51 protein-coding genes and 1 pseudogene (2 of these 52 cut by a window edge) are annotated in these 56303 nt (G+C 68.9%); 34 read left to right on the forward strand and 18 right to left on the reverse strand.

Features of this window, described 5'->3' with window-relative positions; all coding sequences use genetic code 11:
- The 4 genes in view from AB0B64_RS39030 to AB0B64_RS39045 are tightly spaced (at most 4 nt apart) and all read left to right on the forward strand, a layout consistent with a single transcriptional unit that may run on beyond the window.
- Nucleotides 1-378, forward strand: the end of a protein-coding gene (locus AB0B64_RS39030; RefSeq protein ID WP_358184145.1) for a hypothetical protein. It extends 2145 nt beyond the left edge of the window; only the last 378 of its 2523 coding nucleotides appear in the window; the start codon falls outside the window, past its left edge; the stop codon is at nucleotides 376-378.
- Nucleotides 379-382: 4 nt separating this feature from the next.
- Nucleotides 383-1549 carry a hypothetical protein gene (locus tag AB0B64_RS39035; protein ID WP_358184148.1) on the forward strand — a complete coding sequence of 389 codons (1167 nt, stop codon included), beginning with the start codon at nucleotides 383-385 and terminating at the stop codon, nucleotides 1547-1549.
- Nucleotides 1550-1552: 3 nt separating this feature from the next.
- Nucleotides 1553-3799: a hypothetical protein gene (locus AB0B64_RS39040; RefSeq protein ID WP_358184151.1), complete on the forward strand. Its 2247-nt coding sequence runs from the start codon at nucleotides 1553-1555 to the stop codon at nucleotides 3797-3799.
- A complete protein-coding gene (locus AB0B64_RS39045; RefSeq protein ID WP_357954282.1) occupies nucleotides 3799-5637 on the forward strand; it encodes a hypothetical protein in 1839 nt (612 codons plus the stop codon). The genes AB0B64_RS39040 and AB0B64_RS39045 overlap by 1 nt, the downstream gene beginning before the upstream one ends.
- 179 nt (nucleotides 5638-5816) lie before the next feature.
- Here the strand turns inward: AB0B64_RS39045 and AB0B64_RS39050 are convergent, their stop codons facing one another.
- A complete protein-coding gene (locus tag AB0B64_RS39050) occupies nucleotides 5817-7625 on the reverse strand; it encodes an NACHT domain-containing protein (protein ID WP_357954280.1) in 1809 nt (602 codons plus the stop codon).
- 290 nt (nucleotides 7626-7915) lie between these two features.
- Nucleotides 7916-8551 (reverse strand): TetR/AcrR family transcriptional regulator, encoded by a 636-nt coding sequence (locus AB0B64_RS39055; RefSeq protein WP_358184154.1) that lies wholly within the window; start codon nucleotides 8549-8551, stop codon nucleotides 7916-7918.
- Nucleotides 8552-8636: 85 nt separating this feature from the next.
- Between AB0B64_RS39055 and AB0B64_RS39060 the strand changes: the two genes are divergently transcribed.
- Entirely contained in the window at nucleotides 8637-9377 is a 741-nt protein-coding gene (locus AB0B64_RS39060; protein WP_357954276.1) for an SDR family oxidoreductase, read from the forward strand.
- A gap of 112 nt (nucleotides 9378-9489) precedes the next feature.
- Here AB0B64_RS39060 and AB0B64_RS39065 read toward each other — a convergent pair whose 3' ends face one another.
- A complete protein-coding gene (locus tag AB0B64_RS39065) occupies nucleotides 9490-10287 on the reverse strand; it encodes an aminotransferase class IV family protein (RefSeq protein WP_357954274.1) in 798 nt (265 codons plus the stop codon).
- Nucleotides 10288-10378: 91 nt separating this feature from the next.
- Here AB0B64_RS39065 and AB0B64_RS39070 point away from each other — a divergent pair, with 91 nt between their 5' ends.
- The 8 genes and pseudogenes from AB0B64_RS39070 (at nucleotide 10379) to AB0B64_RS39105 (ending at nucleotide 15440) form a co-directional block, all read left to right on the forward strand.
- Nucleotides 10379-10723 carry a MerR family transcriptional regulator gene (locus tag AB0B64_RS39070; RefSeq protein ID WP_358184157.1) on the forward strand — a complete coding sequence of 115 codons (345 nt, stop codon included), beginning with the start codon at nucleotides 10379-10381 and terminating at the stop codon, nucleotides 10721-10723.
- A gap of 287 nt (nucleotides 10724-11010) precedes the next feature.
- Nucleotides 11011-12162, forward strand: a complete 1152-nt coding sequence (locus AB0B64_RS39075) for a hypothetical protein (RefSeq protein ID WP_357954271.1) — start codon at nucleotides 11011-11013, stop codon at nucleotides 12160-12162.
- Nucleotides 12163-12366: 204 nt separating this feature from the next.
- Nucleotides 12367-13020 carry a class I SAM-dependent methyltransferase gene (locus tag AB0B64_RS39080; RefSeq protein ID WP_357954269.1) on the forward strand — a complete coding sequence of 218 codons (654 nt, stop codon included), beginning with the start codon at nucleotides 12367-12369 and terminating at the stop codon, nucleotides 13018-13020.
- A 41-nt stretch (nucleotides 13021-13061) separates the two neighbouring features.
- The gene (locus AB0B64_RS39085; protein WP_357954267.1) at nucleotides 13062-13550 is read left to right on the forward strand and encodes an IS5 family transposase; all 489 of its coding nucleotides are present in this window, start codon (nucleotides 13062-13064) and stop codon (nucleotides 13548-13550) included.
- Nucleotides 13547-13689 (forward strand): annotated as a pseudogene (locus AB0B64_RS39090) (IS5/IS1182 family transposase); the annotation flags it as partial. The gene AB0B64_RS39085 and the pseudogene AB0B64_RS39090, both read left to right, overlap by 4 nt.
- A 61-nt stretch (nucleotides 13690-13750) precedes the next feature.
- On the forward strand, nucleotides 13751-14431 hold the full coding sequence (locus AB0B64_RS39095; protein WP_357954266.1) for a phytanoyl-CoA dioxygenase family protein: 681 nt from the start codon (nucleotides 13751-13753) through the stop codon (nucleotides 14429-14431).
- Between the two features lie 28 nt (nucleotides 14432-14459).
- Nucleotides 14460-14594 carry an antibiotic biosynthesis monooxygenase gene (locus tag AB0B64_RS39100; protein WP_358184160.1) on the forward strand — a complete coding sequence of 45 codons (135 nt, stop codon included), beginning with the start codon at nucleotides 14460-14462 and terminating at the stop codon, nucleotides 14592-14594.
- A 459-nt stretch (nucleotides 14595-15053) separates the two neighbouring features.
- Entirely contained in the window at nucleotides 15054-15440 is a 387-nt protein-coding gene (locus AB0B64_RS39105) for a profilin (RefSeq protein ID WP_357954262.1), read from the forward strand.
- A 300-nt stretch (nucleotides 15441-15740) separates the two neighbouring features.
- On the opposite strand, the gene AB0B64_RS39110 is transcribed toward AB0B64_RS39105, so the two are convergent.
- Nucleotides 15741-16250 (reverse strand): hypothetical protein, encoded by a 510-nt coding sequence (locus tag AB0B64_RS39110; RefSeq protein WP_358184163.1) that lies wholly within the window; start codon nucleotides 16248-16250, stop codon nucleotides 15741-15743.
- Nucleotides 16251-16832: 582 nt separating this feature from the next.
- On the opposite strand from AB0B64_RS39110, the gene AB0B64_RS39115 reads away from it, so the two are divergent.
- Together AB0B64_RS39115 and AB0B64_RS39120 are read left to right on the forward strand one after the other, a co-directional pair.
- Entirely contained in the window at nucleotides 16833-17723 is an 891-nt protein-coding gene (locus AB0B64_RS39115; protein ID WP_357954258.1) for a TetR family transcriptional regulator, read from the forward strand.
- 10 nt (nucleotides 17724-17733) lie between these two features.
- On the forward strand, nucleotides 17734-19005 hold the full coding sequence (locus AB0B64_RS39120; RefSeq protein WP_358184166.1) for a cytochrome P450: 1272 nt from the start codon (nucleotides 17734-17736) through the stop codon (nucleotides 19003-19005).
- Between the two features lie 64 nt (nucleotides 19006-19069).
- On the opposite strand, the gene AB0B64_RS39125 is transcribed toward AB0B64_RS39120, so the two are convergent.
- The 3 genes from AB0B64_RS39125 to AB0B64_RS39135 are packed head-to-tail and all read right to left on the reverse strand — an operon-like array spanning nucleotide 19070 to nucleotide 23527.
- Nucleotides 19070-20584, reverse strand: coding sequence for a tannase/feruloyl esterase family alpha/beta hydrolase (locus AB0B64_RS39125; protein ID WP_358184169.1), 1515 nt, complete (start codon nucleotides 20582-20584; stop codon nucleotides 19070-19072).
- A 44-nt stretch (nucleotides 20585-20628) separates the two neighbouring features.
- Nucleotides 20629-22158: a CocE/NonD family hydrolase gene (locus AB0B64_RS39130; RefSeq protein ID WP_358184172.1), complete on the reverse strand. Its 1530-nt coding sequence runs from the start codon at nucleotides 22156-22158 to the stop codon at nucleotides 20629-20631.
- A gap of 22 nt (nucleotides 22159-22180) precedes the next feature.
- The gene (locus tag AB0B64_RS39135) at nucleotides 22181-23527 is read right to left on the reverse strand and encodes a citrate:proton symporter (RefSeq protein ID WP_357954250.1); all 1347 of its coding nucleotides are present in this window, start codon (nucleotides 23525-23527) and stop codon (nucleotides 22181-22183) included.
- Between the two features lie 103 nt (nucleotides 23528-23630).
- On the opposite strand from AB0B64_RS39135, the gene AB0B64_RS39140 reads away from it, so the two are divergent.
- From AB0B64_RS39140 to AB0B64_RS39150, 3 genes are all read left to right on the forward strand, one after another.
- On the forward strand, nucleotides 23631-24548 hold the full coding sequence (locus AB0B64_RS39140) for a LysR substrate-binding domain-containing protein (protein ID WP_357954249.1): 918 nt from the start codon (nucleotides 23631-23633) through the stop codon (nucleotides 24546-24548).
- Between the two features lie 97 nt (nucleotides 24549-24645).
- Entirely contained in the window at nucleotides 24646-25929 is a 1284-nt protein-coding gene (locus AB0B64_RS39145; protein ID WP_358184174.1) for a CoA transferase, read from the forward strand.
- Entirely contained in the window at nucleotides 25919-26833 is a 915-nt protein-coding gene (locus AB0B64_RS39150) for a CoA ester lyase (protein ID WP_357954245.1), read from the forward strand. The genes AB0B64_RS39145 and AB0B64_RS39150 overlap by 11 nt, the downstream gene beginning before the upstream one ends.
- On the opposite strand, the gene AB0B64_RS39155 is transcribed toward AB0B64_RS39150, so the two are convergent.
- Nucleotides 26821-27876: a LacI family DNA-binding transcriptional regulator gene (locus tag AB0B64_RS39155; protein WP_358184176.1), complete on the reverse strand. Its 1056-nt coding sequence runs from the start codon at nucleotides 27874-27876 to the stop codon at nucleotides 26821-26823. The genes AB0B64_RS39150 and AB0B64_RS39155 overlap by 13 nt on opposite strands.
- Nucleotides 27877-28097: 221 nt before the next feature.
- Here AB0B64_RS39155 and AB0B64_RS39160 point away from each other — a divergent pair, with 221 nt between their 5' ends.
- Genes AB0B64_RS39160 through AB0B64_RS39175 form a run of 4 tightly spaced genes read left to right on the forward strand, consistent with a single transcriptional unit; the run spans nucleotide 28098 to nucleotide 32726 of the window.
- Nucleotides 28098-29372 carry an extracellular solute-binding protein gene (locus AB0B64_RS39160; RefSeq protein WP_357954240.1) on the forward strand — a complete coding sequence of 425 codons (1275 nt, stop codon included), beginning with the start codon at nucleotides 28098-28100 and terminating at the stop codon, nucleotides 29370-29372.
- 7 nt (nucleotides 29373-29379) lie between these two features.
- Nucleotides 29380-30330 carry a sugar ABC transporter permease gene (locus tag AB0B64_RS39165; protein ID WP_357954238.1) on the forward strand — a complete coding sequence of 317 codons (951 nt, stop codon included), beginning with the start codon at nucleotides 29380-29382 and terminating at the stop codon, nucleotides 30328-30330.
- Entirely contained in the window at nucleotides 30327-31172 is an 846-nt protein-coding gene (locus AB0B64_RS39170) for a carbohydrate ABC transporter permease (protein WP_357954236.1), read from the forward strand. Before AB0B64_RS39165 ends, AB0B64_RS39170 begins: the two co-directional genes overlap by 4 nt.
- A gap of 33 nt (nucleotides 31173-31205) precedes the next feature.
- Nucleotides 31206-32726 (forward strand): glycoside hydrolase family 43 protein, encoded by a 1521-nt coding sequence (locus AB0B64_RS39175; protein ID WP_358184429.1) that lies wholly within the window; start codon nucleotides 31206-31208, stop codon nucleotides 32724-32726.
- On the opposite strand, the gene AB0B64_RS39180 is transcribed toward AB0B64_RS39175, so the two are convergent.
- The gene (locus AB0B64_RS39180) at nucleotides 32716-33840 is read right to left on the reverse strand and encodes a S8 family peptidase (protein ID WP_358184179.1); all 1125 of its coding nucleotides are present in this window, start codon (nucleotides 33838-33840) and stop codon (nucleotides 32716-32718) included. The two genes, AB0B64_RS39175 and AB0B64_RS39180, sit on opposite strands and share 11 nt — an antisense overlap.
- 253 nt (nucleotides 33841-34093) lie before the next feature.
- Here AB0B64_RS39180 and AB0B64_RS39185 point away from each other — a divergent pair, with 253 nt between their 5' ends.
- Nucleotides 34094-34921 (forward strand): hypothetical protein, encoded by an 828-nt coding sequence (locus AB0B64_RS39185; RefSeq protein ID WP_358184182.1) that lies wholly within the window; start codon nucleotides 34094-34096, stop codon nucleotides 34919-34921.
- Nucleotides 34922-35046: 125 nt separating this feature from the next.
- Here the strand turns inward: AB0B64_RS39185 and AB0B64_RS39190 are convergent, their stop codons facing one another.
- Both AB0B64_RS39190 and AB0B64_RS39195 read right to left on the reverse strand, forming a co-directional pair.
- Complete coding sequence (locus tag AB0B64_RS39190) at nucleotides 35047-35826, reverse strand: pectate lyase (protein ID WP_357954231.1); 780 nt, start codon at nucleotides 35824-35826, stop codon at nucleotides 35047-35049.
- A 185-nt stretch (nucleotides 35827-36011) separates the two neighbouring features.
- A complete protein-coding gene (locus tag AB0B64_RS39195; protein ID WP_357954229.1) occupies nucleotides 36012-36632 on the reverse strand; it encodes a TetR/AcrR family transcriptional regulator in 621 nt (206 codons plus the stop codon).
- Nucleotides 36633-36791: 159 nt separating this feature from the next.
- Here AB0B64_RS39195 and AB0B64_RS39200 point away from each other — a divergent pair, with 159 nt between their 5' ends.
- From AB0B64_RS39200 to uidA, 4 genes are all read left to right on the forward strand, one after another.
- Nucleotides 36792-38078, forward strand: coding sequence for a sugar ABC transporter substrate-binding protein (locus tag AB0B64_RS39200; RefSeq protein ID WP_357954226.1), 1287 nt, complete (start codon nucleotides 36792-36794; stop codon nucleotides 38076-38078).
- A gap of 167 nt (nucleotides 38079-38245) precedes the next feature.
- Nucleotides 38246-39019 carry a sugar ABC transporter permease gene (locus tag AB0B64_RS39205; protein WP_358184185.1) on the forward strand — a complete coding sequence of 258 codons (774 nt, stop codon included), beginning with the start codon at nucleotides 38246-38248 and terminating at the stop codon, nucleotides 39017-39019.
- 1 nt (nucleotide 39020) lies between these two features.
- Nucleotides 39021-39890, forward strand: a complete 870-nt coding sequence (locus tag AB0B64_RS39210) for a carbohydrate ABC transporter permease (RefSeq protein ID WP_357954222.1) — start codon at nucleotides 39021-39023, stop codon at nucleotides 39888-39890.
- A 41-nt stretch (nucleotides 39891-39931) separates the two neighbouring features.
- Nucleotides 39932-41722, forward strand: coding sequence for a beta-glucuronidase (gene uidA, locus AB0B64_RS39215; RefSeq protein ID WP_358184188.1), 1791 nt, complete (start codon nucleotides 39932-39934; stop codon nucleotides 41720-41722).
- On the opposite strand, the gene AB0B64_RS39220 is transcribed toward uidA, so the two are convergent.
- Entirely contained in the window at nucleotides 41719-42108 is a 390-nt protein-coding gene (locus AB0B64_RS39220; protein ID WP_358184191.1) for a hypothetical protein, read from the reverse strand. The genes uidA and AB0B64_RS39220 overlap by 4 nt on opposite strands.
- 111 nt (nucleotides 42109-42219) lie before the next feature.
- Between AB0B64_RS39220 and AB0B64_RS39225 the strand changes: the two genes are divergently transcribed.
- Nucleotides 42220-42768, forward strand: coding sequence for an N-acetyltransferase (locus AB0B64_RS39225; protein ID WP_358184432.1), 549 nt, complete (start codon nucleotides 42220-42222; stop codon nucleotides 42766-42768).
- Between the two features lie 61 nt (nucleotides 42769-42829).
- On the opposite strand, the gene AB0B64_RS39230 is transcribed toward AB0B64_RS39225, so the two are convergent.
- The 4 genes from AB0B64_RS39230 to AB0B64_RS39245 form a co-directional block, all read right to left on the reverse strand.
- A complete protein-coding gene (locus AB0B64_RS39230) occupies nucleotides 42830-43147 on the reverse strand; it encodes a hypothetical protein (RefSeq protein ID WP_358184194.1) in 318 nt (105 codons plus the stop codon).
- Nucleotides 43123-45522 (reverse strand): M48 family metalloprotease, encoded by a 2400-nt coding sequence (locus AB0B64_RS39235; protein ID WP_358184197.1) that lies wholly within the window; start codon nucleotides 45520-45522, stop codon nucleotides 43123-43125. The genes AB0B64_RS39230 and AB0B64_RS39235 overlap by 25 nt, the downstream gene beginning before the upstream one ends.
- A 69-nt stretch (nucleotides 45523-45591) precedes the next feature.
- Complete coding sequence (locus tag AB0B64_RS39240) at nucleotides 45592-46089, reverse strand: hypothetical protein (RefSeq protein ID WP_357954215.1); 498 nt, start codon at nucleotides 46087-46089, stop codon at nucleotides 45592-45594.
- A 44-nt stretch (nucleotides 46090-46133) separates the two neighbouring features.
- The gene (locus AB0B64_RS39245) at nucleotides 46134-46610 is read right to left on the reverse strand and encodes a hypothetical protein (RefSeq protein ID WP_357954213.1); all 477 of its coding nucleotides are present in this window, start codon (nucleotides 46608-46610) and stop codon (nucleotides 46134-46136) included.
- Between the two features lie 199 nt (nucleotides 46611-46809).
- Here AB0B64_RS39245 and AB0B64_RS39250 point away from each other — a divergent pair, with 199 nt between their 5' ends.
- The gene (locus AB0B64_RS39250; protein ID WP_358184200.1) at nucleotides 46810-47688 is read left to right on the forward strand and encodes a helix-turn-helix transcriptional regulator; all 879 of its coding nucleotides are present in this window, start codon (nucleotides 46810-46812) and stop codon (nucleotides 47686-47688) included.
- Between the two features lie 62 nt (nucleotides 47689-47750).
- The gene (locus AB0B64_RS39255; protein ID WP_358184202.1) at nucleotides 47751-48746 is read left to right on the forward strand and encodes a maleylpyruvate isomerase family mycothiol-dependent enzyme; all 996 of its coding nucleotides are present in this window, start codon (nucleotides 47751-47753) and stop codon (nucleotides 48744-48746) included.
- 170 nt (nucleotides 48747-48916) lie between these two features.
- Here the strand turns inward: AB0B64_RS39255 and AB0B64_RS39260 are convergent, their stop codons facing one another.
- Both AB0B64_RS39260 and AB0B64_RS39265 read right to left on the reverse strand, forming a co-directional pair.
- Nucleotides 48917-49975 (reverse strand): ADP-ribosylglycohydrolase family protein, encoded by a 1059-nt coding sequence (locus AB0B64_RS39260; RefSeq protein ID WP_358184205.1) that lies wholly within the window; start codon nucleotides 49973-49975, stop codon nucleotides 48917-48919.
- A 189-nt stretch (nucleotides 49976-50164) separates the two neighbouring features.
- A complete protein-coding gene (locus AB0B64_RS39265) occupies nucleotides 50165-50995 on the reverse strand; it encodes a SpoIIE family protein phosphatase (protein WP_358184208.1) in 831 nt (276 codons plus the stop codon).
- A 304-nt stretch (nucleotides 50996-51299) separates the two neighbouring features.
- Here AB0B64_RS39265 and AB0B64_RS39270 point away from each other — a divergent pair, with 304 nt between their 5' ends.
- The 4 genes in view from AB0B64_RS39270 to AB0B64_RS39285 are tightly spaced (at most 55 nt apart) and all read left to right on the forward strand, a layout consistent with a single transcriptional unit that may run on beyond the window.
- Entirely contained in the window at nucleotides 51300-52454 is a 1155-nt protein-coding gene (locus AB0B64_RS39270) for an ATP-binding protein (RefSeq protein ID WP_358184210.1), read from the forward strand.
- Nucleotides 52451-53569: a hypothetical protein gene (locus AB0B64_RS39275; protein ID WP_357954202.1), complete on the forward strand. Its 1119-nt coding sequence runs from the start codon at nucleotides 52451-52453 to the stop codon at nucleotides 53567-53569. Before AB0B64_RS39270 ends, AB0B64_RS39275 begins: the two co-directional genes overlap by 4 nt.
- Nucleotides 53539-54234 (forward strand): sigma factor-like helix-turn-helix DNA-binding protein, encoded by a 696-nt coding sequence (locus tag AB0B64_RS39280; protein WP_357954200.1) that lies wholly within the window; start codon nucleotides 53539-53541, stop codon nucleotides 54232-54234. Before AB0B64_RS39275 ends, AB0B64_RS39280 begins: the two co-directional genes overlap by 31 nt.
- A gap of 55 nt (nucleotides 54235-54289) precedes the next feature.
- On the forward strand, nucleotides 54290-56303 hold the 5' portion of the coding sequence (locus AB0B64_RS39285; RefSeq protein WP_358184213.1) for a serine/threonine-protein kinase. It continues 1604 nt past the right edge of the window; only the first 2014 of its 3618 coding nucleotides appear in the window; its start codon is at nucleotides 54290-54292; its stop codon lies off the right edge, out of view.

The following is a 56303-nucleotide window of genomic DNA, read 5'->3' on the forward strand; positions in this document are numbered from 1 at the left end:
ATCCACCTGGCCCCGACGAGCGTGGTGAACGGCACGCGGGTCCGGGGGCCGGCCGTGCTCGCGCCGCTCTCCGCCGTCGTACCCATCCGCTACGACCTGCGCAAAGAGGGGGCTCCCTGGCACCGCGAACTGGTCGTCCACCTGACGTCCGGGCGACCCGCGCGGGTCGCCCGCCTGGTTCTCGTGATCAAGGCGGGCGGGGTCCAGCCGGGCTCGGCCGAAGACGGCCGCGTGCTGGCCGAGTGGTCCGACATCAGCGCTCCTGCCCGGCTGGTCGTTCCGCTGCCCAGACAGCCGAAACCGTACTGGTTGCGGTGTTTCGCCGACGGCCCGATCGAGCTCATCGATCCGCCGGTACGCGTGCTCAAGGTGGGGTGAGGCTGTGATCACGTGTCCCTTCTGCTTCGTCAAGGTGGCGCCCAACCGCGTCGCCTTCCGCTGCCTGGGCCCCAGCGGCCGGACCGTGGGCTGCGCGCCGCAACCGGACGGCATGCTCGGCGCGTTCCGCGGCGGCCCGAACCCGCCCGTACTGCCACCGGTCTTCTCCGTGCGGCGCCCCGGACGGCGCGCCGTCTGTCCCACCTGCTCGCGGGAGTCCGCGTGGCGGGTCTGCCCGTCGTGCCACAACAGGCTTCCGGCGGAGTACTGCGCCAACCCCGGCAAGATCGTCGCGCTCGTCGGGGCGAAGCACGCGGGCAAGAGCACCTACATCGCGGTCCTGGTCCACGAGCTCATGAACCGGGTCGGAGAGGAGCTCAACGCCTCGCTCGTACCGTGCGACGACCGGACCATCGAACGCTACAAAACGGACTTCGCCCGCCCGCTCTACGCCGACCACAAGCTCCTGACCTTCACGCAGTCGTCGGCGAATGTGCCCCGCGACCCGTTGGTCTACCTCTTCACGCGTACGCTCGGCAGCCGGCTCCGCAGGCGTACGGCCTCGCTGACCCTGGTCCTGTTCGACACGGCAGGGGAGGACCTGCGCCAGCGCGAGATGAGTGAGCTGCACCTGCGCTACCTGCAGGCGGCCGACGCCGTCATCTTCCTGCTGGATCCGCTCGAACTGCCCGGCGCTCAGGCGGCGCTGCACGGCTCGGCCAGGGAACGCGGCGGAACACTCGCTGACGACCTGATGAGTGACCAGATGGATGTCGTCGTGAGGGTCACCGAGCTGTTGCGCAAGCGCGACAAGGGGCGCGTGACCATTCCCACGGCCGTCGCCCTGAGCAAGATCGACGAGCTGCGGGAGTCCATGGAGCGTCAGTCGGCGCTGCACCGCACCCGCGAGCCGATCGGGGCGCTCGACCTCGATGACCGGGAGGCCGTGGACGAGCAGGTCCGAGCCCTGCTGCACCAGTGGCAGGCGGGCATGGTGGACCGCTACCTGAGCCAGCAGTACGACGACTACGCCCTGTTCGGGCTGTCGGCTCTCGGCGCGGTGCCGGAGGGCGAGACGGTCGCGCGCAGCGGTATCCGCCCGTACCGCGTCGAGGATCCGCTGCTGTGGCTGCTGTACCGGTTCAAGATGCTCGACGGCATACGGAGGTAGCCCGTGGCTTGGCAGCTCCACTACACCTCGGCGGCTACAGGGCCGTCCGGGCGCGCCGGTTTTCAGATCGTGGCCGAGAGCCCGGGGTTGCCCGCCGGGTCGGGTCAGCAGGTCACGCCGTACCTCACGTACCGGCCGCCACCGAACACGCCGACCGCGCCGTCACCGGAGCGGATCCGCGCGATGCCGGTCGCTCTGTCGTACGGTCCGGTCGGCGACCGGTACGCCCTGGTCCGCTGCGTCTACCTGGGCCAGGACTACTCGGGCAGATACGGCAACTTCCTAGGCCACGCCCTGGTGCTGGCCGACGACGATCTGGTCGGGCTGCGGCCGATCGAGTTCTGGCAGGCGCCGCTGTGGGCGGACACCTCCGCCTCGCCCGGCTCGGAGCTGCCCGAGCTGGTCGATCTCATGCCGGGAGCCGCGCTGGACCCCGAGTCTCTCGGGCGATGGCTCGACTCCGGCGGGGCGGCCGCCTACGAACGGCTGAGCATCCTGCTCGAACTCGTCCGGCGCAGCCTCGTCCAAGCGGACGGCCGGATCATCCTGGTCAGCGCCGACTGCGATGAGATCGTCCGCTGGATCGCGGTATTGTCCTACTCGCTGCCGTGGGACGCGGTCACCCGGCTGTCCTTCGTCACCTACAGCGGGGACCCGGCCTCGACCGCACAGCTCGTCGTGGGGACCACACCCGATGTCTGGATCCCCTCCGACGTGGATGCGACCGTCGTCGTCCTGGCCGAGGAGCCGCAGCCGATCGAGACCGGCCGCTTCTCCACCACCGTGCGGGAGCTGTGGCGGTCCATGGACTTCGCCGGGATCGACGAGCTCGCCGGGTTCAAGGCGGCCGACCCCGACACGGCGGCGGCGCTGGTGGCGCTCTGCCTGACTGGCGCTTCGCTCTCCGCGCAGGAGCAGGCGGCGGTGGCCGAGCTGGTCCGCAACGGCCTGCCCGAGTGGGTGTGGCCCCTGCTGGGGCAGCGGGCCGACCTGCTCGGTCACCCCCTCGCGGCGGCGGTCGCCGAGCACGGTCCCGCCGAGGCGGCCGGTGCGTGCATGGCGCGGTGCGTCGAGCTGGCGCTGCACGACCCGGAGCTGGGGCGGCCGCGCGCACCGTTGCCGCACGCGTACCGCCCAAGGGTGACGGCGGTGGCACTGACCGAGCTGGACGCCGTGAACCGGCTCGATCGCCTGGTCGGCATCCTCCGGACGGCCGAGGCGGCCGGCCTGGAGCTGCCGGCGGCGCACATGGAGCGGGCGGCGGCCGCTCTGGCCCGCGCCGACCTCGCGGATGTGTCGAAGCAGCTCGGCCGCACCCCGTTCGCCTGGCGCGAGCCGCTGCTGGACGGGCTGGTCCACGGACTGGAGCGCGCGGCGCCCGATGCGCTCCTAGCTGACCTGCGCCGATCTCCTGAGCTGTGTCGATTGCTGGCCGACCGGGACCTGCGGGCGGCGCCCGCGATCGCGAGCGCCGTGATCGTCTGGCAGGTCGAGTCCGGCGGCCTCGACCGCGTGGAGGCGACGGTCCGGCTCCTGTCACTCCGGAACGTGCCGGGCACGTGGGAGAAGCGGGAGCAGACGCTGAAGGCCATCTGGCAGGCCGCTCCGAAGGCCGATGAAGTGCGCCGCCTCATCGAGACGGGTGGTGAGCAGGTACAGGAATACCCCACGCTGAGCGGCCTGCCCGCGCGCCTGTTCGTGCGCGTGGGGGTGAAGAGCCGCGAGGCCGTGGACGTCGCCGGCAGGGTACGCGACGCCGGGCTGGCCGGTTTCGTGGCCGATGACGCCGAGGCGGTGCTGCTGGTGACCGAGCTGGGCGGCGTGCGCACTCCCGTCCATGCCGTAAGAGAGGTGGAACGCCTCACCGCCCTGGCCGGCCGGCTCGATGCCGAGCTCGCCGCCCTGGTACGCGCCTTGGCCGCGAAGACTCTCGCCGGGCAGGATCCGGCGTTCCGGATGGTCCTGGTGCGGGAGCTGCCGAGGCGCTCCCAGGACTGGCTGGTCGATCTCTGGCTGGCCGCTCGGCCGAGCCGGGAGGAGCAGACGGCGCTGCTGGAGATCGCGATCCGGCTGCGCGGCCATGGCGTGCTCATTTCCAGCCTGGACGAGTGGGCGCACGGCGTGGCCAACAGCCGCTCGCCGTTCGCGTTCATGGACAGCAGGTTCAAGAAGGATCCCGAACTGCATGAGGGCCTGCGGGAGCTCATGAGGTCGAAGCGCCGAGGAATCCTGCGCTGGGGGGACAACTGATGTATTTTCTGCTTTTCCTGGTCATCGCGTGGTTCGTCGCGATGATGGTCGGCACGTTCGTCGCGATGGTGCTCTATCCGATCGTCCTGCTGGGCAGCACGCTCGTCGCGGTCGGCCTCTACCTTCGGCAGGCCTACGCGGTCCTGGTGCCCGACTTCACGGCGGGTCTGTCACCGGTCCCGCCGCCGGAGGCCGGGAGAGGGCGTGACCCCGCCTACCCTCACTACCTGTCCTCCCAGGTGTGGAAGGACTGGCAGGCGATCCTGCGTACTACGTCCCCGCGCATCGCCACACAGGCGGACAAGGCGCTGCGCAACATCACCAGCACGCTCCTCAGCGGCCAACAGGCCTGGTTCCTGTTCCCCATCTGGCTCGGCATCTGCGGCGGCATCATCACGGCCGCGGTGCCCGTATTGGTGCTCGGCGCGCTGATCATGGTGCTCTATACGATGACGGTTGCGCTCGGGTTGCTGGTCTGGCTGATCTGCGTAGCGGGGCTGCGGGTCGTGGAGCAGGCGTTCATGCTGGTGTACCGGATCCTGCAGACCTGTCCCTATCCTGGCTGCTACGCCCGGTTTACGCTGCCCGTCTACGCGTGCTCGACCTGCGGCCGCAAGCACGCGAAGCTGAGACCCGACCTGAACGGCGCCGCCCGGCATGTCTGCCAGTGCGGCACGCGCCTGCCGACGATCGTCCCGCTCGGCCGCTACCGGCTCCAGGCGTACTGCCCGCACTGTGACCGCCTGCTGCCGACCCGCGTCGGCAGAGTGCGGATCGAGCCGCTGCCCTTCGTCGGCGGCCCGGACGCGGGCAAGACGACGTTCATGGCGCTCGGCGTCGACGCCGTCCACGGCGCGGTGAATGCGGTGGGCGGCCGCGCCCTGTTCGCCGACAAGAGCGACGAGCAGGCGTTCCGGAAGCTGCGCGTGGAGCTGTCGTCGGGGAAGATCAGCAAAACGCTCGCCGACCTGCCCAAGGCCGTGATGCTGGACGTGGCGCTGCCCGGGAAGAGGGGCGGCAACCGGATCCTCTACCTGTTCGATCCGTCTGGCGAGCACTACACCGGCGCCAGCAGGGTCGAGGAGATGCGCTACCTGGCGCACGGAGAGGCGTTGATCCTGGTCATCGACCCCTTCGCACTGCCCGACGTACAGGATCACCTGCTGGAGTCCGAGCGGCAGGCACTGGCCGCCAAGGGCGTGGTGCTGTCCCGAGAGGACCCGGCCGACACCTTCACCCGTCTGCGCAACGAGCTGGCCAGCAGGGCCGACGGCGGGAAGCAGCGCCGGGTCGCGGTCGTCCTCACCAAGGCCGACCTGCTCAAGCGGACCACCTCCGGACGCGGCATCGACGACTTGCCCCGCTGGCTCACGATCATGGGGCTCGGCAATCTGGTACGCGAGCTGAACCACCAGGGGGCGGAGGTCCGCTACCTCACCTCGGGCCTGCCGCCTCAGGGGGCGCAGATCGTCGAACTGCTCGGCTGGCTGGGCGGGCTGCGGCTGAACGGTCAGCCGGCCGACGGGACCTTGGCAGCGGCGGAGTTGACGGCGGGTGACGCGAGGAGGCCGTGGGACACCAGGCCGCGTCCACCGGGCCGCCTGCCCTTGAGCTACCTGATCTTCCGGCGGACGCTCGCCGCCGCTACGGTGACGACCTCCGTCCTGATGCTCCTCCTGTTGAGCCTGCTGCTGCTGACCATGTGGCTACCGCACGACACCGCGCCGACACTGGGCGCCGCGACTACCGCGCCGCTGATGGCGGCGCCCGTCGGAAAGGCGCTCGCCGGGCGTTGGCAGGGACCGTCCGCGAGATCGGGCTCAGCGATCACCACGTAAGGATCGTCCTCACGAAAGGCGCGCGGCTGAAGCGGGCGGTGTCCGGCAAGCTCGGTCGCTGGTGGTTCCGGCGCCTCGAGGACATCTCCCAAGGAGAGATCTCCCGTTCCTTAGCGACGTTGGTCAAGAAGGCCTGACGGGTCTCTGCGGTCTCGCCAAGGGAGGAGGGTTGGCCCACGTCAGAGGTCACCGGGTTTCGTCGTCAGCTCCTTGGCGCTCGATGGCGTCGCAGAGAGCGAATCGCCGCCGTCGATCGCTTCGCGCAGATGTGAGGCGTTGTCAGATGGGCTCTTTCGGCAGGCGGCCAGGAGCTCACTCGAATCGTATCGGCGGGCATAGTGAAGCGTCAGAGCGCGCCACCGGGAGTCATCCACCTTCGTGCAGAGGAATTGTCCCATCCACTCTTCAGGATTGCTTGACCGGAGACAGTGCCAATGGATGAAGGGGTGCGCGAACGAATAGGCGCCCGAGGTCTTTCTGACGAGAATGCCGTTCCGTCGGCTGGTGGCCTTCAGGAGACTGGCAGCCTTCTTGTCGTCGCCCTCTTGTAGTTGGTCCGTCAGCCATCGTTCTGCCATTTGCCGGGGTATTGAGTCTCCATACTCCTTGCACATGAAGTAGGCCAAGGCGTCAAGCTGGCCGCGGTCGAGCCCTTGCCGGGCCCCTTCCATGGCCTGCTCGTCTCGGATGCCGTTTGCAAGGAGAAAGTCGCACACTTTCCCGCACAGCTCTCCGGAACGCAGGAATTCGACTGGGTCGGGGCTCGACTCGTAGAACTGGCACGTCGCGGACAGCAGCAAGGGATTGCTCCCGAAGTCTCGCAGGACTGGGTCCGTCGTCACCCAGTTGATGAGATCGTCGGCACTCCCGCGGTTGCCCCGGACCTGAACGCCTGGCCCACTTGACCGGATATCGGCAGTGGTCTGGAACCAGCGGCGGATGTACTCCTTGATCTGATCATCCTTGAATGTCGCTATCTCTAGAAATATTCGTCCAGCAAGCTGATGGTCCTCGAATGCGTAGGGCCGGCCGAGGAGCAGGAAGAAGTTGCCGGGATAGCTCTCCCTGGCGTTGTCGACCATGGTGAGAACGCTCTTTCTGAATTCGCGGTCGCCGATGTCGTCAAGGCCGTCCATGATTATTACGCAGCTCCCTTGCAGCAGCTTCGACTCGAGCCACTTCGGCGGCTCGGTGGCGGCGAGGTCGGCGGGGATGCAGGATCTGATCAGGGATGTCAGGTTCTGGGCCGCCAGCGCCTCGAGTCCGCGCTTGAAGCACTGGGCGAGCTGCCGGGAGTCGAGTGCCAGAACCACCGCCCTCATGGGCGCCCGCAACGCCCACGCCGTAGGCCAGTCTCCGCCCTGGGCTCGAGCGCGCAGCGCCACACGCAACAGTTTGCGTGCGGGATTCTCGCAGAGCAGGTGAACCAGCCACTTCCATAGAGCGGTTTTTCCGCTGCCAGCGGCTCCCACCACCATGAAAGGAGAGGGCGAATGGCGCCGATAAAGATCCCACAATCCGTCTGGACTCTCTAGGGCGTAGCGCTGGCCCTGCACGACAATGGGTGGAAATATAATATTTTCTCCAACTGTGTCCGGGTTGCGCTCCTCTAGGCGGTTGTGGATGAATAGAGTGTCGATCGGAATGATCAGGCCGCCCGCTCTCCCGCCATCACCGTCGTGCCATCGCGCTCGCTCCCGCATCAGCCCGCGTAGACGTCTCGGAAACTGGGTGAAGCTCCGCCGTATCCGTCCTTCCATCCCTGCGGCCAGTGACTTCTCTAGCCCTTTGGTGACCTCCTGGTATATCCCCCGCACGAACAGGGACGCCATCAGGAAGGTGCCGTATATCGAGAGCAGGAGAACCGTGGTCGCGGGATGCTCGAGTAGCCAGGTGTGACCGAAGACCGTGACTATGCCTGGGGGGAGTGCTGCCGCAACGGCGCCGACGAGGCGTGACCGCCACGTCGGCGCGTGCGAAACATGCATCCCAATCTCCTGATATGGCATCAGAAGGCAGCAGGGTCATGCCTTGAGGGGACAACAGAAGATAAATGTATATCGCATGTTGTGGCGGCAGGCTAGTTGTCGAGCTTGATCGGGTAAGAGGTGCGATCGTCTTTGTGGCCATAATGTTGGATGAGTGTATATGCGTCATATATCAATAAATCCGGCATGAGGGTATAGGGCATGCGGGCTGAAGTGCCGGAAGGTCATTCAACGCGATAGCGCGATCCGAGGCTGATTCGAGCGTCCCCTTGGCGCTCTTGCGGGGGTCGTCAGCCGTCGTCACCAGGTGTTTCTCCTCGAAGAGTCTCGTCTTCGCGATCAGTGACCTGCGGATGAGGGCGGCTGTCCTCGGGTTCCACTCGTCGGCGTACCCCGTCGAGCACGATGCGGAGCAGGTGCCGGGCTCGGCTGTCCCACTCGGTCTCTTCCAGGCGGGTCAGATAGCCCGTGAGGAGTATGACGTCACGGGCGTCGACGTCGGAACGGATGGTTCCGTCGGCCTTGCCGGCGTCGAGGAAAGTGGTCAGCGCGTCACCGATCGGTCCCAAGCTGTGCGCCGCGAGGCCCTGCCACACCGACGCTTCCACGGCGGCGAACACCCCGCGTTTGACCTGCGCGTAGTCGACGACCCGGTCGAACCAGCGAGCCAGCGCCGTGAGCGGCTCGTGCTCGCCGAGCAGTGCCGGCGCTACCGCCACCAACTCGTCGACCTCCTCCCGGTAGACCTCGATGAGCAGCGCCTCCCGGGTCGGAAAGTGGCGATAGAGGGTGCCCTGCCCGACCCCTGCTTGCTTGGCGATCGCGTTGAGCTTGATCTCGTCCGCGTTCGCGATGACCGCCCGTGCGGCCTGAATGATCCGGTCGCGGTTGTCGGCGGCGTCGGCTCGGCGCCCGGTGGGGTTCATCGATTCCCTGCTTTGCTAAGCGGACACGTGTCCGGTAGCTTTGGGTTAAGCGGACACGTGTCCACCTTATCTGAATGGGATTCCTATGACTGCCATCGAGGGCCAGGTCGTCGCCATCACCGGAGCGAGCAGTGGCATCGGTGAGGCCACGGCACGCCTGCTCGCCGAGCGTGGGGCGGCGGTCGTCCTCGGCGCGCGCCGGACAGAACGCCTTGACCACCTCGCACGGGACATCCGCGATCGTGGCGGACGCGCCATCGCCTGCGCCACGGACGTCACCCGGCGCGGGGACCTCGAACGACTTGTCGGCCAGGCCGTGGCGGAGTTCGGGCGGCTTGACGTGCTGGTGGGCAACGCCGGCATCGCCCGGATCGGCCCCGTGAGCGACCTCGACGTCGATGGCTGGGACGCGATGATCGACGTCAACCTGCGGGGAGTGCTGTACGGCATCGCCGCCGCCATGCCGGTGTTCCGCCGGCAGGGCCACGGCCATCTGGTGACCACGGTGTCGACGTCGGGCCTGAAGATCGTGCCTACGCAGGCGGTCTACGCGGCGACGAAGAACGCCGTACGCACCCTGTTGGAAGGCCTTCGGCAGGAGTCGACCGACGGTGTGCTGCGGACGACGGCGATCTCGCCGGGCTTCGTCCGTACCGAACTCACCGGCTCGATCGACGACGCTCAGGCCCGTGAGGAGGTTCGCCGCAACATGGACGGGTTCGGCATCGATCCGGAGGCCGTCGCCCGCGTTGTCGCCTTCGCCATCGAACAGCCCCGGGATGTCGAGATCGGCGAGGTCACCATCCGCCCGACCGTCCAAGGCTAGGAACGCTCTGGCCTGCTGAGCCGGTGAGCGATAGATGGCCCGCCGAAGTGACAGCCGGCGCGCGTCCCCACTGGGCCCACCGGCCCGGGCCCCTGCGCCGCCCGCCCAGCCGTTACGGGGTAGTGAGCGGTTCGGCCTGGTACGCCCGGCGCAGGGTCGCCTCGAAGGCCGGCGCGTCGGGCAGAGGCACGGAGCCGATTCGACGCACTGGTACGGCCGGCGTCCACGAGTTCATCACCACGGCCCCGGCCATTCCCGGCAGGTCGGCGGGCCGGATCCGCTGAACGCGCTGGGGAACCCCGAGCCGGTCGAGCTGCCGGCGGACGATGCCCATCGTGGTCCCGGTCAGCATCTCAGCTTCTGGCCACACCACCGCCGTCCCGTCCCAGAAGGCCAGGTTCCAGATCGACGCTTCGCTGAGCCGACCCCGGCGGTCGATGAAGGCGGCGTCGTCGAAGCCCTCCACGACGGCTTGGCGGAGATAGTACGTCTTGGCCATCTCCCCGACGTGCTTCACCGCCGGAAGCACTCGTTCGTGCTCCACCACCGCCAGCGCCAGCGGCCCCCGGGGGCCGGACGCCGCTGGTCCGGTACGGACGAGCAACTCGGGCTCGGCGTCCGCCGGCGTGTACTCTCCTGCGGGCGAGAACACCGTGGCCGTCAGAGAGAGGTCAGCCGGTCCGGCCTGGACGGCCGCCCGCAACAGGGCTCGCACCCGGTCGTCGGGCACCGCGCGCCCGAAGAGCGTGGCGGAGGCCGTCCGCAGCCTTTCCAGGTGCAGGTCCAGCCCCCGGACCCGGCCGCCGCGCACCTGCATGGCGGTGAAGTGGGCGTACCCGGCGAATGCGAGCGGCGCAAGGTCCACGGCGTCGGCCACCCGACCGTCACGTTGCACAACGAAAGACGACATACCTCGCTCCAGCAGTATGGAATGTGCGTTTCCCGAGCGACGTTAAGGCTTGACATCGATGGCAAGGTCAACCTGGGAGTGGAGCCGGCGCATGCTGATCGGTGAGTTGTCGCGGCGCACCGGGGTCAGCACACGGCTGCTGCGGTACTACGAGGCACAGGGAGTGCTGGAGGCCGGTCGCGGCGCGAACGGCTATCGCTTCTACGACGAGAACTCCGTGGTCACCGTGCGTCAGGTGCGCGCGCTGCTGAAGGTGGGTCTGTCGACCGAGGTGATCCGCGTGGTGTTGCCGTGCGTGCGCGGCGAGCGTCCGGACTTCGAGTGGTGCGCCGAGCTCTGGGAAATTCTGACCGGCGAGCTCGAGGCCATGGATAAGCGCATTGACGATCTCCAGCGCAGCCGCGGCGCCCTGGCGGGCTTCCTCACCCGGCCCTGACCGATCAGGACGGCGGCGCTCGCTGAACGACGGGACTCCGGTCACCGCCCGACTCCTTCGTTCGGGTGCGTTCTCTGACACCAGGAAGTGGGGCGAACCTTCCGCTCGTCCCGAACTTTCAAAATCCCGGCGCGACGGGAGGAATGTCCTGCACAGTGTGATCATGACAAATCACCGGTAACCCCGGACCACCACCTGATGCAGAAGCACCGCCTCTGCCGCTGGACGGCACGAGTCGGTAACCGACCGTATCGGAGCACCAGATCAACACATCACATCGCCCTGGCATGGACGACCGGCGCCGCATCCCGTTAGCCCGCTCGCTCGCCCGGAGCTGCCTCTCCGCCGCCCTCGCCCTCGCCTTCCTCGCAGCCGCCCTTTCCACGAGCGTCGTCCCCGGCGACTTGCGAACGAGCGGGGCGGAAGAGACCGTCAGCGCCATCGACGCCCGGCCCAACGACGGCTCCGGCTACTGGCCGGACTTCTCGAACACCGGCTATGCCAACACCCCGGCCAACGCCGGAGGGCTGGGCCTGGGCGCGTACCCGGGCAAGCTCACCGACTACGCGTCGGGCATGAGTGCCGACAAGCCGCTGAGGCTCGAGTTTCCGGACAACAGCGTCATCTCCTACAAGCGCTTCCTGGGCTTGAAGGTGCTGATCTACGGCGACAACCTGACGTTCGTCGGCTGTCTGTTCGAGGGCACCAACCCCAACGACAACCTCGTCCAGATCTACTCCGACAACAACATCAAGTTTCTCTACTCGACGTTCAAGCCGAACTCCTACGCGATGCCTCCCGGCAACGACGGCACCGTCTCGTCGTCCCACTCCAAGCCCGGCACGCCCTTCGACAAGTCCTGGCAGCTGGCCACGACGATGAAAGAAGCCGTGGCCGTCATGGACCACAACGACATCTGGGGCAACGCGGGCATGATCATGGTGACGGGATTCCCGGGCCGCCCGTCGACCTGGACGAACAACTACATCCACGACATGGCCGACACCTCACATGACGTCTACCACCACGACGGCATCGGCCCGCAGAGCGAGGGCAACGGCGGTCCGATGATCGTCGACCACAACACCCTGGCCTCCGTGGGGAACACCAACGGCCTGGCCCTGCAGGGCAGCGGCGTGTACGACCACATCTCGGTCACCAACAACTACGTCTCCGGCTGGGGTTACGCGCTCTCCATCGGCGTGACCAACAACGCCACGAACATCACCGTCACCGACAACGTCTTCTCGGCGGAGCTCGAGCAGCTGTACGGCTTCCTGTACGGCAACATCTGGGGCGGGTCGGCGCGCGGCTCCACCTGGCGCCGCAACCTCATCCAGGCCCGTACGGGAGACGACAACCGCACCTATACGACGGCCGACCACGGCAAGTATCTGTGGCCGACCGGCCAGACCCATACCACCGACTACACGGGCTGAGACTCTTCCCATGTGACGCCCGCGGGACCACTCGCTGCTCTTCGCGATCCACACCGCCCGAAGAGCAGCGAGGCCGCGCCCGGCCACCGCTTTCTGGAGGGCCCTTACGGAACAGACGCTTTCTGGAGGGCCCTTACGGAACGGACGCGCCGGCCGGTCGGTGATCGACGACCTTTGCCGGCCGATGAACTACAGTCGTCCGCCATGGCCGAATCCTCCTCCTATCTGACCGCGACGGCGGACGCCTACGACGCCGTCGCCGACCTCTACGCCGATCTCGCCCGAGACTCGCTCGACCGCCTGCCCCTGGATCGCGCGATAGTCGCCGCGTTCGCCGAACTCGTACGGGCCGCCGGGCCCCGGCCCGTCGCCGAGGCCGGCTGCGGTCCCGGGTACATGACGGCACACCTGCGCAACCTCGGACTGGACGCCTTCGGCGTCGACCTGTCTCCCGCACTGATCGACATCGCCCGCAAAGACCACCCCGACCTGCGTTTCGAGGTCGGTTCGATGGGCGCCTTCGACGTGGCCGACGGCGAGCTGGGCGGTCTGCTCTCTTGGTACTCCCTCATCCACATCCCACCACCGGAACTGCCGCCATACTTCGCCGAGTTCCGCCGGGTGCTGGCTCCGGGTGGTCACCTCCTGCTCGGTTTCTTCGAATCCGAGGGCGGTCCGGTGTTGGAGTTCGACCACAAGGTCACGCCGGCCTACCGGTGGCCGATCGACGACTTGGCCGACCTGGCCCGCAAGGAGGAGTTCGTCGAGGTGGGGCGGATGTTGCGCGAGCCTTTGGAGGATGAACGATTCCGCCGTGGCCACTTGCTGATGCGCAGACAAGCCGCCGCCATGTGCTGATGCGCGCACGTTAAGGCCTCTTTCTTAGATCTACTGACTAGTTGTGGCGATGTTGTCACGTAGCGCATGGGACTTGGTGGCTTGACGCCGAGTGGGAGTGGCTCCGGCCGCTGCTGCCCGAAGGCGGCCAGCGGGGCGGGCGATGGAACGACCGCCGTCAGACGATCAATGGCGTGTTGTACCGGGCCCGGACCGGGCTGCCCTGGCGTGACTTTCCCCAACGGTTCGGTCCCTGGATCACGGTCTACAAGCGGCATCGCCGCTGGTCGGCCGATGGCACCTGGCAGATGCTGCTGACCGCGATCCAGGCCGGGCAGGACGCCGAGGGGCGCCTGGATGGGGACATCGCAGTGGACTCCACCATGGTGCGGGCGCACCAGCACGCCGCGGGCGCGCCCCGCACACCGCCCTCGCCGCCTGCCGCGCCGGGGCGGCAAAAGGGGGACGCCGTAAGGACAAACCGGGGCGATCCGGTGTTGGCCACACTGGCCGCCCGGCTGGCGGAGGTGGTCAGACTGGGGAGTGCCTAGGCTGCTCCCGAGGCGGCTTCACCACCAAGATCCACTTGTCCGCGCGGACGGCCGCTGCCGGGCCTTGTCGCTGGTCCTGACGCCGGGCCAGTACGGCGACAGCCCGCAGTTGCCTAAGGTGCTGGGCGCCATCCGCATCCCTCGGCCGGGCTTCGACGCCGACCACTACAAGCACAGGAACGTCGTCGAACGGGCGACCCTTGACCGATGGCAAAACCTACGACAAGGAGTTCTCCGGCCAGTACGTCCGGACCCCGCACAAGCAGGACCCGCAGATCGCCATGATCCCGCTGCTGTCCTTCGGCCTGGCCGACACCGTCCGCTGCCTGCTCGGCCCCCGGATCGTGCTGCGCAACTCGAACGTGCGCGTCACCCGCCCACGTACCGGGGACGGAACCGTGTGGCACACCTCGCCACCGTCGCGGCTGGTATCCGCGCCGACCGTGATCGCCTGCCTGATCTACCTCGACGCGGCGGACGAGCAGACCGGGCCACTCCTGATGGTGCCGGGCAGCCACCACCGTCCCGACCGGCCGCCGGCCGCCGACGACCCCTTCGACGACCAGGTCACGATTCAGGTTCAGCCTGGCGAGGTCGTCCTGATGGACGCCGCCCTGTGGCACCGCGGCGGAACGAACCACAGCGAGCGGGCGCGCCGCCTGCTCACTCTGCAACTGTCGTCGATCTTCATGCCGGAGTTCAACTTCGAGCCCAGTCTCCCCTCAGCCGACTATCAGCGGCTGCTCGAACAGGCTCGATCGAGCGAGGACGAGCCGCTGCTGGAACTGCTCGGCCATGGCGGGCTCAATCCGATCAGCGCCCGCTACTGGCCGCACCGCAGGAGGACAGATGATTCTTTACCGCGTGGCCGTCACTGCTGACCCTGGCCATCTGGAGCGCGCTCGCCGCATGTTCTACGAATTGGCCGACGCCAGCCGTCGAGTCCCAGGGGTCATCAACTTCGACATCTTGCAGGACCCCGACGAGCCGCACCGGTTCGTGTCGATCGAGGTCTACGCCGATGAAGAGGCGGTGGATCGCTAGGGCAAGCTGCCGCAGCTCGATGCGGTGATGGAGGCGTTCCCCACGCTGCTGAGCGCGGGGCCCGAGGGAAGAAGGTTCGTCGTGTCGGGCAGTGAGCCGTGGCCGTCGTGACGGCCCGAACCCCTACAGCTACGGCCATCCGCCACAGCTCCCCACCACACGCGGAGCGCTGCTCTACTGATCGTTAACGTGCGGGAATATCTCTTCCCGTACGCGTGAACCGTACGGCGTACACTTCACGAAACGACGGGCGTGATGCCGTCCGCGACTGGGCTCTCCAGGGCGCCTGGGCCGCCTCTGGGGGTGCGGCCGGGACACGACCAGAAAGGGGCCACCACTTGATCACGTGTTCGTGTTGCTCGACGATGACAAGGACGCCCCTCAGGGGCAGCGAGCACGAGACCACGGATACGGCGGGTCCCTCATCCGGGAGGGACGTGCGCAGGACGGAGCGGGAACATGTCATGGCAGGCGTATGTGGATACCAGTCTTCTAAGCAGTGGCCAGATCGACGCAGGGGCGATCTTCAGCGTTGCCGGCGATGCGGTCTGGGCCGCTAGCCCTGATTTCCGCGTCACCCTCGAGGAGGTCAAGACGATCGTCGGCGCGTTCAGAGACTCGTCCAGTGTGCAGACCAACGGTTTTCACGTTGACGGCGACAAGTACATGTACGTCCATCATGACGACCGCTCAGTGATGGGCAGGAGGCACGACTATGCCGTGATCATCTGGGTGAAGACCAAGCAGGCCCTCATCGTTGGGAGAACCCCGCCGGGTAGCCATCCACAGGCAGCCGAAAAGGTGGTCGAGGCTCTCGCCGACTACCTCATCAGCCTCGGCTACTGAGGGCCTGATGTCCCCTCACGTCCGTTGGGCGAGGCGCCGACACTTGTGCGGCCGCCCATTCCCGCAGCCGATCTCAACCGAGTGGCGCCGACCCTGGCGGCTTCCCATGCGCTCGCCCATCTGCCCGCTTGGCAGCGCCACGACCACGGAGTGTGAAAGTCTGGCCGCCTAGCGTGCTGCCGGTCTTGACGACCGCGATGCCCCACAGCGGCTCTGCCCCCAGCGGGTTGGCGCGGGCAGAGTCCTTCTCGGAGAAGTACACGGGACCGTACGACAGTTCGGCGTCCCAGGTTGTCCAGGTCAAAGGCATGGTGATGCGCTCCCGTTGTGTCGATGGGCCCACCAATAGATGGCCTTGCCGGATTGGACGCACCGCGACCGGCCCCATGTTGCCCTGCATCGTGGGCCCGTAATTGATCTCCATCCCAGTCCAACCGGAGCTGGCGATCCGTGACCTGCGTGGACGCCCCACGTGCTCGATGCGAACGCGGAGTCCCACCATTTGCCGTAGTGGGTCGTCATCCCGGAGGCGTCGAACCACATGAACTGGTTATCGCTGTTGTCGTTGTCGTAGCCGATCCGGCTGTAGTCCTCGGCCGACTCCAGGAAGCCGCCGTTGGGGTTGGAGGTGCTCGGGCTCAGCACTTCGAGTTTCGTCCAGCCAGCTGCCACGGTGAAGAACGTCCGCGTCGTCATGCCCGTGTTGGTGTCGGACGTGATGCGGAAGGTCGCCTCACCGGCGAAGTCGTCGTCGCTGGTCCACAATCGGCTGTAGTTGGTGTTGCCGTCCGGATAGAGGCGGACATCCATTGAGCCAACGGCGACCAGGTCACGGTGGCCTGGCCGCGTGCGTAGCCGTGCTCATCCAGGTAGGCAGCCGGCTCGACGATGAGGCCCTGCGGCGCGGCCGGGGTCCGGTTGTTCGTCTCCGGAGCGGGACCGCCGCCGGATCCGCCCGATGACCCCCCGCCGTCGAGGATCCCGGCGGCCTGCCGAGCCAAGCGGATTTCCCTCTCCAGGAAGCGGTCATTCAAGACGACGTTTCCGCCGACCTGGCCGTCCGTATCCACTGACAGGGTGATCTGCCGCAGCCGAAGCGACTGCATCGCCCCTCACGGTGGGCACCCGTTCCGCAGGCCATCCGATCGACCCACAACGCGAACGACTCGCCGTATGCCGGTGTCACCACCAGCGCCAGTCGTCGGGGCCAGACCACCGTCATTCCGGCCGAACCTCCTGCCGTACACGCCTCTACCGCCAACCCCGATGGCCCACTGCCATGTCCGCTTCCATCTGGCGTGACGCACTTCCATCTGCAAGGCCGTCAGACAGCCGCCCACTCAGAGCGAAGCCGCCCTTGACGAATCAAATGAACGGTCTTTTAATTTGATCATGGGGCGTATCGCGGGCGTCACCGCCGCCGAGACGCGTGAACGGTTGCTGCGCGCGGCCGCCGAGGTGTTCGCCGAGCGCGGGTACGAAGGTACGCGCGTGGCGGACATCGCCGCGGCCGCCGGGGTGAGCAACGGCGCGTTGTACGCCCACTTCGGGTCGAAGGCCCAGCTGCTCGTGGCCGCGTTGCGCGCGCACGGGCCGCGGTTGCTGGCCGATCTGCTGGCCGCCGATCCGGACCGGTCTATCGCGGAGCTGCTCGTCGTGGTCGGTCGGCGGCTGCCGCGCAAGCGTGATGCCGGTGGCTATCTCATCGTCGAGGCCCTGGTCGCGGCCCGTCGTGATGAGGAGGTCGCGCAGCCGATGCGCGACTACATCGGCGAACGCGCCGACTGGCTGGCCGGGCTCGCCGGCATCGCCGAGGGTGATGGCGAGCTCGACCCCGCGCTGTCGGGGAACGCGCTCGCCCACTTCTGCCTCCTGCTCGCGATGGGTAGCGCGCTCATCACCCCGGACCTGCACGCGGTGGACGACGAGGAGTGGACCGCGTTGCTCACCCGCGTCGTCGCCGCCCTGGCCCCCATCAGCACCACCGCACAAGCCATCGGCGCCAGAGCGCAAGCCATCAGCACCAGAGCGCAAGCCGTCGACACCACGGCACAGACCATTGAGACCACAGCTCCAGAGGGGAGCACCACAGTGAAAGTGCGGATCGACTCCGAGCGCTGTCAGGGGCATGGTCGCTGCTACGACCTCGCCCCCGACCTGTTCGGCGAGGACGACGAGGGCTACGGGCAGGTGATCGGCGAGGGGATCGTGCCGCCGGACAACGAGCGCGCGGCGCGCCTGGCGGTGTCCAACTGTCCCGAACGAGCGATCGAGATCCTCTAGGAGGGTAGACATGACCGTGGACGACCGCTTCAACCAGGACTACCGGGAGACGCTGGAAGAGCCGCCCCTGGGTTCGCGTAACGAGGTCATCACCGGGCCCGTCTCGGACTGGGCGACCGATTTCTCCCATGCTGAGCCGGAGTGGGCGGCTGACCCGTACCCCATCCAGGACGAGCTGCGGCAGCGCTGCCCGATCGCGCATACCGAGCGGTTCGGCGGCGGGTGGCTGCCGACCCGCTACGAGGACGTCGCGGCCATCGCCTACGACACCGAGCATTTCTCGTCGCGGGCGATCATCATGAGCAACTTCCGGCCGCCCGTCGAGCTGGCCCCCGTGGGCACCGCGCCGCCGATCTCCTCCGACCCGCCCTTCCACCACCACGCGCGCAAGTTGCTGCTGCCGGCGTTCACCAAGTCCGCGGTGGCCAAGCGGGAGGCGGGGACCAGGGCGTACTGCCACGCGCTCATCGACGCGATGGAGGGGCAGGACGTCGTCGACGCCGCCGCCGACTACGCCCAGCACATCCCGATGCGGGTCATCGCCGAGATGCTCGGCTTCCCGCCCGAGGACGGGGCGCAGTTCCGGGTGTTCGTCGAGAACGCGCTCGAAGGCATCAACCTGCCGCCCGAGGAACGTTTCGCCCGTTCGCAGCAGCTGTTCGACTACCTGCTCGTGCAGATCCGTGAGCACGTCGAGCACCCGCGCGACGACCTCACCAGCTACCTGATCGACGCCGAGCTCGACGGCAACAAGCTCGACCCGTCCCACGTGGCGGGCACGATGGCGCTGCTGCTCATCGCCGGCATCGACACCACCTGGAGCGCGATCGGCGCGTCACTGTGGCACCTGGCGAAGACGCCCGCCGACCGTGAGCGCCTGGTCGCCGAGCCGGCGTTGCTGCCGACCGCGATGGAGGAGTTCCTGCGGGCGTACGCGCCGGTCACGATGGCCCGGCTGGTCAAGCAGGACATGCACTGGCGCGGCGGCGACATGAAGGCCGACGACTGGATCCTGCTGTCGTTCCCGGCGGCCAACCGCGATCCGGCGCAGTTCGACCGGGCCGACGAGGTCGTCATCGACCGTGAGGTCAACCGGCACGTCGCGTTCGGCCTGGGCATTCACCGCTGTGTGGGCTCGCATCTGGCGCGCATGGAGCTGCGGGTCGCGCTCGAGGTGTGGCTGGAGCGGTTCCCGGACTTCAGCCTGGCCGACCCGGACGCGGTGACCTGGGCGGCCGGTCAGGTCCGCGGGCCGCGCACCCTTCCGATCCGCATCGGCTGACCGACGCGCATCAGCTGGCCTTTGCGCGTCGGTTGACCTCCGTCCGGTACGCCCTACCTGACCGCTAACACGTGAAGGGCGTAAGGGGACGGGTCATCGCGACGCCGTCCGCCGGGTTGTCGTGTACGTACTTCGTCGCGACGATCTCGGCGGGCGCCGCTCCGCGCTCGACCCAGCTCACGATCGGGGTCAGCTTGTCGAAGACGTTCGGGCCGGGGCCGCCGCCGCAGTGGGCCATGCCGGGGACCATGAACAGCCGGGCGAACTCCCGCGTCCGCGCGACCGCCGCGCCGCCCGGCTGACGCTCACCGGAGGTGGCGCGGACCACCTGACCGTAGTAGTCGATGGTGTCGTGGGCGGAGACGACCGGATCGGCCCAGCCCGTGTACATGATGAGCTTGCCGCCGCTACGCCGGAACGGCCTCAGGTCCGGGTCGGTGGCGTTGATGATCGGGCCGAGCTTCTTCTCGGCCAGGCGCAGGTCGCGGTGGAAGTCGAAGGTCCACCAGTTCCAGTTCGGATCGTTGAAGACCCAGTAGCGCCAGAAGTTCGCCCGCGCCGGCTCGGTGGCGCCCCAGTACGAGCTCCAGCCCACGCGCACGGTGCCCGACGCGTCCACCACGGGTGCTTCGCTGCCCACCGGCCAGCCGGGGTAGATCTGCTCGCCAGTACGCGGGTCGCGGGCGCCCGCGTACATCTCCCGCAACGCCTGTACCTGGCGCTTCGTCAGACAGGTGGGAGCGTCGCCGGCGGGACAGCGGAGCGAGGCTGGATCGAAGGAGCAGCGTCGCGGATCGGTGAGGAAGTCGTCGGTCGCCAGGCCGCCGTCTTTGCCCCGGCACCGCTTGACGGCCGCGTTCGTCAGCAGCGGCAGCTTGGCCGCCGGGACGATCGGGTCAGGGACGCCTCCCGGGGTGTGATTGCGGAGGAACTGCCAGAGGAAGCCGGCGTTGAGCGCGACGCGGTTGTTGCCCGGGGCGCCGGCCACGATGCCGTCGAAGTCGTCCGGGTAGCGCTGGGCCTCCATCAGCGCCTGGTGGCCGCCGGTGGAGCAGCCGATGAAGTAGGAGTAGCGCGGCTTGGCGCCGGTGTACGCCTCGACGATCGGTTTGGCGTTGACGATCGTCTCGTGGACCGCGCGGTGGCCCCAGTCGACGATGATCTCCGGATTGGCGGCGCCCTGGACGAACACGTCAGGGTCGTCACCGGTGTGCCCGGTGTCGGTGCCGACGGTGGCGTACCCGGCCGCCAGCGCGGGGCCGCCCATGGACGGGAAGTCGATGGCCGAGCTGTATCCGCCGTTGCCGAACATCAGCAGCCGCTGGTTCCACCCCTGCTCAGGGATCCACACCTCGAAGCCGATGTTGGAGTTCGGCACCGGCTTGGCGACGCCGTGGACGCGGCAGAAGGCGGGTACGGACGGCAGGACCCGGCCGTCGGGAGCGGTGTGCCTGCCCGCCGGGACCGATTCGGCGAGGGTGACGGTCGCGTGGGGGAGCGTCATGGCGGTCAGGCTCTCGCACGTGCCGCTCTCGGCCACCGCAGCGGCGGATGGCTGCGCGTTCAGGGGGATCGCCATCGACAGTACGGTGGCGAATACGGCCAAAGGTCTCCAAAGGTGGATCATTGGCCGTCCTTCCCCGTGAGCGTGCCGAGCCGGATCTCGGTGCCGCCGGATCCCACCCGCAGGTGGACCCGGCCCGCCGGGGCGTCGGAGTCGATCTCGGGATAATCGTCGCTGGACACCGTCACGCGGAGGCTGTGGCCAGCGCTCAGCCGGTAGTGGGTCGGCCAGGTGCGGATCTCCAGGTCATACGTCTTGCCCGGCCGGACGGGGACGGCGCGTTCGTGTCCGAACCGGTGGCTCGCCTTCAGCCAGCCCTGGGTGACGCGGACGGCCGTACCGTCGGGGGCGACGTCCTCGACCACGACCGCGATGTTGCCGTCAGTGGCGCTGAAGGCGGCGCGCACCTTCGCGGCCACGTCGCCGGCCAGGACGGTGTCCTGCTGATAGGGCCGTGTCTGGAAGGTGAGCCGCTCGTCCGGGGTCGCGGGGGTCGTCTCGGTGTTGACGGTGAAGGCGAGGGTGGCCGGCTTGGTCGATCCGGTCGTCAGCGTGCCGTCGGCGTTCAGGCCGAGGCGGGTCTGCCGGGTGCCGGGAGGGGGCCAGGTGGCGAACTGCTGCCAGCCGGTGCTCGGCACCTGATAGGAGGTCACCTTGGCGGCGGGCAGTGGCGCGTCGGCGCGGCCGCCGAGCCAGTGGTCCCACCAGGCGAGATAGGCGCCGTTGCCGATGTCGGCGGGCTGGCCCGACGGCCAGCCGTGCTGCCAGGGGCCGGCGACCAGCCAGACGTTCTTCGGGCGGGCCTGGAAGTTCGCCACCATGGCGGCCCGGTATCTGTCGTACCAACCGGCGATCTCCAGAACCGGGACGTCCAGGTTCTTCCAGCGGGCCTTGACGCTGCGCTCTCGCCAGTAGTCGTCGTACAGCGGGTGCTCGGCGTAGGTGACCAGGGTGTCGGGCGCTACGGCGCGCTGCCAGTCCCGGATCCTGGCCGAGTAGATGCCGCCTCGGTAGATGGTGTTCTCGTACCAGTCGCTGATTCCGTCGACGGGGATGATCGCGGCGAGGTGGGGCGGCTTGTTCACCGCGACCAGGAGGGAGGAGTGGCCGCCGTAGCTGACGCCGGTCTGCCCGATCTTGCCGGTGGACCAGGGCTGGGCCGCCAGCCACTCGATGAGGTCGTAGTTGTCGCGTTGTTCCTGCGCGCTGAACGGGTCGAGGCGCCCGGGTGAGGCGCCCGTGCCGCGGGCGTTGCACACTGCGGCGGTGTAGCCGCGGGTGACGAAGAAGGCCGCCGCCTGGCCCTGTGGCTGCAACTGATCATAGGCGTTGTAGTCGTACACGATGCCGGGGAAGCGGCCGTCGGCGGGCCTGCCGTCGGGGCCGGCGGGCCGGTGCAGGTCGCAGGCCAGGTGGCTGCCGTCGCGCAGGGGCACCGAGACCCGCTCTGTGTGCACGCCGTACGCGGCGGCCCGGTCGTAGGAGAAGAAGCGATCCGGGGGCAGCACGGTGTCGGCGTGTGCGGGGGTGGGCGTTGCCAAGAGGGCGGAGAGGGTGGACAAGGCGGCGGCGATTCTGCCGTACTTCATGAGGGGGGTGCTCCTCGCGCGGTCAGAGGGAGATGGCACCGGTCAGGAGCGCGGCCACGGTCATGACCAGGGTGGTGGCGAACGCCCAGCCGAAGATGAAGCGCTGGTGCTGGCCGAGTTGTACGCCGCTCATGCCGACCAGGATGAACGTCGCGGCGGTGAGCGGGCTGAGCGGGAAGCCGGTGGTCATCTGGCCGAGGATGGCGGCCCTGGCGACCTCGGCGGACTCGATGCCGAAGCCGCCGGCGGTCTGGGCGAGCACGGGCAGTACGCCGAAGTAGTAGGCGTCGGGGGTGAAGACCAGGCTGAGCGGCATGCCCGTGATCGCGACCAGCACCGGCAGATGGCCGCCGAAGGAGTCGGGGATGACGTTGACGAACGCGGTCGCCATCTCGTTGATCATCTTGGTCCCGGTGAGGATTCCGGTGAAGACCCCGGCGGCGAAGATCATCGTGGTGACCAGGACGACGCTCTTGGCGTGCCTGTCGAGCAGTTCCTGCTGCTTCTCCCAGGAGGGGTGGTTGACCAGCGCGGCGATGGCGAACCCGACCACGAACAGCACCGGAAGCGGCATGACCTGCAGGATGAGCCCGACGAGCAGCGCGACGGTCAGCGCCAGGTTGAAGACGGTCAGGGCCGGGTGCCGGCGCGGCGGGGCCAGGGGCGTCCCCGGCCCGTCTCCGGCGACGAACTCGGCCGCGCGCTCCGACGAGGACCCCCGCGAGGGGTCCGGCGAGGGCTCGGGCAGGGAGACCGTGCCGAGGCGACGGCGTTCGCGCAGGCCGATCAGGTACGACGCCACCAGCACCCAGACGATGCCGATGACCATCGCGGGCAGAACCGGGGTGAACACCTGCGAGCTGTCCAGCTTCAGCACCGCCATCGCCCGCGCGGTGGGGCCACCCCAGGGGATCATGTTCATCACGCCGGCGCCCAGGCAGACGACGCCGGTGAGCACCAGCGGGCTCATCCGCAGCCGTTTGTAGACGGGCAGCAGGGCCGAGACGGTGATGAGGAAGGTCGAGGCGCCGTCGCCGTCCAGGGCCACGCACATCGTGATGACGGCCGTGCCGACGGCGATCCGCAGCGGGTCGTCCTTGGCCAGGCGCAGGATGCCGCGGATCAGCGGGTCGAACAGCCCTGTGTCGATCATCAGGCTGAAGTACAGGACCGCGAAAGCGATCATGATGCCGGTGGGCGCCACCTTGCCCAGCCCGGCGAGGATCATCGGGCCCATCTCGGCGCCGAAACCGCCGGCAAGCGCCGTCAACACCGGGACCAGCACCAACGCGGTGAGGACCGACACGCGCCTGGTCATGGTGAGCACCAGGAACAGGCCGATGGTGAGAAAGCCGAGGAGCGCGATCATCGAGGTCCTTTCGGAGGGTTACGGAGAAGTTTCCGAGCGCTGACCTTTCACGTCCACCATCAAAAGTGGATTTATCCATGCGGTATGTGCATAGGTTGGCTCCATGGACGCTACTCTCCGGCAACTCGCCGCCTATGTCGCCGTGGCCAGGGCGGCAAGCTTCACCGCCGCGGCGGCGCACCTGCACGTCTCGCAGTCGACGTTGAGCCGCGCCGTCGCCGACCTGGAGCGGGTGCTCGACGCCCGGCTGCTGGAGCGCGACACCCGCAACGTCCAGCTCACCGCGGCGGGCCTGGAGACCCTGCGGGTGGCCGAGCAGATCGTCGGCGCCCACGAGTCGGGAATGAAGGAGCTGCGGCGCTACCTGCTCGGCGAGTCGGGCGTGGTGGCCGTGGCCACGCTGCCCTCGGTCGCGGCGGTGCTGCTGCCGCGCATGATCTCCGCCTTCCGGCGGCAGCGGCCGCAGGTGGCGGTGCGCATCATGGACGGGCTCGAACGGGCCGTGCTCGGCAGGGTGCTGTCGGGTGACGCCGACTTCGCGATCACCACGGTGGGCGCGTCGCCGGATCGCCTCGACCATCGTCCGCTGATCCGCGACCAGTTCCACGCCGTACTGCCCGAGGGGCACCCGCTCGCCGAGGGCGACGAGGTCACCTGGGAGGAGCTGGCCGCCGAGCCGTTCCTGGCCGTCGGGCCGCAGTCCAGTGTCCGCAGGCTCACCGACGCGGCGTTCGCCCAGGCGGGCGCCGCGGTGACGCCCGCGGCGGAGGCGAGCAACGTGGCGACGGTGGGCGGCCTGGTCGCCGCCGGTCTCGGCGTGTCGGCGATGCCCGCTCTGGTGCTGCCCCTCCTGGGTCCGGGGCACGTCGTGCACCGCCGGTTGACCGGGCCCGTGGTGGAGCGGCGCCTGGACGTCGTGGTCCGGGCGCGGCGAACCCTGCCGCTCGCGGCGGCCGCGTTCCTGGACGTGCTCGAAGAGTTCCGTACGGAGCTGCCGCCGGGCGTCTCCTGGATGGGTTAATGCGTAAATAGCATGAATTTATCGACTTCTTGTGCTGGACCCGCATTTCTCGCCTTGGGCAGGATGACAGCACCGGACAGTGCGAAGGAGCTCATGCGTGGCGACCGAACAGGCGACGGAACAGGCGACCGAACAGGCGAGCGACCAGGCGACCGAACAGGCGAGCGACCAGGCGACCGAACAGCAGCACGGCCAGGGGCAGTTGCGTGGTCTGAAAGTGGTGGAGTTCGCCCATGTGGTCGCCGGGCCGCTGGCCGGCTCCATGCTCGCCGACCAGGGCGCCGACGTGATCCACGTCGAACCCCCCGGCGTCGGTGACGCCGCCCGCGCCATGGGCCCCACGCGCGACGGCGTACCGCTGTGGTTCAAGGTCGCGGGCCGGAACAAGCGCTCCGTCACCCTGGACCTGCACGACCCCGACGGCCGGCAGGTGGCGCACCGGCTCGTGGCCTGGGCCGACGTCGTGATCGTCACGCTGCGCCCCGGCCGGCTGCGGGCCTGGGAGCTGGACTGGGAGGCCGTGCACCGGATCAACCCCAAGGCGGTCCTGCTGCAGATCTCCGGGTTCGGCGCGACGTCCTCGCGGGCCGACGCGCCGGGCTTCGGCAAGGTCGGCGAGGCCAGGAGCGGTGTGGTGCACCTGACCGGCTTTCCCGACGGGCCGCCCGTGCACACCGGGTTCTCCCACGGCGACGCCGTGACCGGGCTGATGGGCGCGTACGCCGTGCTCGCCGCCCTGCACCGGCGGGCCAACGACCCCGCCTTCGACGGCGAGTGGATCGACCTGGCCCTGTTCGAGCCGCTGTTCCGGCTGGTCGAATGGCAGGTCATTACGCATGACCAGCTCGGTGTCGTACCCGGCAGGTCCGGCAACCAGCTGGCCGTCGCACCGGCCGCGGTCATCAACACCTACCTGTCCGGAGACGGCGACTGGATCACCGTGACCTCCGCGACCCTCCGCTCGGTCCTGAACGTCGTCCGGCTCCTGGGCCTGCCCGAGGAGGAGTACGCCACGACGCAGCGGCAACTCGCCGGCCGGGAACGGCTGGACCAGGGACTGCGCGAATGGGTGGCCGCGCGCGGGGCCGCCGAGTGCCTGGAGGCGTTCGCGGAGGCCGAGGTGGTGGCCTCTCGCGTCTTCACCGCCGAGGACATCGCCGGTGATCCCGTGTACGCCGAACGCGGCGACATCATCACCGTCGACGACCCCGACCTCGGGCCGGTCCGCATGCAGGCCGCCCTCCCGCACTTCCACCAGCAACCCGGACACGTCTGGCGCACCGGACCCGCGCTCGGGCAGGACAACGCCCTCGTCTACCGGCAGTGGCTCGGGCTCGGCGCCGACCAGCTCGCGGATCTGGAGAAGCGCGGTGTCATCTGATCGGCCGCCGCTGCGCTCCCTGCTCTTCGTCCCCGGCACCCGTACCGAATGGCTGGCCAAGGCGGCGGCCGCCGGAGCCGACGCGGCCATCCTCGACCTGGAGGACGCCGTCCCGCAGGCCGGCAAGGCCGCGGCCCGCGCGCGCGTGGCCGAGGCCGTCGCCGGCGCGACGGGCGACATGGCGCTCTTCGTCCGGATCAACCCCCTCGACGGCTGGGCGTCCGCCGAGGACCTGCGCGCCATCACGCACGCCCGTCTGGCCGGGGTGGTCCTGCCCAAGGTCGCGGACGAAGGGGACGTACGCCTGGCCGACCGGCTGCTGAGCTGGTGCGAGCGCGAACACGGCCTGCCCGAGGGGCACATCGCCCTCGTGCCGCTGCTGGAGAGCGCCGGCGCGCTGCGTGCGGCGTACGACATCGGCCGGGCCGCGCCGCGCATCGCCTACCTGGGCGCGGTCACCGGCAAGGGGGGCGACGTCGAGCGGGCGGTCGGCTACCGCTGGAGCCCTGAGGGCACCGAGACCCTGGCGCTGCGCTCCCGTGTCCTGCTGGACGTGCGGGCGGCGGGCGCGCCCTGCCCGATCGCGGGCCTCTGGACGAACATCGCCGACCTCGACGGACTGCGGGCGTTCGCCGAGCAGAACCGCTCCCTGGGGTACGAGGGCATGATGGCGATCCATCCCGCCCACGTCCCCGTGATCAACGAGGTCTTCTCGCCCACCCCGGATGAGCTCGCCCGCTACGCGCGGATGATCGCCGCCGTGGAGGAGGCACAGGGGCACGGCGCCGGGGCCATCACCTTCGAGGGGGAGATGGTGGACGAGGCCATGGCCACCCGGGCGCGGTTCGCTCTTGATACATACGGAAAGGATCCAGAAACTTTCGGAACCTCTCAGCGGCCGTAGAGGGCGGTGCTCCCTCGCACCACGAGTTCGGTGGCGAGCTCGATCCGGTTCTGCGGCACCGGCTCGCCGTGCGTGAGCGCCACCAGCATCCTGGTGGCCGCGGCGGCCATCTCGGTGAGCGGCTGGCGGATCGTGGTCAGCGGCGGGATGGCCCACCGCATCGGCGGGAGGTCGTCGAAGCCGATCACGCTCAGGTCATCGGGGATGCGTAGTCCCCGCTCGTAGGCCGCCCCGTAGACGCCCGTGGCCTGCCCGTCGTTGCAGGCGAAGATCGCGGTGGGCGGGTCGGGCAGCCGCAGCAGCCGATGGGCCATGGCCAGGCCGCCCTCGACCAGGAAGTCTCCCGCGCAGATCAGGTCCGGGTCGACGGGCACGCCGGCCATGTCCAGCGCCGCGCGGTAGCCGTCGAGGCGGGCCCGGCTGGACAGCGCGTAGTCGGGGCCGGTGATGATGCCGATCCGCCGGTGGCCGAGCTGGAGCAGGTGGCGGGTCGCCGAGAGGCCGCCGTTCCAGTTGCCGGCGCCCACCGAGGGCACCTGGTGGCCGGGCTCGCCGCTCGGGTCCAGCAGGACCAGCGGGATGTCACGGCTGGCCAGCTGGTGGCACTGCGCGTCGGTCAGGCTGCTGAACACCGCGATGACACCACTGGGCCGGCGTCTCATCACACCCTCGATCCAGCTCCGGCCCGGTACGTGGTGGTGCTGCAGCTGGGAGAGCACCAGCGCCAGGTCGTGCTCCTGCGCCACCCGCTCGACGCCCTTGATGATCTCTATCGGGTAGTCGCCCTCCAGCGCGTGGAAGACCAGCTCCACCAGGGCGGCGGGGCTGTCGCGCCGCCTCTGCCGCCGGTAGCCGTGCTCGCGGATGAGCCCCTCGACCAAGGCCCGGGTCTCCGGCGCGACCTCGGAACGGCCGTTCACCACTTTGGAGACCGTGGCCGTGGACACTCCGGCCAGCTCGGCGAGCTGCGCGATGGTCAGCGGCTGGTTGGGCGCGGTGCCGGCTGCGGTGCCGGATGCGGGCGGCTCCTGGGTCGCGGTCATGGGCGCAGTCTAACGCCACGCTTTCAGGCTCCTGTCCGACTGTTTCGGCAATCTTGCGACCAGATTATTGACGGGTTTCGCGTGAAGTGCCTAAAGTCCCCGATTAACGATCGGCCCTAGTTACGAAAATTTCAGGCGCTGCGACGAACTCCACTCCATGGGCGCGCCGCCGTCAGTCCCTACCAGCTCTTCAGCACCGACCCCCAGGGGAAGAGATCGCCGTGAAGCTCCGTATCGCAACATCGGCCGTGCTCGCCACGGCCCTCGCCCTGACCGCGGCCGCCTGTGGTGGCGGCGGTTCTCCGTCGCAACCGACGGGTGACGGCAAGTCGTTCGAGTTCTGGTCGTTCTCCGGGATCAACCAGAAAGCCGACGTCGATGTCTACCAGAAACAGAACCCGGGCATCCAGGTGAAGCTGACCGAAGTGGGCGGCTCGGTGGAGACGGCGCAGGCGCTGACCACGGCGCTGGCCGGCGGCAAGGTGCCCGACCTGGTGCTGATCCAGGGCGACGATCTGCCCAAGTTCGTGCAGCAGCCGCAGAACTTCTATGACCTGCGGCAACTGGGCGCCGACAAGATCAAGGGCGACTATCTGGACTGGGTGATGAGCCAGAGCACCGCCAAGGGTGGCGAGATCATCGGCATCCCGACGGACGTGGGCGGTATGGCCGTCGCCTACCGGACGGACCTGTTCAAGGCCGCAGGGCTGCCGACCGACCGTGAGGAGGTGGGCAAGCTCTGGCCCACCTGGGACGCCTTCATCGAGACCGGCAAGAAGTACACCGCGGCGACCAAGAAGGCGTTCGTCGACAACGCCGGGACCAGCGTGTTCCACCAGGCGGTCAACCAGGGGCCGCAGAAGTACTACGACCCGTCGGGCAACGTCGTCTACAGCACCAGCCCGCAGGTCAAGACGGCTTTCGACCTCGCTCTCAAGGCGGTGCAGGCGGGCATCACCGCCAAGCAGAGCTCCTTCTCCGATGGATGGAGCGCCGGCATTGGCAAGGACCAGTTCGCGGTGATCTCCGCGCCGTCCTGGTTGCTGGAACAGATCCGGAACAACGCGCCCGGTACGAAGGGCAAGTGGGACATCGCCACTATCCCGGGAGGCGCGGGCAACTGGGGCGGCAGCTACCTGGCCATCCCCAAGGGCGCCAAGAACCCCAAGGCCGCCTGGGACTACATCTCCAAGACCCAGTCCCCGCAGGGCCAGCTGGCGCACTTCGTCGTCACCGGCGCGCTGCCCACTACCCCGTCGGTCTACAAGGACCCCAAGCTCACCGCCCTGAAGGACCCGTTCTTCTCCGACGCCCCGACCGGGACGATCTACACCAACTCGCTGCTCGGGCTCAAGCCGTTCTACATCGGGCCGGACAGCTCCGCCATCGGCCAGGAGCTCCTGAACGCGATCACCAACGTCGAGCAGGGCAAGGGCGATCCGGCCAAGGCGTGGGACGCGGCGCTGGCCAACATCAAGACCGCCATCGGCAAGTAGGACGAGCGTGACGACGACCCTCAGCACCCGGCGGGCGCAAGCGCCGCCCGCCGGGACGACCTCGGTGCGGCAGAGCATTACCGAACGCATCGCGCCGTACGCCTACATCGCGCCGTTCTTCCTGATCTTCGCGGTGTTCGGGCTGGTGCCGCTGCTCTTCACCTTCTACGTGGCGCTGTTCGACTGGAACCCCATCGGCGAGCACGTCTTCATCGGCTTGGACAACTTCACCCGTCTGTTCGCCGACACGCGGTTCTGGGACGCGGCCTGGAACACGATCAGCATCTGGCTGCTGTCCACTGTGCCGCAGTTGCTGCTGGCGCTGGGCCTGGCGCACCTGCTCAACCACGCCCGGCTCCGGCTGGCGGTGTTCTTCCGGATGTCGATGCTGGTGCCGTACATCACCTCGGTGGCGGCCACCACGATCGTCTTCTCCCAGATGTTCGACCGCGACTACGGCCTGCTCAACTGGCTGCTCGGGTTCGCCGGTGTGGAGCCGATCGACTTCAAGCAGTCGGTGTGGGGCAGCCACGTGCTGATCGCGGTCATGGTGACCTGGCGCTGGTTCGGCTACACCACGCTGCTCTACCTGGCATCCCTGCAGGCGATCCCGCGGGCGATCTACGAGGCGGCGGCCGTGGACGGCGCGGGCGGGTGGAAGCAGTTCCGCCACATCTCGATCCCGTCGCTGCGGCCGGTCATCGTGTTCACGATCGTGACCTCGACGATCGGCGGCCTGCAGATCTTCACCGAGCCGCTGCTCGTCTCCCGCCTCTCGCCGCTCACCTGCGGGCCGATCCGGCAATGCCAGACGCTGACGCTGTTCCTGTACGAGCAGGGCTTCGGCCAGTTCCAGTTCGGCTACGGCGCGGCCATCGGCGTGGCGCTGTTCGTGCTGGTGGTCGGGCTCGCGACGGTCAACTACGTTCTGTCCACCCGCATCCGTCCGGAGCGATGATGACCAAGACGATCCGGCGCTCGGGTGAGCGCGTCCGCTGGTGGACCTACGTCCTGCTGGGACTGGCCGTGTTCGCCTGCCTGTTCCCGCTGTACTGGATGTTCGTGGTGGCCACGACCGACACGGCGACCGCCACGCGGCTGCCGCCCGAGATCGCGCCCGGCGGCAACTTCTTCCATCTGGCCGGGCTGGTGTTCACGACGGTGCCGTTCGTCCGCTCGATCGTCAACAGCCTCATCGTGGCCGGTACGATCGCGGTCGGGCATGCCGTGCTGTGCTCGCTGGCCGGGTTCGCCTTCGCCAAGCTGCGCTTCCCCGGCCGCAACGTGCTGTTCCTGATCGTCGTGCTCACCATGACGGTACCGACACAGCTCGCCGTCATCCCGCAGTACATGATCATCTCTTCGCTGAACTGGGTGGACACGCTCCAGGCGCTCATCGTGCCCGGCCTGGCCAGCGCGTTCGGGATCTTCTGGATGCGCCAGCATCTGTCCACCACGATCAGTGACGAGATCCTCCAGGCCGCGCGCATCGACGGCGCCACCACCTGGCAGATCTTCTGGCGCATCGCGTTCCCGCTGGTGCGGCCGGCCGCGTTCGTGCTCGGCCTGCTCGGGTTCGTCACCGCCTGGAACGACTTCCTGTGGCCGTTCATCGTGCTGAAGTCGCCGGAGATGTACACCGCGCAGATCGCCATCAAGGCACTGCAGAACAGTTACTCCATCGACCTGGGCCTCGCCATGTCGGGCTCGTTCCTGGCCACCCTCCCGCTGCTGGTGCTGTTCGTCTTCGTGGGCCGGCGCATGGTGGCCGGGATCATGGACGGCGCCTTCAAGGGCTGATCTTCTCTTGGAAAGGAACCGCTCAACGTGCGGATGTACGACAACCCGGTGATCGGCGGGTGCCACCCGGATCCCAGCGTGTGCCGGGTCGGCGAGGACTACTACCTCGTCTGTTCCAGCTTCGAGTATGTCCCCGGCGTCCCGATCTTCCACAGCCGCGACCTGGTGCACTGGCGGCAACTGGGCAATGTGCTCGACCGGCCGTCACAGCTGGAGCTGCCCCCTGAGGTGCCCGCCTCGGGCGGGATCTACGCGCCGACGATCCGCCACCACGACGGCCGGTTCTACCTGATCACGACGAACGTGAGCGGCCGGGGCAACTTCATCGTCACCGCCGAGCGCCCCGAAGGCCCGTGGTCGGACCCCGTCTGGATCGACCTGCCGGGCATCGACCCCGACCTGGCGTGGGACGAGGACGGCTCCTGCTGGTGCGCCTTCTCCGGTACGCAGGTCGCGCGCATCGACCCGGTGGCGGGCAAGGTCCTGGAGGGCCCGTATCCCGCCTGGTCAGGCGTCGGCATGAAATATCCGGAAGGCCCGCACCTCTACCAGGTGGGCGACTGGTGGTACCTGCTGATGTCCGAGGGCGGCACCGAGCGCGCCCACAGCGTCTCGATCGCCCGCGCCCGCTCGCCGCGCGGCCCGTTCGAGGCGGGCCCGGCCAACCCGATCCTGTCGCACCGCGGCACCGACCGGCCGATCCAGAGCACCGGCCACGCCGACCTGGTGGAGGCGGCCGACGGCAGCTGGTGGATGGTCCTGCTCGGCACCCGCCCGCGCGGCTACACGCCGGAGTTCCAGGTCCTCGGGCGGGAGACGTTCCTCACGCCGGTGGAATGGGTGGACGGCTGGCCCGTCGTCGGCCCGGTCCTCGAACGCCATCCGGCGCCCGCCGCCTGGCATCCCCTGCCTGAAACGCCGCCGCGCGACGACTTCGACGCCGGCGCGCTGGCGCCGTACTGGATCTCACCGCGCAGCCGCCCGGACGGCTCCTGGTCGCTGACCGAGCGCCCCGGCCGGCTCACCCTGCACGCCACCGGCACCACGACGGACCGCCCGGGATGCACCTTCGTCGGCCGCCGGCAGCAGCACCACGACTGCCGCGTCACCGCCCTCCTGGAGCCGGGATCGGCCACGGCCGGGCTGTCCGTGCGCCTGGACGAGGCCCACCACTACGACCTGGAGGTACACGCGGGGCGGGCGCGCCTGATCGCGCGGATCGGCCCGGTGCGCCAGTGCGTGGCGGACCAGCCCGTACCTCCGGGGCCGGTCACCCTCGCCATCGACTTCCGTACGCGCGACCTCCTGCCGCCGTCCGTGACCACGCCCGCTTCGGCAGGCGAGCCGGTCGGCGTCGGCGCCCGTGGCCCGGACACCATCGCCTTCTCCGCCGACGGCGTTCTGCTGGCCGAGCTGGACGGCCGCTACCTGTCCACGGAGGTGGCGACCGGCTTCACGGGGCGGGTCATCGGCATGTACGTCACGGACGGCAGCGCGAGCTTCGACTGGTTCGACTACCAGGCCGGCGATCACGAGAGACGGGTCAAGGCTTGAACAGCAGGCGGTTCGGCGTGGAGAGCGGGTTTCCGTCGACCGCGAACTGGGTGGCCCAATTGATGATCAAGGCGTTGAGAACGCTGGACGACATCTCGCCGTACCGGTCCTTGACGAGGGCGGCCACCCCGGCCACCGTGGGGGCCGCCATCGACGTGCCGCTCAGAACGCTCGGGTAGATCCCGGCCAGCGGGACGGACGGGATGCCCACCCCTGGTGCGTAGAGGTCGACGCAGGGGCCGAAGTTGCTGAACCAGGCCTTGGTGTCGTTGATGTCCGAGGCGGCCACGGTCAGCGTGTTCGGGGCGCTCGCCGGTGATCTGGTGCACGCGTCGGCGTTCTCGTTGCCGGCGGCGACCGAGACGAAGACGCCGGAGTTGGCGAGGGTGGTCACCGCGGTATTGAGCGCCACGGACTGGGGGCCGCCCAGCGAGAGGTTGGCCACGGCCGGGCGGATGGCGTGGGCGGTCACCCAGTCGATGCCGGCGATGATCGCCGAGGTCGACGTGTCACCGCTGCACTCGGGGAACACCTTGACCCCGCGCAGCCGCACCAGCTTCGCCACTCCCCAGGACTCGCTGCCCACCGTGCCGGACACGTGCGTGCCGTGGCCCTGGCAGTCGACTCCGTCGCCACCGAAAGCGTCGAACACGTTGATGGCGCGGTCGCCGAACTCGCCCTGGTCGGTCTGGATACCGGTGTCGATCACATAGGCGCGAACCGACGCGCCAGTGTATCGGAATATGTACCGATTATTCAAGCCAAATCGCTGGTCGATGCGGTCGAGGTTCCACGGCGGGCTGAACTGCTGATACCAAGGGAGTTCGGCCTCGGTGTTCGGCGCGGGGTCCAGCTTGACGGGCTTGTCCGCCTCGATCGCTATGACGTCCGGGTTGCCGCGGAGCAGGGCGACCTCTTCCGGGGTCAACGTGGCGGAGAAGCCGTTGACGGCGTGGTGATAGATATGATTTGGCGAGATGTACGCCGGTATTTCGGCGCCTTCTTTCAGCGTCACGATGTAGTTGGCGGACGATGGATGAGTGGCTCCGATGGCGTCGCCGTCGGTGGCCCGCGCCGGATGGAAGGCGACCGCCGGCGCGAGGGCCAGCAGCATGCCTGATATGCCCGATGCTAGATACTTTCTCACCAAGGTGCCCTTTCGAGTGCATGGGCGATGATCTCCTTAGTGCCATTTCTCCAGTCGCGCATATAGCGATTCGCTCGCTTGGGTACGCGGAGTGAAAAGTGCTTTATCAGTGGGGTGTTTTACGGGGGATTGCTGAGGAAGGCCCGCGCGGGAAAAGGGCTCGATGTCCGGGTCGTCCGCGGGCTACCGTCGGAATGTCACGTCTACGGGGAGCCGCCCGATGACCAGCTCAGCCCCGCCCTGCCGTCTTTACGTGCTCGTCGCCACCGCCGCGCCCGTCGCGCTGATCATGCGTCGTGGCCCGGCCGGTTGGTGGCACCTGCTGGAGTGGGACCTGCGGCTGCGTGAAGTGAGATCCGGCGCCTGGTTTCGCGGGATGCTGTACCCGCGTCGATGCGACTTATCGCCTGACGGGCGGCTTCTCGGGTACTTCGCACTCGGGCACGGGGAGTCTCCGTGGGACACCTATTTCGCCGTGTCCAAGGCGCCGTGGCTCACCGCCCTCGCGGCCTGGCACACCGGCGGCACCTGGACCGGCGGCTGCGCGTTCGCCGCGGACAACCGGCTGACGATCTCCGCTTCGATGGCGAAGCGGCCTTTTCACGGCAGTTATCCGTACGGTGTGGTGGTAGAGGCCCTCAGCCTCGACTGGGCCTATCGGGATCTGCAGAACGAGTACAAACGCGGCTGGCGCCCCTTTGAGGGAGCGGCGCATGGGTTGCGCGCGGCCGTACTCATCGGGCGCGTCCAGCCGGGCGGCGACCGCGCCCTGGTGCTGGCGCACACCGGGACCGACTTCCATCGGCACGGGATCGAGGGCGTACAGGTCAGTTACCTGCGGGAGGAGGACGACGGCCGCCTCACGCCGTTACCCGAGGCGGCCTGGGCGGACTGGGATGGTGAGGGACGGCTGCTCATGGCCACCCGGGACGGCGCCGTCAAGATCATTGAGCGGCGGTCCGGCGGGTGGACGCAGACCTGGTCCCACGACCTGCGCGACCTCACCCCGGACCCGACACCGTCCCCTTCCTGGGCCAGGGCCTGGTAGCCGCACCGCGCCACGCTGCGCGGATCGGGGTGCTGAGCGCGGTCTCCCGTCGCGGCGGGGGACCGCGCTCAGGGTTCGGTCGTCAGATGGAGATCCGACCGGCGCCGGTCATGTTCGATCTTCGTCTACCGGTAGGTGATGTCCGAACTGGAGTAGATACAGTTGACGCCGTCGGCGCCGCTGCCGATCTTGGTGGGTTCGCCGCTGGTCACGCCCTTGTACTTCTCGCAGATCACGATCTTCTTGCCGGAGTCGCCGACGATCGTGATGCCGGAGAACCTGGCGGTGTCGCCGTAGTTGGTGTTGATGCCGGCCAGCGTCTTGCCCGAGTACGTGGCGGTGACGTTGGAGATGACGACGTGGCGCGCGTACTGCTTGGAGCAGTTTCCGCAGGAGCGGTAGAGCTTGCCGAAGTTCGTCACCTGGAAGTTCCTGATGTACATGGTGCCGGGGCCGTTGTGCTGGAAGACCTTGTCGCTGGCCGCCTTGGCGCCGCCGCCGTCGATCGTCATCGTCTGGGACGACGAGGTGCCCTTGAAGGTGGCGGCGTCCTCGCCGACGTCCTCCCACCAGACGTTCTGGAGGGTGCAGGTGCCCGTGCAGTGGATGCCGTCGGCCGCGGGGGAGCCGATGATGACGTTCTTCAGCACCGCGCCGTTGGCGAGCTTGAAGATCGGGCTCTGGCCCTCTTCCTGGCCGCCGCTGCCCAGGTCTCCGATGCCGTAGTAGCGGATCATCTTGCCGTCGACCGTGCCGGATACGTTGATCGTCGCACCGACGCCCTGCTGGCCGCTCGGTGTCGGCCAGGCCGCGGCGGATGCCGACGGCCCGCTGGCGATGCCGCCGGCCAAGGCCAGCGCGGCGGCCGCTACCGCCACTATCCGAGCCGGGATCGTCTTTCTCACGATTGCCTCCCTGCGGATGCCTTCGCCTGTCGTACGCGTATGTGACCGAAAGACAGGTGAGTGAATGACCGTCAATGTAGGAAAGCGCTTTCCAGTCGTCAACGAAGACGCGATCTCCGGCGTCCGGCGAGAAGGCGTCGTGGCTGGCCAGAGCATGACAAGGCTGTTTGCTGGGAGTGAAACTTTCAGTTCTGCCGCGGTGGTTCCAGTAGGTCCGCCAGCGAGGACCTCATCGCCGCGACCAGGTCCCGCCGCGGATTGATGAGCCACTGGAGTTGAAGCCCGTCCCACAGGGCCACCAGGGACTCGGCGATACCCTCGGGGGCCCGGCTGTTGGAAACGCGGCCCGCGTCCTGGTCCCGGCGGATGGCGACCGCCAGCGTCTCGATCAATCTGTCGTACCTGTCGCGAAACCACTCATGCGCCGGATGGTCCGCAGCCGACGACTCCGCGGCCATGAGAGCGAGCAGCCTCAGCATCTCGGGGCGTTCGAGGTTCCGGCGAACGTACTGAAGCACGGCGTACGCCACACCCTGCTCCCGGCAGTCCGTGGTGAAGGAGCCGGCGTGCGCGGAATCGGCGTTCTCGAGTACGGCCACGAGAAGCGCGCTCTTGCTGGGGAAGTGATGGACGACGCTGGTCAGGCTGAGGTCCAGCTGCTTCGCGATCTCCCGCAACGACCCGCCTCGGTAGCCGCGGGCCGAGAAGACGGACGTCGCGGAGGCGACGATCTCGGCCTGGCGGCGCGCGCTCTTGGCATAGGGGCCCCGCCGCGTGCCGGGTCGGCTCGCCGTCTCTTCGGTCATGCGATCAACCCTATGGGCCCTGCGCCCGTTGCAGGGGGAATTCTCACAACCAAATTATGGCAACTGTTCGGTTTTTGGGATAACGTCTCGCTCACCCACACCACGACTTGCGGAGGAAGCGGTGGAGCTTCCCTCGGGTGGAGAGGACCAGGACCACAAATGTGCAGCTCAAGCATTGCGAAGTCACTCGTCGGCGGCCTGGCCGTCGCACTGCTCCTGACCGGCTGTGGCCGGTCCGACGCCGGCCCGGCGCAGTCCGCGGCGGCCGCCCCGATTGACGCCAAACCTGCCGACGGCGCCATCACCGTATGGGCGATGGGAACGGAGGGCGAACTCCTGCCCAAGCTCGCCGCCGAGTTCGGCAAGGCGAACCCCGGCGCGAAAGTGCAGGTGACAGCGGTTCCCTGGCAGGACTACGCCAAGAAGGTACAGACCGCCATCGCCTCAGGAGACACCCCGGACGCCACCATGGTGGGGGCGGTGGACCTCGCGGCGTTCGCGTCCACGGGCGGGCTGGAAAAGGTCCCGTCCAAGCTCGTCGACTACGACTCCTTCTACCGCGGCGCCGTCCAGAGCACCCTCTTCGAGGGCGCCGAGTACGGCGTCCCCTGGTACGTGGAAACGCGCTCCTTGTTCTACCGCAAGGACATGGCCAAGGCCGCCGGGGTCTCCGCGCCCAAGACCTGGGAGGAGTACGGCCCGTTCCTCCAGGCCCTTCAGAAGGAAGGCGCCAAGTGGGGGCTGTCGCTGCCCACCGGTGCCGCGGCGACCTGGCAGGGCGTCGTACCGTTCATGTGGCAGGCCGGAGCCCAGCTCATGAGCGAGGACGGCACCAAGTTCGCCTTCGATACGCCGGAGGCGCTCAAGGGGCTCGAGTTCTACCGGTCGTTCATCAGCTCGAAGATCACCAGCCCGAACGGCCCGGTGAGCCTGGGCGAGATCGAGCCACAGTTCGTCGCCGGGTCCACCGCCGCGCTCATCGCCGGCCCCTGGGAGGGGAGCCTGCTGAAATCCGCCGGAGGCGCGTCCTTCGTCGACGACAAGGTCGGCATCACCCCGCTCCCCTCCGGGCCGAAGTCCAACGCCAGCTACATCGGCGGCGGACAGTGGGCGGTGTTCAAGGACGCCAAGAACCGGGACGGCGCCTGGAAGTTCATCCGGTGGATGGCCAGTCCTGACGCCCAGAAGACCTGGTACGACCTGTCCGGAGACCTGCCCGCCGTCGAGTCGGCCTGGAACGAGGGCAAGCTCGCGACCGATGCGACGTTGGCCGTGTTCCGTACGCAGCTGAAGACCGCACAGCCCGGACCGAACACCACGACATGGCGACAGGTCACCGCGGTACTGGACGCCGAGTTCGAAAAGGTGGCCAAGGGCGTCTCCTCGCCGCAGGTGGCCTTGCAGGAGATCCAGAAAAAGGCGTCGGCGATCGGAACCGGGGCGTAGAGATGGCTTCTCTTGCCACCATGCGCTCCTCGTCGGGCCGGGCCTCCAGGCCGCCGCAGGCTATGTCTGGACATTCCCGGCGCACCCTGGTCGCGTGGGCCTTCTGCGCGCCCTTCATCGCACTCTTCGCCACCTTCGGCGTGTGGCCAGTGCTCTCCTCGTTGTCGATGAGCGTCACGGACATTACGAACCGGGACGTACGGGCGCCCTTCAGTGTCAACTTCGTGGGCGTTGAGAACTACACCAGCCTCTTCGGGGATCCGACCTTTCTCCGGGCAGCCCTCAACACGGTCTACTTCGTCGTCGCCGGAATCCCGCTGACGATGGTCATCGCCTTGGGTCTCGCCGTCGCGCTCAATTACGGGATCCAGCGGGCGAAGGGACTCTTCAGGGTCGCGTATTTCGCGCCCGTGGTGACCAGCATCGTGGCGGTAGCGGTGGTGTGGAGATATCTCTACGAGGAGGACGGAATGATCAACTCCGCCCTCGCCGTCGTGGGAATCCACGGCCCGGACTGGTTGAACGACCCGAACTGGGCCATGCCCGCGCTCATTCTCATGGCGGTCTGGCGCCACTTCGGCATCCCCATGGTGATCTTCCTGGCCGGACTGCAGTCCATTCCCGAGGAACTGCGGGAGGCGGCCCACATTGACGGCGCCACCCGCTGGCGTACTTTCCGCAGCGTCACCCTGCCATTGCTCAGACCGGTCACGCTGGTGGTCGCCGTGCTGCTGAGCATCGGTTACCTGCAGTTCTTCGAGGAGCCGTTCGTGATGACGAGTGGTGGCCCGCTGGACAGCACCACGTCGATCAGTTACTACGCCTTCGAGCAATTCGGCTTCGGCAACTATGGCACGGCCGCCGCCGCCTCGTACGTGCTGGTGGCCGCGATCGCGCTGCTCAGCCTCCTGCAGTTCCGTATCTTCCGAGCGAAGGCGTGATATGACCACTGCGAGCGCGAGCACCGGTGCGGCCACGTCCGGCATCGGCGTACGCATCCGACCTGCCCGCATCATGCTCTACGGAGCCCTCGTCGTCGGCCTGATCGCGACGCTGGCACCGTTCGCGTGGATGTTCCTGGGATCGGTCAAACCGACCGGGGAAATCGTCGCCTATCCGAGCTCCTGGCTTCCCCGTTCTCCGACGCTGGACAACTTCCAACTGCTGCTGTCGAAGCAGAGTTTCGGCCTGTACTTCTTCAACAGCGCGCTGGTCGCCGCGGTATGTGTCATGGGCAATCTGCTCTTCTGCTCCATGGCGGGGTACGCCTTCGCGAAGATGGAGTTCGCCGGAAAGCGGCTGCTGTTCGGCCTCGTCCTGACGATGCTGATCATCCCCGGAACCACGACTTTCGTGCCGCTCTTCGTCCTCGTCAGCAACATGGGACTGAGTAATTCCTATCTGGGATTGATTCTGCCCTTCCTCGTGACACCGCTCGGCGTGTTTCTCATGCGCCAGTTCATCCAGGACATTCCAGATTCGCTGGTCGAAGCGGCCCGGCTCGACGGTGCCGGGGAAACACGCATCTTTCTCCGGGTGATCATCCCGCTCTGCAGGCCCGCGCTGGCGACACTGGCGATCCTGACCTTCCTCGCCCAGTGGAACAACTTCCTGTGGCCGCTGGTGATCGCGCAGACCGAAGATCATTACACGCTGCCCGTAGCGCTCGCCCTGTTCTCGGTGGGCGCCAACGGCACCAACTATGGGCTGCTGCTCGCCGGTGCGGTCACCGTCGTCACTCCGATCCTGGTGCTCTTTCTGTTCCTCCAACGACAGTTCGTTCAGGGCATCGCCAACACCGGCATCAAATAACCACCGCGTGCATCACCGCGCGGAGAAAAGGAGCACCGACCATGCTTCGCCCGCAGGACGGCCCCACCCGCGAACGCCGCTCCCTGGCCGGCTTGTGGAGGTTCCGGCTGGACGCAGAAGGAGCGGGCCGCGCCGAAGGCTGGTGGCGCTCGCCCCTCGCGGAAGCCGTGGACATCCCGGTACCGGCCAGCTACAACGACATCTATCCCGACGTGACAGTCCGGGACCACGTCGGCGACGCCTGGTACCAGACGAACGTGTGGGTACCTGCCCAGTGGACAGGACAGCGTATAGTCCTGCGGTTCGACGCCGCCACCCACCGCGCGACCGCCTGGGTCAATGACACCGAGGTCGTCACCCACGAAGGCGGCTACACCCCGTTCGAAGCGGACGTGACCGCACACCTGCGGCCGGGAGCCGAGAACCGCCTCACCGTCGTGGTCAACAACGAACTGAGCTGGGCGACGATCCCGCCGGGCACCATCGAGGAACGTCCCGACGGCCGCCGGGTGCAGCGATACTTCCACGACTTCTTCAATTACGCGGGCCTGCACCGGCCGGTCTGGCTCTACACCACACCCCCGGAGCACATCAGCGACATCACCGTCACCACGACCTTCGACGACACCACCGGCGTCATCGGCTACCGGGCGGACAACACCGGGGAGTCGGACTCGGTCCGCGTCTCGCTGCGCGATGCCGCGGGTGCCGAGGTGGCCGCCGCCACGGGTGCGGTCGGCACGCTGCGGGTGCCCGACGTACATCCCTGGGCACCCGGCGACGGCTACCTGTACGAACTCGAGGTCACGCTGCTCAGCGCATCCGGTGAGGTCACTGACAGTTACCGCCAGCCGGTGGGCGTACGCACGGTGGAGGTGCGCGGGAAGCAGTTCCTGATCAACGGAACCCCCTTCTACTTCAAGGGATTCGGCAAGCACGAGGACGCGGCGGTGCGCGGCAAGGGGCACGACGACGTGCTGATGGTGCATGACTTCGCGCTGATGGAGTGGATCGGCGCGAACTCCTTCCGCACCTCGCATTACCCGTACGCGGAGGAGGTTCTCGACTACGCCGACCGGCACGGCGTCGTCGTCATCAACGAGACGGCGGCCGTCGGGCTCAACCGCAACATCGGCGGCGGCGTCTTCAGCTCCGGCGAACGGGTGCTCACCTTCTCCCCGGACGCGGTCAGCGACGAGACTCGGCGCGTCCACCTGCGGGCGCTCCAGGAGCTGGTGGCGCGCGACAAGAACCGTCCCAGCGTCGTGTTGTGGTCCGTGGCCAACGAACCCGACCACGTCCAACCCGAAGCGCGCGACTACTTCGCCCCACTAGCAGCGGAAACCCGCCGCCTCGACCCGACCCGGCCCGTGGCCTACGTCAACGCGCTGCTCGCGCCGCCGGACCAGTGCGTGGTCACCGACCTGTTCGACGTGGTCCTGCTCAACCGTTACTACGGCTGGTATTTCGGTCCCGGCGATCTGGAAGCGGCCGAGACCGCGCTGGAGACCGAACTGCGGCAATGGGCGGCGCTGCACGACAAGCCCATCGTCATCACCGAGTACGGCGCCGACACCTACCCCGGCCTGCGCAGCGTCGTGCCCAACCCGTGGACCGAGGAGTATCAGGCGGAGCTGCTCGACGTGTATCACCGGGTCTTCGACCGGGTCGACGCGGTGGTGGGCGAACAGGTGTGGAACTTCGCCGACTTCGCCACCACGCCGGGCGTCTTCCGCGTCGACGGCAACAAGAAGGGCGTTTTCACGCGCGACCGCCGCCCCAAGACGGCCGCCTTCCACCTGCGCGCCCGCTGGCGCAAAGACGAGCCCTAATAGTCGACAGCCTCGGGTGCCGGGCCGATTCGGCGCGCCAATTCCGCTTCGTCGTAGCGCACGTCTATGCCGTGTTGCTTCATCACCGAGACGAGTTTCTTCAGCGGAATGTGAATATCGGTGTGGCCGACCTCCTGCCACCCCAGGTTCGACCCGTTGTCCGAATCCGCGGACATGATCATGAAAGGAACCTTGGCCCATCCTATTTCCGAGCACATGATCGCACCTCCGTCCGAGGTGGTGCCGCACTTGTAGATACGTACCTCTTGGAGGAAGTCGCCGGGCATGCTGAGCCTCCGAAGTGTGCCGACGTCGCGGAGTGCCACGTTGGTGGCAGGCTCTGGCGTACCCGGACGCCGACCTCGGAATACGATCACCGCGGTCAAGATAGTCAAGATCACATGGGGCCAGGCCTATGGACCGCCCTCACGACCCCCTGCGCCGTCGTCGCGAAAATTCGGATGCTCGCCACGGACCAGTGCTCTACTGTCCGGGAAATGAATCTTCGCGATGAGCGGCAGGGCGACAGAGAACCCGTGCGGACGGTGCATCTGCAGGCGTTCGGCGACCACGGAGCCCTCGTGGCCGACCTCGTGGATACCCTGCGTGGCACGATCACCCCTGACACGGGCATCTCGCTGGTGGCCGAGGACGCCGGAAGGGTCATCGGCCACATCATGTTCACCCCGAGCCTGCTCGACGCGCCGCGGCGGCTGGTCGAGGTGCAGGTTCTCAGCCCTTTGGCTGTGGCGCCCGAATATCAACGGCAAGGCGTCGGATCGGCCCTGGTCCGGCGCGGCCTGGAGATGCTCGCCGAACGCTCTGTCCCCCTCGTCTTCCTCGAAGGCGACCCGGGCTATTACCATCGCTTCGGCTTCCAGCCAGGGGGCGTCCATGGTTTTCGTAGACCGTCCCTGCGCATTCCCGACGCGGCCTTTCAGGTGATCCAGTTTCCCGCGTACGAGCCATGGATGATCGGGACGTTGGTCTACTCGCAGCCATTCTGGCAGCACGATGCCGTTGGTCTCCGTGACCCTGACAACTAGGTCACAGCCCCAGGCGTTGACGTGATCTTCACCTCGCCGACGCGGCTGGATCGGGAGTCCGTCAGGGTGGGCAGAGGGCCGTGAGGCGGCGCAGGTGGAGGGCGTACGCCTGGGGGTCGCCGTCGGCGATCGCTTGACGCAGCGCCAGTGCCTCGTCCGTCATCACCGGATGGGTCGAGCGGTCGGCCGCGTCCAGAAGCGCGAGAAGGGTGGCCCGCGCCTCGTCCTGACCAGGCGTGCCGGTTGGCAGGCGGTGGAGCAGGGCGCAGGCTTCCAGGGCCGCTGGATCCAGTCGGAGGCTGGCGGGCGGTGGTTCGGGAGGTATTCGTACGGTTTCTGGGGTCCACAGTACGGTCAGGGCGGCGACGGCGATGGCCATGGGCACGATGGGTGAGATGTCGGCGGCGGGAGCGGTGGGGGAGGGGCGCCTGGACACGACGGACGCGGCTCTGGCCAACCAATGGACGACCAGGGCGGCGACCAGGGCCGCGAGGGACCGACGACAGTCACCTGTCCGAGCGGGAGGCGTACCGCGGACAGTGATACGTCCCACGCGCAGGGACCGGGTCTGAGACTGAAGGCGTCCAGGCAGCCACCGAGTACGCCGGTCGACGGCATGACGAGCGCGCCGACGGCGCCCGTGAGGAACGCCGCCATCATGCCCAGGACGACGGCGAAGCGCTGCCGCCTGAGAGTGACCACGCAGGCCACGACGGCGGCCGCCACCGCCTGCAGCAGTATGGCGAGCGACACCTGCCAATGGTTGAACAGCAACGCGAAGCCGGGCAGGGCGCGCTGCGCCGGTGTGTACGCCTGGTGAGCCAGGAAACGGATGGCAAGCAGCGACGCCGCGTACGCCAGCGCCGCGCCCACGCCCGTCAGCACCGCCGGCCGGATGGCAGCGGCCGGCCGGGCGAGCACGAGCGGCGGGCGGGTCAGGCTTGTGAGGCGGGTCAGCCAGTCCGGGCACCCGTGGGCCGGCGGCCTGACCAGCCACGCGCCCAGCGGAACGGCCCAGACCCCGACCAGCACGGCCGCGATCACCCCCTGCCGCGAGAAGTACTGGCTGAGCGGATGGTTCAGCGTCAGCCACAGCCACCAAGGCCCGGCCCGATTCACCGTGGCGGTGCCGTTCAGCCCGCTCGCCTGGAGATAGTCGCCCGCCGGCAACTGGGAGAGATCCGGCACCTCGAGCGCCAGGAGCTGGACGCCGAACCAGCACGCGAACAGGCAACTGGCCGCCACGATGATCGGCACCACGGCGACACCGATCGGCACCCTCGCGATGACGGGCAGCCACGCGGCCGCCGTGGTGGCGATCCACCGCACGATGAGGCAGGCGCACGCGACGGTGACCGCCGCCGAGCCCAGCCAGAGCAGGGGGGTGATGTCGCCCGTCCCACTCCAAGATCCGGTGATGGCGCTCGACGCTGACAGAGGTTGCCCCAGCACCAGGCCGAGCCCCAGCCCGAGCCCCACGTACGCCAGCCGGGACCGTGCACGCCCCCTGACCGCCCGGTACGCCGACCAGCGCCAGACGGCGACGGCCACCACGCCCATCGCGAGCGGCGCGAACAGCAGCGCCGACAGCCACCGGTTGACCAGCGCGTCGAGCCGGGGTACCGCCAGCCAGAGCAGGGTGGCGAGGTTGCCGTACACGATGGTCGTCGCGAGCCCGGCGCCGAAGGACTCCCAGAAGCCCGGCGTGAAAACAGCCTCCGGATCCCGCAGCAGCCGCAGCCGGACCTGCGGCTCGAAGTGCCGCCGAACCAGCCCGCCCCACGGAAACGGTCCGCGCCACGGAAGCGGCCCGCGCCGTGAAGACAGTCCGCTTTGTGGAGGCTGCCCGCGCCACGGCGGCAGCCCGTGCCTCGAACCGCCGCTTGGGGGATCGTCGTGCTGCCGACCGCTCAGGACGGCCTCAAGGCCACCCGCCCCGCCCTCCCACCTGGCGGCGCGCACGTCGGCGTACGTCTCGCGCGATCGGAGGACGGCGTTCCGGGTGAAGTAGACCACGGCGAGCAGGAACAACAGCCGCCAGACCACCCCCAGGGACGCCCCATCCGGCTCGTCGGCCAGGCTCACCGTCACCGGCACCAGAGCGACGATCACGAAGGCCCGCCAGAACGCCACCGTCAGGTACGTCCTGTCGACGTCGGCGTTGCGCAGGTGAGCGAGTTCGTGCAGGACGATCGCGCGGAAGGCCGTCCTGTCGGTGACCAGTTTCGTGACCAGGCCGGCGTCCAGGCCCAGGTAGCGGCGGCCGTAACGGCCGAAGGCGACCCCGCCGACGGAGCCGGTCAGCCGCCACAGGTACGTGGGGCGCCGCGCGAGGCCCGCGACGGTCACGAGGTCGTTCAGTTCGCGTACGTGGTCCGGAGCGTCCTCAGCCCGCAGGGGCCGCAGCCCGAGCCGGCGGATCCGCCAGGCGGGCAGGTACCAGTAGATCAGCCCGGCCACCAGGAAGAGCAGCGCGAGCCCGCCCGCCACCCAGACGGCCTTGGCCTGCTCGTACGGCGCCACGCATGTGAGGAACCGGCCGGCGACCGCCCCGATGTCCGAGCCCTCGGTCCCAGGCGCGACCTCCCAGCAGCGCGAGTAGGTCCGCTCCTCGCTCGCGCCCTGCGGCGACAAGCTGAAGTAGAGGATGTTGAAGGCGAACACGCCCGCACCGACGATCGAGCCCATCAACAGCACAAATCGCAGCGCGGTCTGAGAAGGCACGGCGAAGGGATCGAGCGGGCGCTCGCTCATGCGCCCAGGCTTTCGAGCGGGAGCCTGTTCATGCGCCGAGGCTTTCGGTGGGGCCGAGCGGGAGCCTGTTCATGCGCCCAGGCTTCCGATGACGGCGTCGGCGAGCAGTTCGGCCTTGTCTTCCGGCAGGTCCATCTGGCGGGCCTTTTCGAGCGCCGTCATGCGCACCCGGGCGAGCTGCTCCGGGGTCAGCTCCGGGACCGGCGGCAGGGCGTCGTTCTCGGCCTCGGCGGTGCGGCGCAGCAGAGCGCGCATCGCCCGGCGCAGCCCATCCTTGCCGCGATCGGTCACCACACGGGCGACGTCCTGCGCCAGCTGGTCCAGGATCGCCGAGACGACAGGGAGTACCACGGGCGTCAGCAGGATGACCGCTGACTCCAGCCCGAACCCCAGCATCTCGTCGCGTCCTGCCCGCCCGGCTGGGAGACGGCCGCCCCGGTCGAAGTAGACCGTCGCCACCATCGGGAAGAGCGGCAGTTCCTCAGGAGCGGCGCGTCTCACCGTTTCGCGGGCGATCTCCTGAAGCAGATCGCGGTCCGCAAGACCGAAATCACCGATGCCGTTCATCTCCGTTCCACATTTCGCACAGACGTTTCATCTTCGACTCGGGATTAGCAATCCTGAACATAGCTATAACCGCTCAGGAAAAGGGTCCGATAGGGATAGCCAAAACCGGCCGGATCCTGGCAGCCCTGCCATGACCACGACTCCCGCCGAGGGGCGGTGTTGGGAATGTAGAAGGTCATCTGAGTTCGCTCGACGACGACCGTGCCCGCCCATCGCAGCCCGCCTTTGGCGATGATCAGATCTCCCTCGGGGCCGAGGGTGACCGAGCCGTAGGCGGTGCCGCCGGACGTTCCGCCGCTCCAGGTCCCCTGGAGCTCAGCGGGTACGGCCGACCTGGGAAATGCCTGCTCAGGCTGTACGGGAACGTTCGTCCGCACAGTGGGGACGTTCGTCCGCACCGTGGGGATGTACGAGCCGCCGCCCCCGTCGCCGGGACCACCGCAGGCGCTCGTCGCCAGAACTGCGGCGCACGCGAGCGCCATTCCGAGCCGTACACCGTCGGCGTGCCTGGACCGCCCCACGCTCCGCGCGTGAAACCCGTCAGAGTGGTCTATTTCAGCATTTATGCGTATTCCTGGTGTCGCCCCTGCTTTTCCGCTGAACCGCGACCGAATTGTCTGCCGCGCCATGATTCACCCTCCCCTTTCCCCATATTCTGCGGACCGGATCCGGCGTCGCGGAATACGCTCTTTGACGTAGTCCGAGGGGGAGGAGGCGGACATGGGCCGCTCATTGATGAACCCTATGGAGCTGAGCTATCAACTCGGCGACCTGCCCGGCCGCGACGCCTATTTGGCCGCCGCGGCCGCCTGCCTCATCTCCGCCCTCGACGGCGATGTCGCCGGCTGGAACAATCTCGACCTCTCCGCCCACTCGGTGGAGCTCTGGTTCGACCCGCCGGACGCCGAGATCTCGATCGATCTGCTCGCCGCCGTCATGGACGAGCACCCTCTCGTCCGCCACTACCTCGACCACCCCGGAGACGTCTCCCCGAGACGGATCAGCGACTGTCTCGCCGAACGCGCCTGGCGGTCGCACCGCGTCTACCGCGAGCTGTTCGTCCCGATGCAGGCCCGGCACCAGCTCGCCATCGTCGTCGGTACGTGGCTGCCGTCGGGCGGCCGCGGATGGGCCGTCAACCGCTCCGGCCACGACTTCAGCCAGACTCAGGTGGAGGTGGCGCAGGCGCTCCAGCCGGTTCTGACACTGCTCGACCGGATCTACACACCGGGAGCGCCAGGAACGCTGGGAACACCGGGAATGCCCGGCGCGCCAGGAACGCCTGGAGCGGCGGGAATGCCTGGAGCAGCGGGAACACCGGGAGCGCCGGGAGTAGCGGGGGCACTGGAAATGCCGGGAATCGCGCCGGAATGGGACAGCGCCCAGCGCGACGAGATGCGGCTGCGCGCCGGCCTGACCAGCCGCGAACTGGACATGATCACTCTCGTCGCGAGCGGGCTCAGCGCGCAGCAGATCGCCTGCATGCGCCGGATCAGCGTCCGCACCGTCCGCAAGCACCTGGAGAACGTCTACCGCAAGCTCGGCTGCCACGACCGATTGCTGGCCGTCAACCGCGCCCGCCACCTCGGCCTGATCTGACCCGTCGGCCGCCCCGGCGCCTTTCACCCATGGCAGAACATTGTTCTGTATTGTTGTTGCCTATGACGGACATATTCGACGACCTCAAGGCCGAGTACGAGCAGTTGGACGCCGTCCTCGCCGGTCTCACCCCCGCCGAGTGGTCCCACGCGTCGGCCGCCGAGGGCTGGACCGTCTCCGACGTGGTCCTCCACCTCGCCCAGAGCGAGGAACGCGCCGCCGCCTCGCTCGCTGGCGAGGACGTCACGATCAGGCGCAGGCCCGCCGCCGACGGCGTGCCCGGTCGGGAGTCCCACGGTGCTCCCGATCGGGAATCCGACGGCGCTCCCGGTCGGGAATCCGACGGCGCTCCCGGTCGGGACGGTGGCGCTCCCGGTCGGGAGTCGGGCGGTGTGCTCGGTCGGGACGGTGGCCCTGCCGGTCGGGACGGTGGCGCGTCCGGCGGCGAGTCCGGCGACGGTGTATTGAGTCGGGAGCCCGTGACCAACGGCGCCTCCGGTCGGGAGTCCGGTAGAGGCGAGTCCGGTAGAGGGGTGGATGCGGCGGCGGACGCCAGGGTGGCCGCTCAGCGGGGTATCGCCCCCGCCGATCTCCTGGCCCGCTGGCGCAGGGCCGCTTTCGCCATTCCCGACGCCCTACGCGCCCAGCCCAAGGGTACCCGTCTGTCCTGGGTGGCCATCCCGCTGTCCCCGGCGACCCTGGCCACCACCCGGCTGGCCGAACACTGGGCCCACGCCTACGACATCACCGCGCCCCTCGGCATCCCATACCCCGACACCGCGCGCCTGCGGCACATCGCCTGGCTCGGCCACCGCACCCTGCCGTACGCCTTCGACGTCGCGGGCATCGAGGGTGGGCCCGTCTACTGTGAGCTGACCTCACCCGACGGCGAGCTCTGGCGCTTCGGCGACCCCGCCGCCGCCTCTACCGTCACAGGCCCAGCCGCCGACTTCTGCCGTGTCGGCGCCCACCGCCTGGCCCCCGCCGACTCGACGCTGAAAGCGACGGGCCCGTACGGCGCCAAGGCGCTCGCCGTCCTGCGCAACTACGCCCTCTGACGGCTCTCGTCAGCGACTTCCACGACTGACTTCCATACCTGGGAGCGATACCACCGCACGGCCGACGGAGCCTGGGACGAGGACCGCCGCACAGCGGACGGAGCCGGGGAGGGCCGCCACATGGCCGACGGAGCCTGGCAGGAGGGCTGCCGCACCGCACTGTGGGCGGATCAGCCGAACGTGGTCGACAGTTCGTCCGCGAGTCGCTCAATCGTCTCCCGGCCCTCCAGCGGTCGTGACCACGCGGCGGGGAACGCGGCGGTCCCGTGCACGGCGCCCAGCAAGTTGCCGCAGACCGAGCCCGTGGAGTCGCTGTCTCCCGAGTGGTTGACCGACCGCAGCATCGCCCGCTCCACTGCCCGCTCAACCGATGGCTCCACCCCCCGCTCTACTGCCCGCTCAACCAACGGCTCCACCAGCGCGCAGTAGACCCCGATGGCCAGCGCCTCCTCGGCCACCCACGCCCCGCCGAGCGATTCGACCGCCTCCGGCGTGTGCTCGCCGCCGCGGGCCAGCTCGACCGCGGCGTGGAGCGCGCCTGTCGTCTCCTCGTGCCGCGGGTAAGTCGACGTCAGATTCAGGGCATCCTGTACGGCGTGCGCCAGCGGTCGCCCAGCCGCCAGGAGTGCGACGATCGCCGCGAATGCCCCGGCGGCCAGGTAGCCGGTCGGATGCCCGTGGGTGATCTGCGCGCAGGCGGCGGACAGCTCGAACGCGGCCCGAGGGTCCCTGACGGCCAGGCCGAACGGGGCCGAGCGCATGACCGTTCCGCACCCCTTGGAATCGGGGTTCACCGGGCCTGGCTCGCCGAGGGGCGCCGGCCCGGGGAAGTGCCGGTGCAGGCCCGACAGGCAGGCGTTGCCGGGTGCCCGCCGGGAGTACAACCAGCCCTCCTCGCGCAAACGGCCCGTACGATGCGGACCGTCCGGCGGCGGAGCCGCGGGATAGTCCTGGGTGTCCAGCCAGCGCTGGTACGCCTGGCGTACCGACTCCACCGCGTCGGCCGGGGACTCGGCGCGGGTGAGGCCCTCCACGGTGAAGAGCGTCATCTGCGTGTCATCGGTGACCAGTCCGCTTTTGCCACGCCAATCGGTTACATACCCGGAAATACCGTCTTTGCCGTGATGCTTGCGGATCTCCCTGAGCGACTGGAACTCGATCGGCGCCCCCAGCGCGTCACCGATCGCCCCACCGAGCAGGCAGCCTCGAACTCGATCCCGGAAGTCCATGGGAAGATCCTGCCACTTCCTGCCGCTTCCTCCCGACCGGCCTCCCGGCAGACGGCGGACGGCGGACGGCGAACGGGCAGATGGGCAGACCGGCGGATCGGCCGGATCGGCGGATCGGCCGTACCGGCAGACCAGCGGACGGGCAGACCGGCAGACCGGTGAGGTCACCCACGGCCGTCGCGAAACCCCTCAGGTGGTGACGAAGTCCGCGATGACCACCGTCGCGTCGTCCTTCGGCTCCACGGCGGCCATCTCGTCGAACACCCTGTCCAGGCAGGCGGCGGGTGACGGGCCTCCGGCGAAGAGTTCCGTCATTCGCGAGGCGCCGAGCGCCCGGATCGCCCCGTTCGTGATGATGACGACGCGGTCACCAGGACGGAGGGACACGGTGCCGACCTGCGGAGACAGGGCGGACGCCAGGCCGAGCCCGCGCTGCGGCGAGCCGTCGTCCAAGGAGTACGGTGAGCCGTCCTCGAAGGAGTGCGACGTGGTGAGCGGCTGCGGCCGTGCGCTCTTCGGGCAGTGCCAGATCGCGCCGTTCCCGACATGGGCGAAACGCAGGCACGGGCTGTCCGCCGCGTCGAGGATGATCAGATCCAGCGTGTTGACCAGGCCGGACGTGGCGGGGTCGAGCTGGGCGGCGGTGCGCACGGAGTGGTGTACCGCCTGGGCCCAGCCGTTCATGTCCACCTTCCGCGCCGCGCCGTACCGAGGCCGGGCGGCGACCACGGCGCCCAGGGCCACAGCGGCGGCGGAGACGTCGCCGAGCTGCCCGCCACCCCACCCGCCGCCCTGCCCACCATCGTGGTCGCCGAGCTGCCCGCCGCTGGCCGTCGCGATCAGCCGCTCCTGGATGACGTACGCGTCGGACGGCCGGCCGTGCGAGCCCTCGTACGTACCGCCGACCGCCGACAATCGCGGCCGTGCCACCGGCATCCCGGGCGGCCAGGTTCCTCGTTGACCACGGATCGCCATCACGGACAGGCAGGTGATCAGGATCGCGATCACGATGAAGGTCATGAGGTCCCCTCTCGTCGCGGTCATCGCGACATGTGCCCCCGTAGCCGCGGTCATCGCGACACGCGCCCCAGTACACGCTCGCGCGCGGTGATATGACTGACGGCCGATCGGCCGTCATGCGGCGCGGTGGCCGGGGGTTCAGGGTGCGTAGGACGCGGTGCATCCCGCAGTAGAGCCGGCCCGAGGAAACAGCAATGCGGACCCATGACCCCATCCGCCGCCACGACCGGAGAAAGCCGATCCGTTCACATTCGGTGCGTTATCGTGAGACCCGTTTTGTGCTCCCATCGCGAGCGGACGGCGCATGGCTCTCCCCGGTTCCACGAGGTACGACTCGGCGGCCAGGCAGTTGGAGCAGGCCATCGCTCGTACAGGAGCGGCGGCCCGTGTCGCCGTCGGCCTGGTGGCGGTCGTCGCCGCCGCGCTCGGCGCGGTGCCGCCGGTCTCCGTCGCGTGGCTGGTGCCGATGCTGGCGGTGGACCTCGTGTGGACGGCGCTGTTCGCCCGCCTGGTGTGGCGCGGGGAGCTGCTGCCCAAGTGGCTGGCGGCCGGTGACGTGGCCATCACCATCACGTTGTGCCTCTCGCAGCGCCACCTCGTGGCCAGGGAGGCGCTCGAGGACGGAGCGAGCTGGATCGCGGGGCTGGTCACGATGACCATCGTCGTCGCCGGGGTCGCCTGGCCGCCCAAGGTGGCCGTCCCCACCGGCCTGGCCGTGTCGGGGGCGTACCTGGCCGGGGCCCGGCTCGCCTCCCCTCCCCAGGACGTGAGCATCACTCTGGGGACGCACGTCGTACAGATCCTCTCCATCGTGGTGCTGATGATGCTGCTGCGCCGCTCGGCCGCCTCGGCGGACGCCTTCCTGAGGGAGAGTGCGCGCAGGGAGATCACGCTCATGGTGGAGCGGCTGCGGCGCGAGGACGAGCTGCGGCAGGTCGGCAGCATCCACGAGACGTCACTGCACACGCTGACGATGGTCGGCCTGGGCACCTACGACGAGCCCTCGCCCACCCTGCGCGGCCAGGCGGCGAGCGACCTGTCGGCGCTGGAGAAACTGCGGGACACCCCGCGCGCCGCCGCCGGTTCCATCGCCCTGGACGCCCTGCTGGACGAGGTGGCCGAGCGGGTCACGGGTCTGGAGGTCCACCGGAGCCTGACGGCGGAAACGGTGCCGGGGGAGGTCGCGGAGAGCTTCGCCCGCGCCGTCACCGAGGCGCTGGCCAACGTCGCCCGGCATTCCGGCGTACACGAAGCGGAACTGCTCTCCAGCAGGCGCGACGGCGAGATCCGCGTGGAGGTCGCCGACGAGGGCCGGGGGTTCGACCAGGACCGGCTGCCGCCCGACCGGTTCGGCGTGCGCGGCTCGATCCTCGACACGATGCGGTCCCTGCCGAACGGCGGCGCCGAGATCTCCTCCGGCGGCCAGGGCACCAGGGTGAGCCTGTGGTGGCGGCCGTGACCGAAGAGATCGAACAGGTCGCGCAGCGCTACGCCCGCTACACCGCGATCGGCGCCGTGATGATCGCCATGCTCTGGCACACCGGCTACGACCTCACGGTCACGATCACCGGCTGGTACGACTTCCGCTGGCCGGTGGTCGCGGCGGCGGCCTGGCTCCTCTACACCGCGATCGCGGTGCTGGCCGCCGTGGCCCTGCTGCGCACCTCCAGCGGCCCGGCCCGGGGACGCGAGCTCGCCGTGCCCGTGCTGGCCCTGGACATCGCGGTGATCGTGGCCTGCTACCCGAAGGACCTGATCGGCCCCATCAACTGGGGCTGGGGCTCGGTGGGCTGGCTCGGAGTCATGCTCTTGTGGAACCGGCCGCGCGGGCGGGGCGAGCTGTTCGTCTTCCTCGCCGCCAACGCCGGCATCATGCTGGCGGCGATGGCCGCGACCGGGACGCTCGACCGTGTCTCCATCGCCAAGTACCTGATGGTCGAGGTGGGCAGCATCACCCTCCAGCTCGGTTACCTGGCCGGCTGCCACACGCTGCGCGTGCGCGCCGAGGACGCGGTGCTGCTGGCCCGCCGGCTCGCCGCCGACGACGCCTGGCGGGTGTCCGCCCGGAGCATCCACGCCGACCGGCTGCGCAGGTACGACGCCATCCGCGACGTGGCCGAGTCGCTGCTGAAGCAGCTGGCCGACGGCGCCGATCCCGGCGATCCCCGCGTCCGCGCGGACTGTACGGCCGGCGCCATGCGGCTGCGCCGCCTCATCACCGAGCGGGAGGACGTGCCCGACGCGCTGGTGTCGGCGTTGCGCGAGCGCATCGAGGCGGCCGAGCGGCGCCAGGTCCTGGTGACGGCGCCGCCGTTCGGCGAGAACCTGCCCGACCTGCCGGAGGGTGTACGCGAGGACCTGCTCAGAGCGCCGATCCGGGCACTGGACGGTGCCAGGTCGCGGGCCAGGGTCACCGTGTCCGCGATGTCCACGATGATGAGCGTGGCCGTCGTGGCCGACAATGATGATCTGCCCATCAGCACCACCCCGGTACACGAGCCGAGCGGCGTCGTCGTCACCTATCAGCGGCAGGGAGGGGAGTTATGGGTCAACAGCATCTGGCAGGGCCCGTGACCGTCGCCCTGGTGGAGGATCACCAGGTCGTGGTGGACGGCGTCAGGTCGTGGTTCAGCCCGCCGGGCCCGGTGCGCCTGGTCGCCCAGGGGTCCACGATCGAGTCCGTCCGCGGCGTGGCCGCCGACGTGCTGATGCTCGATCTCAACCTCAACGGCACCTTGGTCGTCGACCGGGTCGCCGAGTTATGCGGCGGCGGGCAGCGGGTCATCGTCTTCTCCGAGCACGAGGAGCCGGAGATCGTGCGCGCCGTGCTGGACGCCGGGGCCTCGGCGTTCATCGGCAAGGGACGGGCCACGCGGGAGTCCTGCCTGGAGACCATCCTGGAGGTGGCCGCCGACAAACCGAGCATGACGCCGCCGATGGCGCAGGCGATCGCGACCGACGAGGGCCCGCACCGGCCGCAGCTGTCGGACAAGGAGCGGGCCGCGCTGCTGTTCTGGTTCCAGTCGATGTCCAAGGCGTCGGTGGCCGCGCGGATGGGGATCAAGGAGCGGACCGTACGCCAGTACATCGACCGGGCCCGCGTCAAGTACGCGGCGGCGGGGCGGCCCGCGCCCACCAAGGAGAAGCTGCTCATCTGCGCCATCCAGGACGGCCTGGTCAGTCCTGACGAGGTGACCGTCTACACCTCCCTGGCCGCGCGCTCAGGAGAGGCGACCTAGGAGAGCCGTACGGGACCCCTTCTCGATGGGGTGATGCCGTTGCACCATCGAGAACATGCCCGCCCTTGTTCCCGGCGACCCGCGCCAGCTCGGTGAATACTGGCTCGCGGGCCGGCTGGGGGAGGGCGGCCAGGGAGTGGTCTATGAGGCGTACGACCCCGCAGGGCAGCGGGTGGCGATCAAGGTCCTGCATCCGGGTGCCGGGGCCGAGCTGCGGGACCGGTTCGCCAAGGAGGCCGCGGCGACCCGGCAGGTGTCGGCGTTCTGTACGGCTCGGGTGCTGTCGGTCGAGCTCGACGACCCCCGCCCGTACATCGTCAGTGAGTACGTCGGCGGCCCCAGCCTGCGCCGGGCGGTCGCGACCGCCGGGCCGTACCGGCCGGACGACCTGCACCGGCTGGCCACCGGCATCGCCACCGCGCTGACCGCGATCCACGAGGCCGGGGTGATTCACCGCGACCTGAAACCCGACAACGTCCTGATCGGCCCCGACGGCCCGCGGGTGATCGACTTCGGGATCGCCAGGACGTCGGAGATGTCGCTCACCCCGACCGGCCAGGTCGCCGGGACGCCGGCGTTCATGGCCCCGGAGAGCGTCATCGGCCAGCGCGCGAGCCCGGCCGTGGACATCTGGGCGTGGGGCGCCGTCGTCCTGTACGCGGCGACCGGCCGGGACCCGTTCACCGGCGAGAACCTGGCGGGGCTGCTGCACCAGATCCTCGCCGCCGCCCCCGACGTGTCCGGCCTGGCCGAGCCGCTGCGCGCCCTGGTCACGGCGGCCCTCGCCAAGGACCCGGGCGAGCGCCCCAGCTCCCGGAGCCTGCTGCTGGCCCTGGTCGGCGGCCGGGACGTCGTCTCCCGCGACAGCGGCCGGGACGTCGTCCCGCGTGAAAGTGGCCAGGGTGTCGTCCCGCGTGACGACGGCGGGACGCGGGCGCTGCTGGCCGAGGGCAGCCGCGCGGCCGACGTGATCCGGCCGCCCGCCCTGCTCGCGCAGCCGCCCTTGGAGCTGGTGGCCGAGCAGATCTATCGGCGGCTGCGCGGCACCGACCAGGCGGTGGTGCCGCAGATCATGCTGCGCCTGGTCACGCCCGGCGAGGGCGCCGAGGACATGCTGCGCAAGGTGCCGTCCGGCGAGCTCGACGACGGGGTCGTCGACCCACCCATGCTGGACCGGGTGCTGCTCGGGTTCACCCGGGCCGAGCTGGTGGTACGCGACGGCGACACGGTGTCGCTGGCCAACGCGGCCCTGCTGCGCGCCTGGCCGCGGATGCGCGGGTGGATCGACGCCGACCGGGCGGGGCTGCGCATCCACCGCAGGCTCGGCGAGGCCGCCCAGCGGTGGGACGCGCACGGCCGCCGTACCGGCGACCTCTACCAGGGCGGCTCCCTGGAGTCCGCGCTGAGCTGGGCCGCGACGGGCCGCCAGCACGTGACGCTGAACCTCGTCGAGAACGCCTTCCTGGCGGCGGGCCTGGCCTACAGCCGGGTCCGGGCCCGTCGCAGACGGCAGGTCATGGCGGCGCTGGCCGCCATGCTGGTCGTCGCGCTGGCCGCCACGGGTGTGGCCGCCGGGCAGCGGGCGGCGGCCGTACGGGAACGGGACATCGCGGTGGCCCGCAAGACCGCGATGCTCGCCGAGACGCTCCAGACCTCCGACCCTGTCAAGGCCATGCTGCTGAGCGTGGCGGCCTGGCGGATCGCGCCGGTCCAGGAGGCGCGGGCCGTGCTGTACAGCGCGCTGGCGCAGCGCGAGCTGACCGTGCTGCCACCTCCGGCCGCCGGGGCGGACGCGCGGTTCGACCTCAGCGCCGACGGCCGCGTGCTGGCCGTCGCCGACGCGGGCCGGGTGACCCTGCGTGAGGCCGGCCGGACGATCCGCACGGTCGACGGCGTGGGTACGGGCGTCCGCGTGATCGCCCTGAGCGGCGACCAGACGAAGGTCGCGGTGTGCGGCCCCGACGGCGTCCGCGTCTGGGACGTCGCGACGGGCCGGGCGGGCCCGCGCATCGCCGGGACCGCGCTCGGCGCGGTGCTCAGCCGCGACGGGCGGCTGCTGGGCCTGGCGA

This window comes from Nonomuraea sp. NPDC049129 (assembly GCF_040648495.1).
In the GTDB taxonomy this organism is placed as follows: domain Bacteria; phylum Actinomycetota; class Actinomycetes; order Streptosporangiales; family Streptosporangiaceae; genus Nonomuraea.

Bases quoted from the DNA above. Each gene is read 5' to 3' on its own strand.
- AB0B64_RS39185 (WP_358184182.1), top strand. From the start codon at position 34,094: ATGACCAGCTCAGCCCCGCCCTGCCGTCTTTACGTGCTCGTCGCCACC.
- AB0B64_RS39200 (WP_357954226.1), top strand. From the start codon at position 36,792: ATGTGCAGCTCAAGCATTGCGAAGTCACTCGTCGGCGGCCTGGCCGTC.
- AB0B64_RS39240 (WP_357954215.1), bottom strand. From the start codon at position 46,089: ATGAACGGCATCGGTGATTTCGGTCTTGCGGACCGCGATCTGCTTCAG.
- AB0B64_RS39280 (WP_357954200.1), top strand. From the start codon at position 53,539: ATGGGTCAACAGCATCTGGCAGGGCCCGTGACCGTCGCCCTGGTGGAG.
- AB0B64_RS39080 (WP_357954269.1), top strand. From the start codon at position 12,367: ATGGCCGAATCCTCCTCCTATCTGACCGCGACGGCGGACGCCTACGAC.
- AB0B64_RS39205 (WP_358184185.1), top strand. From the start codon at position 38,246: ATGAGCGTCACGGACATTACGAACCGGGACGTACGGGCGCCCTTCAGT.
- AB0B64_RS39270 (WP_358184210.1), top strand. From the start codon at position 51,300: ATGGCTCTCCCCGGTTCCACGAGGTACGACTCGGCGGCCAGGCAGTTG.
- AB0B64_RS39155 (WP_358184176.1), bottom strand. From the start codon at position 27,876: ATGACCGCGACCCAGGAGCCGCCCGCATCCGGCACCGCAGCCGGCACC.
- uidA (WP_358184188.1), top strand. From the start codon at position 39,932: ATGCTTCGCCCGCAGGACGGCCCCACCCGCGAACGCCGCTCCCTGGCC.
- AB0B64_RS39265 (WP_358184208.1), bottom strand. From the start codon at position 50,995: ATGACCTTCATCGTGATCGCGATCCTGATCACCTGCCTGTCCGTGATG.
- AB0B64_RS39060 (WP_357954276.1), top strand. From the start codon at position 8,637: ATGACTGCCATCGAGGGCCAGGTCGTCGCCATCACCGGAGCGAGCAGT.
- AB0B64_RS39210 (WP_357954222.1), top strand. From the start codon at position 39,021: ATGACCACTGCGAGCGCGAGCACCGGTGCGGCCACGTCCGGCATCGGC.
- AB0B64_RS39180 (WP_358184179.1), bottom strand. From the start codon at position 33,840: ATGCTGCTGGCCCTCGCGCCGGCGGTCGCCTTCCATCCGGCGCGGGCC.
- AB0B64_RS39075 (WP_357954271.1), top strand. From the start codon at position 11,011: ATGGACGACCGGCGCCGCATCCCGTTAGCCCGCTCGCTCGCCCGGAGC.
- AB0B64_RS39255 (WP_358184202.1), top strand. From the start codon at position 47,751: ATGACGGACATATTCGACGACCTCAAGGCCGAGTACGAGCAGTTGGAC.
- AB0B64_RS39055 (WP_358184154.1), bottom strand. From the start codon at position 8,551: ATGAACCCCACCGGGCGCCGAGCCGACGCCGCCGACAACCGCGACCGG.
- AB0B64_RS39130 (WP_358184172.1), bottom strand. From the start codon at position 22,158: ATGAAGTACGGCAGAATCGCCGCCGCCTTGTCCACCCTCTCCGCCCTC.
- AB0B64_RS39235 (WP_358184197.1), bottom strand. From the start codon at position 45,522: ATGAGCGAGCGCCCGCTCGATCCCTTCGCCGTGCCTTCTCAGACCGCG.
- AB0B64_RS39260 (WP_358184205.1), bottom strand. From the start codon at position 49,975: ATGGACTTCCGGGATCGAGTTCGAGGCTGCCTGCTCGGTGGGGCGATC.
- AB0B64_RS39065 (WP_357954274.1), bottom strand. From the start codon at position 10,287: ATGTCGTCTTTCGTTGTGCAACGTGACGGTCGGGTGGCCGACGCCGTG.
- AB0B64_RS39110 (WP_358184163.1), bottom strand. From the start codon at position 16,250: ATGGATGTCCGCCTCTATCCGGACGGCAACACCAACTACAGCCGATTG.
- AB0B64_RS39225 (WP_358184432.1), top strand. From the start codon at position 42,220: ATGAATCTTCGCGATGAGCGGCAGGGCGACAGAGAACCCGTGCGGACG.
- AB0B64_RS39105 (WP_357954262.1), top strand. From the start codon at position 15,054: ATGTCATGGCAGGCGTATGTGGATACCAGTCTTCTAAGCAGTGGCCAG.
- AB0B64_RS39195 (WP_357954229.1), bottom strand. From the start codon at position 36,632: ATGACCGAAGAGACGGCGAGCCGACCCGGCACGCGGCGGGGCCCCTAT.
- AB0B64_RS39070 (WP_358184157.1), top strand. From the start codon at position 10,379: ATGCTGATCGGTGAGTTGTCGCGGCGCACCGGGGTCAGCACACGGCTG.
- AB0B64_RS39050 (WP_357954280.1), bottom strand. From the start codon at position 7,625: ATGCATGTTTCGCACGCGCCGACGTGGCGGTCACGCCTCGTCGGCGCC.
- AB0B64_RS39230 (WP_358184194.1), bottom strand. From the start codon at position 43,147: ATGGCCATCGCCGTCGCCGCCCTGACCGTACTGTGGACCCCAGAAACC.
- AB0B64_RS39250 (WP_358184200.1), top strand. From the start codon at position 46,810: ATGGGCCGCTCATTGATGAACCCTATGGAGCTGAGCTATCAACTCGGC.
- AB0B64_RS39135 (WP_357954250.1), bottom strand. From the start codon at position 23,527: ATGATCGCGCTCCTCGGCTTTCTCACCATCGGCCTGTTCCTGGTGCTC.
- AB0B64_RS39175 (WP_358184429.1), top strand. From the start codon at position 31,206: ATGTACGACAACCCGGTGATCGGCGGGTGCCACCCGGATCCCAGCGTG.
- AB0B64_RS39115 (WP_357954258.1), top strand. From the start codon at position 16,833: ATGGGGCGTATCGCGGGCGTCACCGCCGCCGAGACGCGTGAACGGTTG.
- AB0B64_RS39100 (WP_358184160.1), top strand. From the start codon at position 14,460: ATGTTCTACGAATTGGCCGACGCCAGCCGTCGAGTCCCAGGGGTCATC.
- AB0B64_RS39045 (WP_357954282.1), top strand. From the start codon at position 3,799: ATGTATTTTCTGCTTTTCCTGGTCATCGCGTGGTTCGTCGCGATGATG.
- AB0B64_RS39120 (WP_358184166.1), top strand. From the start codon at position 17,734: ATGACCGTGGACGACCGCTTCAACCAGGACTACCGGGAGACGCTGGAA.
- AB0B64_RS39170 (WP_357954236.1), top strand. From the start codon at position 30,327: ATGATGACCAAGACGATCCGGCGCTCGGGTGAGCGCGTCCGCTGGTGG.
- AB0B64_RS39140 (WP_357954249.1), top strand. From the start codon at position 23,631: ATGGACGCTACTCTCCGGCAACTCGCCGCCTATGTCGCCGTGGCCAGG.
- AB0B64_RS39125 (WP_358184169.1), bottom strand. From the start codon at position 20,584: ATGGCGATCCCCCTGAACGCGCAGCCATCCGCCGCTGCGGTGGCCGAG.